Here is a 56,431-nt window from a genome sequence, read left to right on the forward strand (position 1 = left end):
TCACGAAGATGGTTCAAAAGCTGGACAAAGACAAGTATCTCATTTATGAAAAATATCGTGGTCTGGTCCTCACGCCAAAAGGAAAAAAGATCGGCAAGAGGCTGGTAGACCGTCATAGCTTGCTTGAGGAATTTATGCGCATCATCGGGGTGGATGAAAGCCACATCTACCAGGACGTAGAAGGAATCGAGCATCATTTGAGCTGGGAATCGATTACTTGTATCGAATATTTGGTTCAATACTTCCAGGCAGATCCGGCACGAATGGAAGAATTGCAACGAATCAGACAAGAAGACGAACAAAAGGAAGAGTAAGCGAAGAAGAAGGGCTGGTCCACGTGCAGATGATCCTGTGTGAGGGCCAGCCCTGTTTTCCATCCATAAGCCGTATGAGATGAGCCTTCCCCCTATATGGATATAGAGAGTGGCGACAGGAGGTGGCCAAATGAAGGCGGATGCAGTATTTGAGGGCGGCGGGGTTAAAGGGATCGCTTTTGTAGGGGCACTGCAGGTCATGGAGCAGAACGGATACACATGGGAGAAGCTGGCGGGCACCTCTGCCGGCTCCATCGTTGCAGCGCTGGTTAGTGCCGGCTATACAAGCCGGGAACTGAAACCCATTTTTGAAGAACTCGACTATATGTATTTCTTGAAAAAATCGGGGATTGGCCGTTTGCCCTACGTTGGACCCATGATCGATCTGGTCCTGAATGAGGGAATGTACAGGGGAGACAGAATCGAGCTTTTCATCGAGGAACTGCTGCGCCGCAAGGGGGTTCGCACCTTCGGAGATCTGCCGGGTGGCAAGCTGCGGATCATCGCTTCTGATATCAGTCGGGGAAAGATGCTTGTGCTGCCGGATGATCTGGTGGAATACGATCTGATGCCCGAAAACTTTTCCATTGCGCGAGCAGTTCGAATGTCCTCCTCGATTCCGTTCTTTTTTCAGCCGGTTCGGTTAAAGCGGGAGGGAAAGGTCCATTACATAGTGGATGGCGGCTTGCTGAGCAATTATCCCGTTTGGCTGTTCGATGTGCCCGGCGTCCCGGAGTGGCCGACGATTGGCTTTCGCCTCCACGACAGGCAGACGAGGAGTGAAGAGACGAAGGTGACGGGTTTGTTCAGCTTTACGCGCAATCTGCTTACGACAATGCTGGACGCCCATGATCGTCTGTTTGTGGAAAAAGCGCATGCTGTACGCACGATTTTTATCAATACCTTGGGGGTGCGCGCTACCCAGTTTCAGCTTTCAGCGGAGATGCGCAAAGAATTGCTTCTATCGGGAGAGGCGTCCGCGCGGAAATTCCTGAATCATTGGAATTTCCAGAATTATATCCAGGTCTTTCGCAACAGCACCCCCGCTCAGGTAATCTAAAAAACAGGCTGCCAATGTACTTGGCAACCTGTTTTTTATTGAAAGAAATTGTCCTTGGAATCCTGTTCCGACTGTTTTTCGCCAGACTTTCCCTTCTTGCCGTCAATGACGCGAAACGGGTGGTTTTTCTTTTGCTGGGGGGCCGGCTTTTTTCCCGTCTGCCGCATGGTGTTGATCTTTGGCTTATGAACGGGAGCCTTCCTGGAAGCATTCGATCGGGAAAAGAGCTTTCCGGAAAAAAAGCGTCCCGTCCGAAGAAAATTGCGCACGATCAGAAACAGCAAGACAGATAAACCCAACACGATCAATGTGTTTATCGGATCTGTAAACAAGGTCAGCAAGAAGCCGTAAACCGCAAGTACTACGATAACCAGAATCACGGGTGGTATTCGGCGTAACATAGGCCTCACCTCAAAGGATAATCAATATTGTCCCACGTGAAGTCAAGTCGTTAACCAATTGTCACCAAACGTTCCTGCCCTTGCTTTTGATCCAGCTCACGCATTTTTTGGAAAGATGCGATGGCTACCTCCACCTGATGGTCGTCGGGTTCGCGGGTTGTGATCTTTTGCAGCCACAGACCGGGATATCCCAAATAGCGCAGAACAGGAGTGTCACGCAGTTTGTTTGTCCACTGCAGAACCTCGTAGGAGACACCGATCACCAATGGCAGAAGAACGATCCGTTGCACGACCCGCTCCGTCAGACTGTCATAGCTGAACAGCGAGTAGATGACCACGCCGACGAATACGCTGAAAATCAAAAAGCTGCTGCCGCAACGATAGTGCAAGGTGGAAAATTTCTGCACATTCTCTACCGTTAATTCTACCCCAGACTCGAAAGCGTTAATCACTTTGTGCTCCGCTCCATGGTACTGGAACAGGCGTTTGATAATGGGGGCCTGTGCGATAGCGGTAATATAGCCAAGCAGCAGGAGAATCTTGAAGCCTCCTTCTGCGAGGGTTTGCGGGACGCCGTCCGGGACCCATTTGCCCAGCAGGAAATCCGCTAGAAACACCGGCACTAGAGTGAAGACAAATTTGCCGAAAAGGAAGGTCAACACACCTACTACCGCAACACCCAGGATCATCGTCAACTTGGAAGGGGACTCGGTTACCTCTTCCCCGGAGTCGATGCTATAGCGTTCGGAAGCGAAATTCAAATGTCTCGCTCCGTTTGCACTCGCTTCAATCAAGCCAACCAATCCGCGAAGGAAGGGTATCTTCTTCAAGGGCTTAATCCATGTATATTCGGTGCGGGGTGCTTCGAAATACTCGATATCTTGATTTTTTGTACGTACGGCTGTCACGGTTACTGTTTTCCCGCCGAACATGACGCCTTCGATTACAGCCTGGCCACCATAGTTAGGTACTTGTTGCTGCGCCAACTCCTATCACCATCCTTCTTTTTCATTTTACCGGAAAAAAGGCCTTGAATCCACAAGCAGTTGATGGCCGTGTCAGGAACTGGATATCCGTAGTGAAAAAAGAGGAAATCGCGCATACTAACCCAGAGGTGATGACAGGTGGAACGTGTAAAAATAGGCATCAGACAGAAGGAGAACTTGCATGAGCAGGGACGTGAGCGAGCCAGAAATCGCATCACATTGCAAAAATTCCTGGAGATAGCCTTTTGGGGGACCGTTTTCTGGGGGATCATCCGTCTTGTGATCCATTTTCTTAACTTTACTCCCTACGGTCTGGCTTCTTATGGTCGTCCCTTCTTGGGAATAGCAGGAGAAAAGACGTTTGCAGGAACTGCTCTTGGCATTCTTGTACTGTTTACCGGTACACTGGTCGCTTCTTTCATCTATAGGCTGGTATTCTTCAGGACCCGGAACTGGTGGAGCGGTTTGGTCCTGGGAGCAGTTGTGGGAGCTGCCATCGGGTTTTTCTTTCGCTTCGAAAAATGGGAGCTGTCCACGTTAAGTACGGAAGCAGCATGGTTTCTGTCCTACGGGCTTTTTATTGGAATGACGTTGACCCTGGAGAGCTCCGATCAGTAATAACATCAGATGGACGCAGGAAGTCCATCTCGAGTGCATCTTTGTCAAAATCTTTGCAAAGAGAAAACAGGAGAAGTCGTTCCTTTGTTGAAGTTTGTAATGCTTATGTTAAAATGTTTCATTAATAAAAACTTTTTGATTGATCAGCGAAAATAGGGAGGAGGTTATCTGGCATGGCATCCGTTCTGTTATTGAATGGCCCCAACCTGAATATGTTGGGAAAGCGGGAGCCGGAGATTTACGGCAGTGAGACGCTCGAGGACATCGTTGGCCGATTGAAAAAAATGATGGAAGAGGAGCTGGGCGGCCAACTGGAGCATGTGCAGTCCAACCATGAAGGCGTTCTGATTGATGCGATTCACCAGGCCAAGGGCGTTCATGACGGCATCATCATCAATCCCGGAGCGTTTACGCACTACAGCTATGCGATTCGGGATGCACTGGCAAGCGTTGCGCTGCCGACGATTGAAATACATATGTCCAACGTCCATGCACGCGAAGAATTTCGCCATCATTCCGTCATTGCCCCGATCGTGTCCGGGCAGATCGTGGGTCTCGGCTCCGACGGCTATGAATGGGCGCTGCAAGCGCTGGTGCGTAAACTCAAAAACAGCTGAGTGGGTAAAGAAGAGAAAGGGGAAAGATAAGCATGAGCAAGCGATTGGACAAACTGCGTGAGGAACTGGCGCGCATTCAAGCAGATGCATTCATTACCGAAAAGGCAGAAAACCGCTTCTACCTGAGCGGCTTTACAGGATCGACAGCATGGGTCATCGTCACTGCCAACGATGCTTTTTTGGTTACCGATTTCCGTTATGTCGAGCAGGCGCAGGAGCAAGCCCAGGGCTTTTCCGTCATTGACAATGAGCGAAAGGCAGTCGAGACGATCGCGCGCGTCCTGAGAGAAAATGGGGTCAAACGACTGGCGTTTGAGGGAAGCAGCGTGTCCTTTCAGACTTATTCGGATTGGAACAAGGCATTCGAGCCTGTCGAACTGGTGCCGACCAGCGGCCTGATCGAAAAAATCCGCATGTTCAAGGATGAATCCGAAATGGTGATCATCCGGGAAGCGGTACGGATCGCGGAAGCCGCATTTGAACACATTCAAGGCTACATCAGACCTGGCGTGCGCGAGTCCGATGTCGCTCTCGAGCTGGAGTATTTTATGCGCAAACAGGGTGCGACCGGCTCTGCCTTCGACATGATCGTAGCGTCAGGTCCGCGCGGTGCCTTGCCGCACGGACGGGCTTCCGACAAAGTGATTCAGGCAGGGGAAATGGTGACGCTTGACTTCGGTGCGGCCTACAAAGGATACAATTCGGACATCACACGCACACTAGCGGTAGGGGAGCCAGATCCCAAAATGAAAGAAATTTACGAGATCGTCCTGCAGGCCCAATTGGCGGGCGTAGCCGCGCTGCGGCCAGGCGTGAGCGGCAAAGAGGCCGATGCTGCTACTCGTGACATCATTACTGCCGCGGGATACGGCGCTGCTTACGGACACAGCGCAGGGCACGGCTTGGGACTGGAAGTGCATGAGCTTCCTACCCTGTCTACAGTGAGTGCCTTTGTACTCGAACCAGGCATGCTCGTCACGATGGAACCGGGTATTTACATCAGCGGTCTTGGCGGCGTGCGAATCGAGGACGATGTCTGGATCACACCGGATGGTCATGAGGTCCTGAACAAATCCACGAAAGAGTTGCTCATTTTGCCTGTCTAATTTATACTATTTTTGTTACTCTAGCGGACACCTCTATTTTGCAGCCGTTCCTTACGGGGGCACTGCTACAGAGGTTTTCCCACTGATTGATTTGGGAGGACTACCATGATCTCTGTTAACGATTTTCGTACTGGTTTGACGATCGAAGTGGACGGCAATATCTTTCAAGTGCTGGAATTCCAACACGTGAAACCAGGTAAAGGCGCGGCATTTGTTCGCTCCAAACTGCGCAACATGCGCAACGGCAATACAACGGAAATGACTTTCCGCGGCGGTGAAAAAGTAAACCCTGCCCGCATCGAGTCCATGACCATGCAATACCTGTATGCAAGCGGGGACGAGTACACTTTCATGAATACCGAAACCTACGAGCAATTGACGTTTACTCGCAACCAAATTGAGCGTGAGCTTCGTTTCCTCAAGGAAAACATGAACGTGCAAATCATGCAGTACAACGGCGAAACCATCGGTATTCAACTGCCGAACACGGTAGAATTGAAAGTAGTCGAGTGTGAGCCAGGAGTAAAAGGCGATACCGCTTCCAACGTGACCAAAAAGGCAACGCTGGAAACTGGTTTTGTCGTCAACGTCCCTCTTTTCGTAGAGGAAGGCGAAACTCTGGTTATCGATACACGTACGGAAGCATACGTTTCCCGCGCATAAGCGTCAGATCGTAAAAGAAAAGCTGTACCCATTGTTCAATCATGGGTGCAGCTTTTTTGCTTTTTTTAGAAAAAGGTATAAACATTTGGAAAGAAATCTCGCCTTCATCCGTTAACCTATATGAGCCTGCCAAAAGAACGCTGCGCAGCGAAGCATGTTTGGGATAGGAGGACTTATTGGTGCAGGACGATTGGTTGATGATTCAACAGGTGCACGATGGAAATCGGGAAGCCTACGCGCATCTTGTGAACAAATACAAGGACAGATTGTACAGCTTCCTCTATCGAATGACAGGCCAGTCACAGGATGCCCAGGACCTAACACAGGAGGTTTTTCTCAAAGCGTACTGCAGTCTGGACAAATATAAGCCCACAGATGCCTTTTTGGCCTGGCTCTACCGGATTGCATCCAATCTGTGTGTAGATGCTTGGCGAAAAAACAAGCGTTACTCTGGTGCTCCGCTGGAAGAAACGCTGTTAATCGAGACACAGACTCCGGAGCAAGTTTATCTGAAAAAGGAAAAACAGGATGTCTTGCAAGCGCACATCATGGCTTTGGGGGAGGACTACCGCGCCGTTTTTTTGCTGAAATATATGGAACAGCTCAGTTACAAGGAAATTGGCGACATTTTGCAATTGCCCGTCACCACGGTTCAGATGCGAATCCATCATGCCAAAAGAAAGCTGCGAACTGGTCTTGCGCAAGAAATGTCAGGAGGTGCTGCGATCTATGAAATGCTCCAGAACTGATGCATTGCGCGCCTATATGAATGGAGAGCTTTCGGAAATGGAGAGCAGACTCCTGGAACGGCATGTAGAACGTTGCCTTTCTTGCCAATTGCAGATGGAGACAGAAGAGGATTGGGAACCGGGGGATTTGCAGGTTCAAAGTGAACTGCCGCCCGATTTTAGCCAAAAGGTGATGCAGGCCGTGGAGGATCTTCCTGTTCCGGTTCCGAAACCCGATTGGAAAAAAAGGAGTGTGACCATATTGAAACGTACGACAGTAGCCGTGGCGAGTGTTGCCGCATTGATTACATTTACTTCGATGGTTTCCCCTACATTTGCAAGCTATGTGAACAGCGTCATTCAATCTATTCAGGGCGTTGACAAGGGGATGAAACAAGCTGCGGAGAATGGCTACGCCCAGGAGATCAACAAGCAAACGACAGATCAAGGAATTACCCTGATAGTAAAGGAAGTCGTAGCGGATCCGATGAGGATTGCCATTTTTTGCGATGTCCTGGACCAGCAAGGCAATCGCATCTCGACAACTTCGATCCAAGGAGACGACATTCGCCTTGTTTTTAAAGAAAAGGAAGGCGCAGAGCTGCATGGGGGAGGCGGTTCGACGATCAGCCAGAGAGGCGAATATCTCGTACTCAACCAAGAAATTTTCAGCTTTCTGCCTGATCCGACAGACATCCCGGATGAGCTTTTCGTTGGCGTACATGCTGCGAGCCTGAAAGGAAAGCAAGGAAACTGGCTCATCGAGTTTCCTGTGGATATGAAAAAGGCGAAGGCACACGTAACCTATACGGACATCAATCAGCAGTACACGACGCCACAAGGCATTTCTCTCAGGCTTAACCGCATGATGACGGTTCCGAGCGCCAGTTTGCTTGAGCTGGAAACAGACTGGACAAAAGAGCGAACGGAACAGGTCGAGGCAATCATGAAGGAAAATGGCTGGGAAGCGGGGGAGCCTGAGAGAGGGAAAATTTCAAAAGCAGAGATAATGCAGGGTTATTTCAAAAGAATCGGCTTGGCGTATCAGATCATCGATGAACACGGGAAAGTCATCGCCGGATGGGATGATGCCTTGTATGATGAAGTGAATCAAATCAAGGCAAACACCGTAGACCTGACGAGAAGAGGAGTAGAGGCTCCAAACGAAAACCGGATTACAGCTTGGAATGGTTTTGCTCCGTTTGCCGACAACCAGAAATTGAATGTAAAACTCCACTCCTTGTACTTGTTTGAACCCGCAGCATTCAAGGCGCAAGTACCTGTTGACACGCTGATCAATGAACAGGTGACGATTGACAGCCAGGACAACCTCTTTTCGCTGACAGGCTTCCTACTGAAAACAACCGAGCAGGAAGAAAGGATTGGAGACTTTACCTATCGGGGTATAGGAGCAATCATTCCCTTCTCGGCGAAGCTTCCTGATGGGATCGTCTACACAAGCGAATGGAAGGCAAAGGATGAAAAGGGGAAAGAGTATCCTGTGTCGCGCAATGAAGCATACAGAAGAGGGGAAGACGGCCGGGTGGAAGTGAAGGGAAGCTTGTATATCCGGGGACTGGATCATCAACCGAAGACGTTGGTCTTGTCCTATGAGGTCCAGCAGCGACAGTACCGCGATCTTGACTGGGAGGTACCGATCAAAACAGGCAACTGACAAGCGCGATAAAGGAACATCCCCCTCTTCCTCAAAGAGGGGGATGTTTTATCTGCCTCCAAACCACTCCCACAGCTTCAGCACGAAAGCCGTAATGCCAGCCGCCATCAGCGGACCCACTGGTATTCCTCGCAAGAATACGATTCCGATGATCGATCCGATGACCAAGCCTACGATCATATGAGGCTCGGTACGCAGCAGATCAAGTCCCTTTCCATTCATCCAGGTAGCCAGCGCGCCGCCTGCAAGTGCTGTCAGGCCGATGACAGTCGTGAAGAGAGGCGTCACATCCTTCCAGGAGATTTTCTCGCTCGCGAATGGTACGAGGACAGATATGGTTAAAAAGAGCAGGCCCAACTCCAGCCCGCGGCGTTCTACAGTAGGAAAAAAACGTTCCAATGCCGTCAGCTTGAGCACCAACAAAATACTGGCGGCAGTAGCAATGATGGGTGAACGGCCAATTAACCCGATCACGATCAGGATGACGAGCATCACTTCTCCAGACATCATCGGCATCAAAACCCCTGTCCCTTTTCTCTTTTCACTCTATGAGACAAGGTGGGGAAGTATGCGCTTCTCCTTTACATAGGGAACCAGCCGGCAGTGGTCGACTTGCGCGCAATAAGCCAGATCATCGGTAAATCGATGCTGTACAAGCCGCTTTCCCGTAGTGGTATGCGGCAGCACGTCAGCCAGTCTGTCCGCTACATGCAGATAGCTTGCTTTCAACGCTTGCCCCAGATCGCACATTTCGATCTGGGGCAGCTTCCTTTCTGCCACCGTAACCATCAATCCGGCAGCCAAACCGTCCTCCAGCGCGAACTCCGAACGGGTGCCAGCGCAGTACAGGGTGATGTCTTGATGCTGCTCCAGTGCATGGGTGATGCAAGCCGTTGCATTGAGGAAGCAGCCGATCAGAACAGATACGGCCTTCTCTGCCTTTTGGATTGCCCGCGTTCCATTTGTCGTTGTCAGAATCAGGGGGTGGCCGGATGATTGTGCTGTGATGATTTGCGTAGGGGAATTATTGTAATCAAACTCCGCGATTTTGCGGCAGTGGCGTTCGCCTGCGAGCAGACATCCGGGTGTGTGCAGCGCTTGTGCCTGACCGATCGTCTCGACCGGAAGAACCATGGAGAAGCCACATTCAAGCGCCGTCACGATGGTGCTGGCTGCACGCAGGACATCGATGACGATCACGACGCGGTTGCGGATCTGATCCGCACGGATTTCCTCCACCGTCGGCACGACCTCTATTCGCACGGAGCAGCACTCCTCTGGGCGAAACGGGCTGCGGTATCACCCCGCAGGCCACGGCGCAGCGTCTCCACCGACAAGACATCGGAATAAGCGATATTGCCCAGGTGAACATTGCTGCCAAGCGTTTGGATCAGGTGGACCTGCTGCTCTTTTTCGGGAGCCTCCCAAATAAGCCTTGTGCCCATCTCTTTTGCTGCATCTGTGACATCCTGGACAAATAGCTGATCAATGTTGCCGTTTCGATCGAAAACCCCGACTGTACCGCTTTCTCTCGCCTCCACGATGACGTGGCTGGCACCTGCATCGAGATCAGCTGCAAGCGTCTGCAGCAGCTCCTCTTTTTCCGCGCGGTAGTTGGCATCCTTTTTCCCGAATTCTGTATAGACGGTCAAGCCGCAAGCCAAGCCGCTCATAATGGCTTCCCTGCGCTCCTTTTGCGAGAGAGGGAAGGTACCGTCGGAGATTTCGACAGCGGTGAAGCCGAGCTGACAGATCGTTTCCATATACTGGGATACAGGGGTGCTGAGAAGAGCTATTTCAAAAAACGTCCCGCCTGGCATAATCTGCAAGCCGTATGCCTTGGCCAGCTCCAGTTTTTGCCGCAATTGTGCCGTCGGATATAGAGCGGCTGTCCCAAAGCCAAGCTTGCATATATCGATATAAGGAGATGCGAGCTCAAGCAGGTCACGGAATGCGCTGATTCCCGCCCCTTTGTCGATGACCATCGTGAGTCCCTTGCGCTGCCGCTCGGCACTTCTGCTTCCGGATGGGTCGCTCCAGGATAGCGGGATCATGCTTCCAGGATTGTCAAAACGTTCTGGCATAGGTGGTTTCCTCATTTCTCAAGACGTTTCGTACAGTCTATGCCCAGCCAAAAGAAGGAGTGAAGCGCGATCCCGTAGGCGATTGCCCAAGAAAAGTGCTGAAATGGGCGTACAAGCATAGAGTGAGAACAAGGGGGGACGAGATTCGATGTGGGAAAAAGCGATCATGGGCATGGCAGCCTTGCGGGTGTTTTCCGGGAGCTTGGAGATTCTTGCTGCCTTGCTGATTCTAAAGGTAAATCAGGTAGAAAAGGCCTTGTTGATCAACTCTGGCTTGGCTATTGTGGGGCCGCTGGTGCTGTTGACAAGTACGGCAGTCGGTTTGCTGGGAATGACAGATCGGATCAGCTTCGCCAAAATAGGTTGGATATTGCTGGGCATCTCCTGCATATTGATCGGTGTCCGCAAATAATCCATCCTTGCAAAGTTGTTGCTAATCTCCATCTTGTTTGGGAAAGATACGTGGTGAGTTGCACACGACAAGGAGGGGAATGCAAGTGATGGATGCATTGGAGAATCGCATAGCTTATTTGCGGGGATTGGCAGATGGATTGGATGTCGGCACACAGACTTCGGAAGGAAAAATGCTGGCGGAGATGATTGAAATCCTCGATGAGATGCACGCCGAGATCCATGTGCTGCATAGCCGAATCGAGGAGACAGAGGATTACGTCGAGGCAATTGATGAAGATCTGGAGGACATCGAGCGTTTGCTGTTTGAAGACGAGGATGATCTTTATGAGACTGTGGGCGACTGCCCAGAGGATGACGTGGATCTTGATCTGGATGCATCGGATGACATGTACGCCTACGATCCGCAAGAGGAGGAAGAATTCGAGACCTCCTATGAGTTTACTTGCCCAAGCTGTCAAAAAGGGATCATGCTTCACGAGGGCAAGGACGAGGAAGGGTACCTTCACTATGTGATCGAGCCCTACCCGCAATCAAAAGGATTCGAGCCGATCAATCCGACCTGAGCATGCATTGCCCGATTGTTTTCGAATGCGATTCTTACTCCAAAAGTCTGTCTGCATGCGCGACAAAGCGCTGCGACAGGCTTTTTTCCTTTTCAACTGATCTACGTCACATCGCTTTTTTTAGCATAAACCTCGTCCACGCACGCATAGGATGGAGGTAAGTCAATGCTGGACAAAGGTGATAAGGAGGGTTCATCCATGCAAGAGATCATGGCAATTCTGCCGGCATCCGTGCGAAGCATCATAACTGCGCTCCCCTCCACGGTCCTCGAAGTATTGGAAGAAATCCGTCTTCGGCAAAATCAGCCATTGGAAATTCGATACGGTCAACAAACCAGCTACGTGACCCCGGCTGGTCAAATCACTTCCATCGCCAGACAAGGATGGGTCTTCACGCAAGATCATGTGGTCAAGCTGTTGAACCAGGTAAGCCAGCATTCCTTGTACGCATTGGAAGAGGAGCTGAAGCGGGGGTACATCACCGTGGTAGGGGGCCATCGCATCGGAATTGCAGGCAAAGTAGTGCTGGAGCGCGGCGATGTAAAAGGCATACGCGATGTGACGAGCTTCAACATACGGATTGCCCGTGAGAAAAAAGGAGTCGCGCAAAAAGTGATGCCCTATCTGTTTGAAAAAGGAAATCTGCAAAACACCCTCGTCATCTCCCCGCCGATGTGCGGCAAAACGACATTGCTGCGCGACATAGCCCGGCAGGTCAGCTACGGGAGCGAGTGGTCCTCCAGTCGCAAGGTAGGCATTGTGGACGAACGCTCCGAATTGGCGGGCTGCCTGCAGGGGGTGCCACAGCGCGATGTCGGCCCGCGCACAGATGTGCTTGACGCTTGTCCCAAAGCAATCGGGATGATGATGCTGATCCGTTCCATGTCTCCGGATGCCCTGATCGTGGACGAGATCGGCAGACCCGAAGATGGCGATGCAGTCTGGGAAGCCATCCATGCAGGCGTCGCTGTCATCTGCTCGGCTCATGGGTCCAACGTAGAGGAGGTAGCAAGAAGGCCGATGCTGGGCAAGCTGATCCGTCACGGGGCCTTTTCCCGCTACATCGTCTTGAGTCGAAGCCGAGGTGTGGGCACCATCCAGGCGATCTACGACAGCAGCCTGAATCCGGTAAAAAGGGAACTGCCCGCATGATCAAGCTGATTGGAGCATTGATGGTCCTCGTCTCCGCATCGATGGTCGGCTGGCAAATCAGCCGGACCTACGTCAAGCGTCCCGTTCAGCTTCGCGCCCTGCTGGTAGCACTGCAGATGCTGGAGACGGAAATCGTCTACGGTCTTACCCCTCTGCAACGGGCATTTTTCAAAGTGGGACAGCGAGTCAACAAGGAAGTCGGGAATCTCTTTCTGTCTGCTGCGGAACTGCTGGAGCAGGGTAGGGCGCTGTCGGCTGAGGAGTCCCTGCAAAAGGCCATGATGCGTCACTGGCCCCAGACCGCTTTTCGCAAGCAGGAGCAAGAAGTGCTGGCGAGCCTTGCGCAGGTGCTTGGATCCTCCGATCGGGAAGACCAGCAAAAGCATTTGCGACTTGCCGTCACACATCTGCGGGGGCTGGAGGAAGAGGCGCGTGCCGAACAAGATAAATACGAAAAAATGTATAAAAGTCTCGGTTTCTTGGGTGGGCTGCTGGCAGTCATCCTGATGTTTTAAAGGCGAGGTGTTCACAAGTGGATTTTGATTTGACACCTGTTTTCCAAATCGGAGCGGTAGGCTTCATTACAGCCATCCTGCATACCGTCTTAAAGCAGGCAGGCAAGGAAGATATCGCACACTGGGCGACGCTGGTCGGGTTCATTATCGTGCTCTACATGGTTGCCCACTATGTCGGCGACCTGTTTACCGAGGTAAAACGCGTCTTCCTGTTCAAATAGGAGGGAGACAGATGGAGATCGTACAAATTGTCGGCCTTGGGCTGGTCGCAACCATTCTCGCGCTGGTCATCAAGGATCAAAAGCCCATGTTTGCATTCCTGATCGCCATCGCGAGCGGCGTCATTATCTTTTTCTTTCTCATCGGCAAAATCGCGGAGGTCATCCAAATCCTGGAGAAACTGGCCGTCCAGGCAGACCTGAATCTCGTGTTTCTAGAGACGATCTTAAAAATCATCGGAATTGCGTATATCGCGGAATTCGGCGCACAAATCACAAGAGATGCGGGACAAGGCGCCATCGCATCCAAAATCGAGATGGCAGGCAAGGTTCTCATTCTCGTCATGGCGGTCCCGATCATCCAAATTATTATCGAGACTGTAATCGACCTGTTGCCAGCGTGAGGGGAGGGGAATGTCGATGACGCGATACCGTTGGATCAGCGCATGCATGCTCTTCCTGTTTCTTTTGCTCACGCCTGTACAAGCTGTCTTCGCTGCCTCTGCCGCCCCCGCCAATCCCATCAATGAGCTGGTGCGGCAGCAGGTTAGCCATCTCAATACCGAAAGTGTCGAGCAGTATTGGAAAAAGCTTCAGCAGGAATACCAGGGCTACCTTCCTGATCTCAAGGCGAAGGGCTTTGTCCAGATGCTCATGCAGGAGGGAGAATTCAGCCTTTCGAGTTTCTTGAAGGGACTCATGAAATTCGCCTTTCACGAAATCCTGATGAACGGCAAACTGCTCAGCTCTATCATCGTCATCACCGTTTTTGCCATGATCCTGGAGACGATGCAAAACGCCTTTGAGCGCAACACGGTCTCCACGGTAGCTTATTCCATCGCCTACCTGGTTTTGATGGTGCTGGCGATCAACAGCTTTCATCTGGCGATTACCTACGCCAAGGACGCGATCGTCAACATGTCCGACTTCATGCTGGCGATGATCCCGCTGGTGATAGCGCTTTTGGCGTCGGTAGGAAATCTGGCGACGGCGACGATGTTCCATCCGCTGATCATCTTCATGATCAACATCAGCGGCATGATGATTACGTACGTAGTGTTTCCCCTGTTGTTTCTTTCGGCCATGCTCTCTATCGTCAGCATGTTTTCGGAACGCTACAAGGTCACTCAACTGGCTACTCTACTTCGCAATATCGCGATGGGGGTGCTGGGATCGTTTTTAACCATATTCCTGGCGGTGATCTCGATTCAGGGAGCCACCTCGGCTGTGACAGACGGCGTCACGCTGCGGACAGCCAAGTACCTCACAGGGAATTTCGTGCCGATTGTCGGTCGCGTATTCTCCGACGCGGCGGATACCGTCCTGAATGCATCGCTTCTGGTGAAGAATGCGATTGGCCTGGCTGGCGTCATCATTTTAGTGATCCTCTGCGCCTTTCCGGCTATGAAGATTCTCGTCCTTGCCCTGATCTACAATCTCTCGTCAGCGGTGCTGCAACCTCTCGGAAACAGTCCGATCATCAGTGCTTTGGGCACGATCGGCAAAAGCCTCCTGTTCGTTTTCGCCGCGCTGGCGACAGTTGGCCTGATGTTTTTTCTGGCGATTACCATCATCATCGCAGCGGGCAACATCTCTATGATGGTTCGGTAGGTGAGGAAGATGACCTGGTTAACCTTATGGCTGAAAAAAATCATCCTGCTCGTCCTGCTTGCCGCCTTTCTTGATTTGATCCTGCCCAACACCACCTTGCAGCGCTACGTGAAAATGGTGATGGGGCTGATCCTGCTGCTCACCATCATCTCTCCCTTGTTCGCCCTGTTCAATCTGTCGCAGGACGACCTGGCGTTGCGTCTGGACCGCTATCAGGAGGAGTTGAACAAGCCGGCAGACAGCGAATGGAAGCGGATCACCAGTAAACTGCTGAGCCACCAAAGCGAGCAAACCACCGCCTACGTACAAGCCCAGATCAGCGCGGCAGTGAAAACAAGAGTGAAACAAGTATACGGAATGGATGTCCAGCATATAGAAATTCAGATGGACAAATCCAATCCCGACCAGCCCGTCCTGCAGCGAATCGCTCTCATCGTCGAAGACAGCGACAGCCAGGAAAAGCGTTCAGAGCAGACACCCGTGCAACCGATTCAACCCATTCAGCCCGTAGACATCCAGATCAGTACACCAGCAGTCAAAACAGACCGCGCACCGCCCGATCGGGAAGTGAGCGCGCGCCAGGACAATCCGGTTCATGCGCGCATCGCATCCGATATCGCCCTTCAATGGGGACTTGCCGCAGATCAGGTAACTGTGACGGACGAGTCTCCAGCAACTGGTAAACAGTAGACGGACATGTCCAAAAAAGTGAGGTGAGAAGAATGCTGGAGAAGTTGAAAAAATGGTGGGAAGGCGACGGGGGCGGGGCGAAAAAGCTGAAGCCGATCCACTACTTCATCGTCGTTTTGGGCATTGGGCTGGCAATCATGATTTTGACCGACTTCATGCGAGTAGAAAAAGATCAGCCGCTCGGGTTTGGCTCACTTGGCAATGACTCGACTGGTCCGCCTGCTGGCGAGCTGGCAAGTCCGGCGATGGGCCCAGCTCCCGTACCGGATGTAATCGCGGAGTACGAGAACATTTACGAAACGCAATTGCGTGAGATTCTTTCAACCGTCGTCGGGGTCGGTGCCGTAGAGGTCATGGTCAATCTGGACTCAACGCCAGAGTTGATTGTGGAAAAAAACACCAACACCCGATCCTCGACCAATCAGGAGACGGATAAGGATAAAGCGACCCGCAATCAAAACGATCAGTCCCGTGACGAGGAGGTGGTCATTGTCCAAGGCGGCAAGCAAGACCAGCCAGTCATCGTCAAAACCATGAAGCCTCGCGTCCGTGGCGTTCTGGTCGTTGCGAAGGGCGCCGACAACATCCAGGTGAAAGCGTGGATTACCGAAGCCGTGCAAAAGGTATTGGACGTTCCGGTTTACAAGATATCGATTTTGCCAAAAAAAGGGTAGGAGGTAATGGTCTATGATTTTAAGAAAGCAAACGGTGTGGTTGTTGACAATGCTGGCAGTCATGGTGGTTCTGTCCGGTTATTATCTCGCCAAAGGTCCACAGGAGCAGGTCCCGACATCCGGACAGCAGCAGGCGGTAGAAAAGCAGGAACAAATCTCAGGAGTCGTCGTGGAATCCCACGAAGTCGATATTGCGCCTGATGCGAAGCCAGTCGACGGCAAGAGCGGACAGCCAGTAGCCCAAGCAACCAAAGAAGAGACGCCAAAGGATCAAGCCAAGAGCAATTCCCCCGCTGCTGTAGCTCCCGTCTCGGAGACGGCAAGCGAGATCTTCCAGGGCTATAAAATGAAACGCGAAGCGCAGTTCCAGCAGCAGAAGGATGAGCAGCTCGCGATCATGAGCAGCCCGGATTCTTCGCCGCAGGCCGTGGCCGAAGCGAAGGCCAAGTTCGAAGAGTTGTCCACGCAGGATACTGCTACGACGAATGTGGAAGAGATGCTGAAGGCAAGCGGCTACCAGGATGCGGTCGTCTTCATGCAAAATGACAAAGTGACCGTCATTGTGCAAAAAAATGAGCTGAGCCAGAGTGAAGCGGTCGAAATCATCGCGCACGTCAAGGAGCATCTGAATGTTCCGGCTACTAACGTAAAGGTTCAATTCAACGCTTCCTAAACACGCCGCCGACTTATAGGAAGGGGCCATATCGGGCATGATGGTAAGGATTTCCTCGCCTTTCTTACGGGAAAAGCAGGGAAATCCTTTCTTGACGTGCATCTGGCGACAAGCTACCATGGTTTTATGGTCTGGCCATCTGCTACATATGGAACTCCCTGAGACATTTATTGAAGTGAAGGAGTGCTTTTCGTTGAATATCCATGAAATTCGAGAACTTATTAAGCTAATTGATCAATCATCCATTCAAGAATTCAAGCTGGAATTAGAAGGCGCCAAAGTAAAGCTGACCAAATCCTCCGGCAAGGAGACAGTGGTAGTCACCCAGTCGGCGGTACCTGCTCCAGTCTTGCAGGCGGCTCCGGCACCTGCAGCACCGGTCGCAGCGCCAGTTGCAGCACCTGCTGCAGCGGAAGCACCGAAAGCTGCACCCGCAGCACCTGCTGCCGATGATGCCAACCTGCACAAAATCGTATCTCCGATGGTAGGGACCTTCTACAGCGCGCCAGAACCAGGCAAGCCTGCCTACGTGAAAGCCGGAGACAAGGTGAGCGCAAACAAGGTAGTGTGCATCGTGGAAGCGATGAAGCTGTTCAATGAGATCGAAGCTGAAGTAAACGGCGAAATCGTCAAGGTCCTGGTAGAGGACGGTCAACTGGTCGAATACGGTCAGCCTTTGTTTTTAGTAAAGCCGGAATAAGGTGGGGGAGAGCGAAATGTTCCAAAAAGTATTGATTGCCAATCGCGGAGAGATCGCTGTGCGGGTCATTCGCGCATGCCGCGAGCTGGGCATTCGTACGGTCGCTGTCTACTCCGAAGCGGATAGTGAAGCGCTTCATGTCAAATTGGCCGACGAAGCTTATTGCATTGGTCCAAAAACATCAAAGGAAAGCTATCTGAACGTAACCAGCATCATGAGCGTTGCGACTAAGGTAGGAGCAGATGCCATCCATCCCGGTTACGGCTTTTTGGCTGAAAACGCGGATTTTGCAGAGATTTGCGCTGCCTGCAACATCACTTTTATCGGTCCTGATCCGGAAGCGATTGTGAAAATGGGCGACAAGGCCACTGCGAAGGAAACAATGAAAGCGGCAGGCGTCCCTACGGTTCCCGGTACAGACGGCTTGATCGAGGATATTGCCGAAGCTATTCAAACAGCCAATGAGATTGGCTATCCCGTCATGGTCAAGGCGACAGCGGGCGGCGGCGGACGCGGGATGCGGGTTGCCGTCGATGACGCAGATCTGGAAAAAGCCATTCGCCAGGCGCAGAACGAAGCCAAGACAGCATTTGGCAATCCGGGCGTCTACCTGGAGAAATTTGTGGAAGGACCGCGCCATGTCGAGATTCAGATCATGGCAGACAAGCACGGCAACGCTGTCTATTTGGGAGAGCGGGACTGCTCGATTCAGCGGCGCCATCAGAAGCTGATCGAAGAAGCTCCATCGCCTGCGCTCGGCGAGGAATTGCGCCAGCAGATGGGGGAAGCAGCGGTAGCAGCCGCCAAGGCGGTCTCCTACCACGGTGCAGGGACGGTCGAGTTCCTTCTGGATAAACACGGCAAATTCTATTTTATGGAAATGAATACGCGGATTCAGGTAGAGCACCCGGTCACGGAACTGGTCACAGGCTATGACCTGATCAAGGAGCAGTTGACGGTAGCGGCAGGGGAACCCCTCTCGTTCCGCCAGGAAGACATCCGTCTGAATGGTTGGGCTATCGAATGCCGGATCAATGCGGAGAATCCAGCGAAAAACTTCATGCCGTCGCCTGGCCGGATTACCGAGTACCTTCCTCCAGGAGGCTTTGGCGTGCGCGTCGACAGCGCTGCTTATGCCGGCTATTCCATTCCGCCCTACTACGATTCGATGATTGCCAAGCTGATCGTCTGGGGCAAAGATCGCCAGGAAGCGATCGAGAGAATGAAGCGGGCATTGGACGAATTTGTCGTGGAAGGTATTACGACAACCATTCCGTTCCATTTGAAAGTGTTGGATCATGAGGTGTTCGCCAGCGGAAATTTTGATACCAAATTCCTCGAAACCTATGATCTCAAGCTTGATGCCGAATAAAGAGCAAGTTTGTAAAACAGCAGTCTACTTGCTATAATGGAATACAAATCCAAAGGGAGGTGCGAAGCGTGGAAGAATTTACTCCGGATCTAGATAGAACAGAATTAGGAAAGGTCCAGATCGCCCCTGAAGTCTTGGAAGTGATTGCTGGCATGGCTGCCGCAGAAGTGGAAGGCGTGGCTTCGATGAGCGGCGGCTTCGTTGGGGATATAGCGGAACGCTTGGGCCGTAAAAATATAGCTCGCGGAGTCCGCGTTGAGGTCGGTTCCCGTGAAGCGGCTGTAGATGTATCCATTATTGTGAAATACGGACACCGAATTCCAGAAGTCGCCCGTAATATTCAAGATAGTGTGCGCAACGGCATTGAGAGCATGACCGGACTGTCGGTCGTCGAAGTCAATGTACATATTGTAGACGTAGAGTTGAAGGCTGAAGAAAAAGCACCGGTAACAACTGTAGTGGAAGACTATCAGCGGGTTCGCTGACAAGCTGCGGATGGATGCCCCCTACTTACAGGGGGCATTTTCCACTAGCGCGCCCGGCACGTCCTGCACGTCGGCCATGACGATGAAGCACCCGAACCGCGCCCTGGATAGATAAGATAAGCAGGGCTGAAGGAGAGATGCAAGTGAACTTGTTTGATCGGTTTATCCTAACGATTTACAGTTTTGCGCTGATCGTATTATCCTGCGTGATGATCGCGGTTACCAGCGGCTGGTTTTCCCAAGACCTGTTTCGTCCCTACATGGAACAGATTCTGTCAGGCACCAATATCGCCTACCTGATCGTCGCGATCATCTTCCTCATCGTCAGTCTCCGATTCTTTTTCAGTTCCTTCCGTTTCAAAAAATCCAAAGAGGATCGCAGTATCCGCCAGCGCAGCGATCTGGGGGAAATCAACATCACCATCCAGACGATCCAGACCATCGCGGAACGAGCAGCCAGACGCGTCAAGGGTGTACGAGATCTGCGCAGCGGTATCAAACTGCTGGAGAGCGGCACGATGATCACTCTGCATGTCTCGGTAGATGGGGAAACCCCGTTTCCCGAACTCACCCACAATCTGCAACATGACGTCAAAGATCAGGTGGAGACCATCACCGGTCTGCTGATTTCCGAAGTAAAAATCGTCGTGACTGAGGTGGCTCAACAAGAAAACTACGCGGCACGCAAGCGTGTGGAATAGAAGGTGAACACCATGATTTGGGAGTTGTTGTGGGAGCACAAGGGGAAGCTATTGGGGATATTGGCCGGTATTTTTTTCGGCATCATCTACCTTATCGTCGGTTTTTGGGATACACTGGTCTTTGTCGTGTTTATCGGAACCGGATATTACATAGGCCGCAAACTGGATCACAAGGAAGATCTGCGGGAAATCCTCGATCGGATTCTTCCTGGGAAATTTCGGTGACATCGGCGCGGGAGTCATGATCAGGGCTGGTCTGCTCCCACACTCACTTTAATGAGCAGGTGAAAGAAATGAAGCGTAGAACAGCACGAGAAAAAGCAGTCCAATGCCTGTTTCAGATCGACATGGCAGAAGTCCCGCTGAATGAAGCAATTGCACTGGTGATGGAGGACTCACAAGAAGATACCACGTTTTTACGGTATTTGCTGGACGGCGTGATCCGTAATCAGAATGAAATTGACAGTGAAATTAAAAAGTATCTGCGCGGCTGGAAGCTGGAGCGGATTGCCAACGTAGACCGCGCGATTCTGCGGCTCGCGTTCTTTGAGATCATGTATGAAGAGCAGACGCCAGACAAGGTCGTGATGAATGAGGCAATTGAGATTGCCAAGCTTTTCAGTGACGAGCAATCCCACCGTTATATCAACGGCGTATTGTCCAGCTTCCTGCATGCTCGTGAAACAGCACAGGCATAAAGGCAGGGGATACTAGGATGACGAAGGTATTGTTGGGCATTGATACGAGCAATTACCGGACATCACTCTGCCTGGCTCGGGAAGACGGCCGGATTGTCGCGGAAGCAAAACGCCTCCTGAAGGTGAAGGAGGGAAAACGCGGTCTGCAACAATCCGAAGCCGTCTTTCAGCATGTGATGAACTTGCCAGAGCTAAGCGAGCAGATGAAATGGGAAGAGCACGAAATTGTCGCGATTTGCGTCAGTGAAAAGCCGCGCCCAGTGGACCAGTCGTACATGCCTGTCTTCAAGGTAGGAGAAGGATTGGCCAAGTCGCTTTCGATCTACTTGCAGGTGCCGCTTTATTTGACGACTCACCAGGAGGGCCATATCGCGGCAGGGGAATACACGGCCCAAGAGCGTCCTGCAGAGGACCGCTTTTTGGCGGTTCACCTCTCAGGGGGAACAAGCGAAATCCTGTTGTGTGAGCGGCAGGCATCTGGTTATGCGATTGAAAAGGTCGGTGGAACCATTGACCTGCATGCTGGCCAACTGGTGGATCGGATCGGCGTCGCGATGGGTATGTCCTTCCCTGCAGGGCCGCAGATCGAGGAGTTGGCGAAGCAGGCAGAGGGAGAGTTCCGCGTCTCCTCATCAGTAGACGGGCTCACATTCAGCTTCTCGGGACCAGAAGCCTCCCTTTTGCGGGCTATTTCAACTGGAGATGCGACTCATGCGCAGATTGCGCGGGCGACTGAGCAATGCATTGCCAACACCTTGGAAAAGGCATTGCGTCACGCGATCGAACAAGGCTTGCCCCGCGACATCCTGATCGTCGGCGGAGTTGCCGCCAACCAGTACATGCGCGAGCGCTTGATCAAACGTCTCGAGCATCCCGCAGTGAAGGCCAAGCTGTACTTCTGTGATCCGGTATACTCCGGAGACAATGCGTACGGAGTAGCAATGCTCGGTTGGATGAAGCAAAAGACGAACAATAATCAATCTTGAATGTTTCATATTTCGCCTTTACAGGGTGTTGTCAAATCGGTACACTAAAGGTATCGACGTTATAGAAGGAGGCTATTTCTCCATGCCTGCAACCATTCTTCAAGGAAAAGAAGTAGCGAAAAGCATTCGTGCCGAATTGGCAGAGGAAGTCGCCGGACTGAAACAACAGGGAATTACACCTGGTCTGACCGTGATTCTTGTGGGAGATGATCCCGCTTCCCATTCCTATGTACGGGGGAAATCAAAAGGCTGCGAGGAAGTTGGCATTCAATCCGAGGTGATTTTGAAGGAGACTTCCACGACCCAAGAGGAGCTTCTGGAAATCATCCAGCAATTGAATCAAAATCCGAACGTTAATGGGATTTTGGTCCAATTGCCATTGCCATCCCATATCTCGGAGGAGGCAGTTTTGGATGCCATCGATCCGAGCAAGGATGTGGACGGTTTCCACCCGATCAATGTCGGGAATATGGTGATCGGCAAGGAGACCTTGCTTCCGTGTACTCCACATGGAGTGATTGAATTGATCAAACGCACAGGAACAGAGATCGCGGGCAAGCATGCCGTCGTGATCGGACGAAGCAACATCGTTGGGAAACCCGTCTCGCTCCTGCTGCAACGTGAAAATGCTACAGTTACGATGTGCCACTCGCGTACGAAGGATTTGCCATCCTTCACCAAAATGGCGGATATTCTCGTCGTAGCAGCCGGTAAAGCGCATATGATCGGCAAAGAGCATGTGAAGCCCGGAGCGGTAGTGATCGATGTCGGGGTCAACCGCAATGAAGCTGGAAAGCTGGTTGGGGACGTCAAGTTTGACGAAGTCCAGGAGACAGCCAGCTATTTGACGCCAGTGCCGGGCGGAGTCGGACCGATGACCATCACCATGCTCCTGAAAAATACGGTAGAAGCCGCAAAGCAGCAAGCCAAACGCAGATAAGTCGGGAACCAATCATCCGGGAAATGGGAGTCGAAAACCCATTTCCCGTTTTCAGTCGAGGGGGGAGCGGCCTATGGCCATTCAAGATATCCTATCCGTCAGTCAGTTAAATCGCAGCATCAAGCTTCTGCTGGAGAGAGATCCGCACTTGCAGGATGTTTGGGTGAGAGGAGAAATTTCCAATTTTACCCATCACTCCAGCGGACACATGTATTTCACGCTCAAGGATGATCAGTCGCGGCTCAAGGTCGTCATGTTCGCCAGCTACAACCGCTTTCTGCGCTTCCTCCCCAAGAACGGGACCAAGGCGATTGTGCGCGGTTCCATCTCGGCTTTTGAACGGGATGGAGCGTATCAGTTGTATGCAAAAGAAATGCAGCCGGACGGACTCGGCTCGCTGTACCTGGCTTTTGAGCAGCTAAAGGAAAAGCTGGCGCAGGAAGGCTTGTTCGCAGTGGAAAGAAAGCGCCCTTTGCCGCGTTTTCCGAAAAGGGTCGGAGTCGTCACCTCTCCTACAGGAGCGGCAATCCGTGACATCTGCATCACCATCAGACGCCGCTACCCGCAAGCGGACATCGTCTTGGCCCCCGCGATTGTCCAGGGGGTGGAAGCTCCGCACTCCATCGTCAATGGCATTCGCAATCTCAACCGGCTCGCGGGCATCGATGTCATGATCGTAGGGCGTGGTGGAGGCTCGATTGAGGAACTGTGGGCATTTAATGACGAGCAGGTCGCACGCGCGATTGCCAGCTCGGCAATACCCGTGATTTCCGCTGTGGGACACGAGACCGATGTGACCATTGCCGATTTCGTCGCAGATGTTCGTGCAGCTACTCCGACGGCTGCGGCAGAACTGGCAGTGCCCCATTACCTGGAATGGCAGCAGCGCGTTGAGCAGCTTGAGATGAGAACCCAGCGGGCGATGCGCCAGCTCGTCATGCAGGAGCGAAAACGTCTGCAGGGGCTGGTCCAATCATATGCGATGCGTCAGCCTCAGCGCAGGCTGGAGGAAGCAGCTCAGCGGCTCGACCAAGCCCAGTTGCGAATGAGACAAGCCATGCGTCAGCTCATGCGGCTGCGCCGTGAGCAATACATTCGACTGGAGGAGCAGATCAGACGGTATCGCCTTGCCGATCACGTGAAGGAACGAAGAGAAAAAGTACGTACCCTGCGTTTGCGCCTCGATGAGCGAATGAACGCAGCATTGAAGCAAAAAAAGCTGGAATTCGCCTCCCGCCTGGCTCACCTGGATGCAGTAAGTCCCTTGAAGGTGATGCAGCGAGGCTTTTCCCTGGTTTATTCCGGAGATCAGCTGGTGAAATCCGTGGAGCAGTTTGCCACTGGAGACGAGCTCATGGTACGATTAAGCGATGGCAGCGCTACGGCGCGCGTGGAACGAATAGAGCGGGAGGAGAAAGAAAATGGCTCGCAAAAAAGCTGACGTGTCCCCCGAAGAGATGGACATGCCGTTTGAAGAAGCAATGAAGCGATTGGAAGAAGTCGTACAGCGTCTGGAAGAGGGCGATATCCCCTTGGAGGAATCCATTCATCTGTACCAGGAGGGAGTGACGCTGTCCCGAATCTGTGGACAGAAGCTCGAGGCGATCGAAGCCAAGATCACCCAACTGGTTGAGGAAGACGGACAAGTAAAGCAAAAGGCGTTTCGTCTGGAAGGGGAAGCATGATGGTCGATTCTCTCCATACCTACCTCGAAGAAAAGACTGCTTATATTGAAACGCATCTGGTACCAGCCTTGGAGAAAGAAGGCGTACCTGCCTCCTTGTACGAATCGATGAAATACTCGCTCATGGCAGGTGGCAAACGCTTGCGCCCGATGCTTGTCCTAGCTGTGCTGGAAGCATTGGAAAAGCCGCTGGAGCGTGGCATTCCTTTTGCCTGCGCCCTCGAAATGATTCATACGTATTCCCTCATTCACGATGATTTGCCTGCGATGGATGACGACGACCTGCGCCGCGGCAAGCCGACGAATCACAAGATGTTCGGCGAGGCGACGGCGATCTTGGCAGGGGATGCGCTATTGACGCGGGCCTTTTCCTACATAGCGGAGTCCTACTTGACGGACGCGGATGTACAGCCGACCACTACCGTGAAGCTGATCGCCGAGCTGGGCAAGCGGGCTGGCGCAACCGGGATGGTCGGGGGCCAAATGGCGGACATCGAAGGCGAAGGAAAGAGGCTCGATCTGACGCAGCTCGAGTATATTCACCAGCATAAAACGGGCGATCTTTTGGTTGCTGCACTGCGCGGCGGCGGGTATCTGGCAGAAGCAAGCGAGCGCCAGATGAAGGCGTTGACGCATTACGGGTTCTGTATCGGCCACGCTTTTCAGATCCAGGACGATATATTAAATGTCGAGGGTGACGAGAAGCAGCTCGGCAAGGCAGTAGGAAGCGATGCCGACCGGGAAAAAGCTACTTACCCGTCTTTGTTGGGCCTGGAAAAATCCAAGGAACGTCTTGATGCCTTGATCACGGAAGCCAAAACAGCACTCGTTGAAGTCGGCTTGCAGCATTCGGCACTGCTACCCCTGGCAGACTATGTCAAGAACCGAACCAAATAACGGACAGGAAAAGCTGGCTTCCGTCTAGGGAGAACCAGCTTTTTTTCGGATTGGCAAGCTGTTCGCATGAATCGCCCGTAACAACGGGATTCTGCAAACCGTAATACAACATAAAACCACAATCAAGCATTTCCTTTTTATTGGAAATGAATCACCTCCAGTTAGGAAAAGTGGTGTTTTTGATAAGAAACCGTTATAATGAATCAAGCTGATTCAAGAAAAAAATCCAGTGGCATTGCCTCAAAAGGCGGAGCCCTTTTTGCATGAGCAGGATAATTGGATCGCAGCATGCCGAATCACCGGAGAAGCAACCAGTTGAAAGTGAGGAATACTCAATGCTGCTTACGAAGATAAATGATCCCCAGGATTTGAAAAAATGCACCTTGCCAGAATTGTATACGCTCGCAGGCGAAATCCGTCAGTTTCTCGTAGAAAACCTCTCCAAGACAGGCGGACATCTTGCACCTAACCTTGGCGTGGTCGAACTGACGCTGATTCTTCACTATGCCTTCAATAGCCCGAAGGATAAGCTGATTTGGGATGTAGGCCACCAGGCGTACGTACATAAGATATTGACTGGCCGCCGCGAGATGTTTCCGACCTTGCGCCAGTACAAAGGCTTGTGCGGTTTCCCAAAAATGAACGAAAGCCCGCATGATGTCTGGGAGACGGGACACAGCAGCACGTCTTTGTCTGCTGCGATGGGGATGGCTACAGCCCGTGATCTGAAAAAAGAGAAGAACCACGTCGTTGCCGTGATCGGGGACGGCGCCCTGACAGGCGGAATGGCGCTGGAGGCATTGAACCACATCGGGCATGAGCAAAAAAATGTCATCGTGGTATTAAACGACAATGAAATGTCCATCGCGCCCAACGTAGGGGCCTTGCATAATTATTTGGGTAAATTGCGTTCGGCGCAGAACTATCAGTGGGCTAAAGGCGAATTGGGACATTGGATCAAATCGGTCCCTGCTGTTGGCGGAAAGCTGATGAATCTGGCAGAACGCTTCAAGGACAGCATGAAATATCTGCTCGTCTCCGGCGTCCTTTTTGAAGAACTGGGCTTCACCTATATCGGACCAATCGACGGACACAACATGGAGCTGCTCCTGGAGACGATGAAAATCGCCAAACAAAACAAAGGTCCGGTATTGATTCACGCCATCACCAAAAAAGGAAAAGGCTATGCGCCTGCAGAAGCGGATTCCGTCAAGTTTCACGGGGTCGGCACTTACAAGATCGAATCCGGTGATACGGCAAAATCTGCGCCAACTTATACCTCCGTCTTTTCGGACACCATGATTCGCTTGGCGCAGGAGGATGATCGGCTTGTTGCAGTGACGCCTGCCATGCCTGCGGGTTCCGGCTTGATCCCATTTGGGGAAAAATATCCCGACCGCCTCTTTGACGTCGGAATTGCCGAACAACACGCTTGTACATTTGCGGCTGCGCTTGCTACGCAAGGCCTGAAGCCCGTTCTGGCGATCTACTCGACCTTCCTGCAGCGCGCCTATGATCAGTTGATTCACGACGTAGCAAGGCAGAAGCTGAATGTCGTGTTTGCTGTCGACCGTGCCGGTCTGGTAGGAGCAGACGGCGAGACGCATCAGGGGATGTACGACATCGCTTTCATGCGAACAGTCCCCAACATGGTAATCATGGCGCCGAAGGATGAAAATGAACTGCGATTGATGATGAAGACAGCATCGGTGTACGAAGACGGACCGATCTCATACCGCTATCCGCGTCTCCCAGTACGAGGGGTCGAATTGGATGAGGAGCTGCATCCGCTGCCGATCGGGAAGGCGGAGATCGTCAAAGATGGCAAGCATGTCGCCATTTTGGCTTTTGGACATATTTACGAAATTGCCGAGCAGGCGGTCGAGCAACTCAAGCGGGAAGGCATCCACCCCATGCTGGTCAACGCACGCTTCTGCAAGCCGCTTGATGAAGAACTGCTGTCCCGTTTGGCACAGGAAGGGTACAAGATCATCACGGTGGAAGAAGGTGCCGAGATGGGCGGCTTCGGCAGCGCGGTCGTCGAGTACTTCGCGCAAGCGGGCTACCATGATGTCCCTGTGCAAATCGTAGCTGTTCCGGATTATTTCGTGGAGCACGGCAGCGTGAAGGAACAGCGGAGCGAAGTAGGACTGACGGCAGAGAACATCGCTGCCCGTGCTCGCGCCTGGATGCCTGTGACGAAAGGCGTTGTGGAAGCATGAGTGTGAGAAAGGAACGGCTGGATGTCCTCCTCGTCGAGCGCGGACATTATGAAACCCGTGAAAAGGCAAAGGCAGCCGTTATGGCTGGTCTGGTTCAGGTCGCGGGCGAACGGTGCGACAAACCGGGGACGAAGATTGCCGAGGATGCCGTTATTGCGGTAAAAGGAGAAGTGCACCCTTATGTCAGCCGGGGAGGCCTCAAGCTGGAGAAGGCATTGCGGGTCTTTGGCATCGATATGAGCAATCGCGTGATGATGGACATCGGGGCTTCGACAGGAGGATTTACCGATTGTGCCCTGCAGCACGGCGCGCGACGCGTGTATGCCATCGATGTCGGGTACGGACAGCTTGCCTGGAGTCTTCGGCAGGACGAGCGGGTGGTAGTGATGGAGAGGACCAATTTTCGCCACCTGGACCCCGAGGCATTTGAGCATGAAAAACCGGATTCCGCCTCCATCGACGTTTCGTTTATTTCGCTGAAAATTATTTTGCCTGTGCTGTACCGTTTTTTGCAGGAGAATGGCGATGTCGTCGCATTGGTCAAACCGCAGTTTGAAGCGGGGAAAGAAAATGTGGGCAAAAACGGCATCGTCCGCGACCCTGCCATTCACGAGGCTGTCCTTGCTGACATGGGCCAGTTCGCCTTGGGACTTGGATTTTCTTTGCGCGGCTTGGACTTCTCGCCGATTACGGGAGGAGAAGGGAACATCGAGTTCGTGATGCATCTGCAAAAAAATACAGGTGGAATGGATGAAGCAGCATGGCGGGATCATGTAACGCAAGTGGTGCGTACCGCGCATGCAACATTGAAATAACAGAAAAACACAGAAGCCTCGAGTTTTTTGTCTCGATCGAGGCTTTTTATTTATGCATAAGAAGTTGTATACTTGTATAAGGATTTCCAACCAGTTTGGGGTGGGCCATGTGAAGAATATCGGAATCATCGTAAATAAAGGAAAGCCTGAGGCCCGGATCGTAGCCAGAGAGCTTCTTTACCTCCTCGAAATGCGCGGAGCCCAGGTGGTATTGGATGAAAGCGTAGCATCTGACGTAGGGAGACCGGAGTTGGGCATGACTGTTGAGGAGATTGGCAAACGAGCAGCTTTGATTTGCGTGCTCGGCGGGGATGGGACTCTGCTCGGAATCGCCCGTAAGCTGGCCGGCCGCTCGGTGCCGATTCTCGGGATCAATCTGGGTACGTTGGGCTTTTTATCAGAGGCAGAGCCCGACAACCTGCCTCATGCGGTAGATAATCTATTGTCAGGCCAATACGATATTGAAGATCGCATGATGCTGGAAGCGACATTGATACGCAAGGGCAATGCGCTTGGCAAGTACACGGCCATGAACGATATCGGCATCGCGAAAGGCTCCTTTTGCCGAATCATTCAGTGCGCCGTCTATCTCAATGATTCGTATGTGGCGACCTTTAGCGGCGACGGTGTGATTGTATCGACGCCGACAGGCTCCACAGCGTATTCCCTGTCCGCAGGCGGTCCAATCGTTGCGCCCAATGTAGACATGCTCCTGCTGACGCCAGTAGCGCCGCATTCGCTGACAGCAAGGCCGATGATATTTAGCGGGGAGGAGACCATTCGGATCGAGGTTGATGCCATTCACCAGGAGATGGGACTATCCATCGATGGACAATTGGGCTATCGCTTGGAGGGAGGAGACCAGATCTACATCCGGAAATCCCCGTACAGCACGCCGCTGATCAAGCTGAATAAAAGTGGCTTTTTCGAGGCGATTCGCACGAAATTTCAAGGAGAATGGGAGTAAATCACAATGAACAAAGGGCAACGTCATATCCGAATTCGTGACATCATCAACAACGAAGAGGTGGAAACACAAGATGAGCTCGTGGAACGTCTGCGGGCGGCTGGATACTCCGTGACCCAAGCGACGGTTTCTCGCGATATCAAGGAGCTTCATCTCGTTAAGGTACCGCTGCCTGATGGAAGGTACAAGTACTCGATGCCGACGGAGCAAAAGTTCAATCCGTTGCAAAAATTAAAACGCATGCTGGTGGATTCTTTCGTCAGCATCGATAACGCAGATCATTTTATCGTGTTGAAAACCTTGTCGGGGCACGCGAACGCGGTAGCCGAGCTGATCGACAACCTCCCTTGGGAAGAGATCATGGGGACGATCAGCGGAGACAATACGATTATGATCATATGCCGCTCGAAGGAACAGACAGATGAAGTGACACAGCGATTGTTGAAGATGCTGTAAAGGGTGGTACCAGGTATGTTAGTGGAACTTTCGATCCGAAATTTTGCGATTATCAAGGAAGTCACCATCTCGTTCCAAAAAGGCTTGAACATCCTGACGGGGGAAACAGGCGCCGGTAAATCCATTATCATCGATGCTTTGGGACTGCTGCTTGGCGGGAGGGCATCTGCGGATTTTGTCCGCTATGGTCAGGCCCGTGCAGAGGTAGAAGGCTTGTTTGAGCTTCCTGCGGGTCATCCAGCACTGGCAGTTTGTGAAAGCATAGGGGTGCAGATCGAACAGGATGGCATGCTGGTTGTGCGCAGAGACATCTCCAGCCAGGGAAAAAGCATCATCCGCCTAAACGGTCAGCTGATTACGCTGGCGATGCTGCGGGAGCTGGGACCATGGCTCGTGACTGTGCATGGACAGCACGACACCCATATGCTGATGCAGGCAGACAAGCACATCAACTGGCTGGACGCCTACGGGGAGCAAGCTCTTGGCGCAGCCAAGCAGGAGTACAGCAAGCTGTACGCTTCGTATCGTCGGACCAAGCAGGATCTGGAACATATGGCTCGCAATGATCGGGAGCTGGCGCAGCGGATCGATCTTTTGCAGTATCAGCTCAACGAGATCGAAGCGGCTTCCCTGACGCCTGGCGAGGATGAGAAGCTGGCCCAGCAGCGCAAGAAGTGGATGAATATCGAAAAGGTGTACGCCTCTATCCAGGATGCGTATCGTTCGCTCTACGGCGATCAGAAGGGCATGGACTGGCTCGGACATGCCATGAGCGAGCTGGAGCGCGTAGCCTCCTTTGACGAGCAGTTGACCCCGATCGTGGAGTCTGTGCAAAGTGCGTATTATCAAGTGGAGGATGCCGTTCATCAATTGCGCAACCTCTCGTACCAGATGGATTTTGACCCTGAGCAGCTGGCGGAAGTCGAACGCCGCCTCGATCAGATCCAAACCCTCAAGCGCAAGTACGGAAAAAATGTGGACGACATCCTGGAATACGCGGCCACCATTCAGGACGAGCTGGATGACATGCACCACTATGAGGATCGCCTGCTTCAGGTGCAGAGCCGTCTCCAAGAGCTGGCTGCAGACTTGGCTGTGGAAGCCCTGGAGCTGTCCGTCATCCGCAGGGACTGTGCAGACAAGCTGGCTAAAGAAATCGAGCAGCAGCTAAAAGAGCTGCATATGGAGCGTGCACGCTTCGCCATCGACGTTCGCCAGACAACGGATGAAGACGGTGTGGAGATCGAAGGAGTGCGCCGCCATATCGACGCCAACGGCATGGATCAGGTGGAGTTTCTGATCTCCCCCAACCCTGGTGAGCCCTTGCGCTCGCTTGCCAAGATCGCATCCGGCGGGGAGCTGTCACGGGTGATGCTGGCAATCAAGACGATTCTGGCCGGGACAGACCAGGTGGAAACCTTGATTTTTGACGAGGTGGACACGGGTGTAAGCGGGAGAGCCGCGCAGGCGATTGCGGAAAAGCTGGTGCGAGTAGCAAACAAACGGCAAGTGCTGTGCATTACCCATCTTCCGCAGGTAGCTTCCATGGCAGATGCCCATTTTCTCATCAAAAAAGAAATGAGCGAAATGGAAACGATGACCCGGGTCGAGCGTTTGTCAGATGACGAACGGGTAATCGAACTGGCAAGAATGCTCGGAGGAGCGGAAGTGACGACCAAAACAGAAGAACACGCGCGCGAGATGATCATGCTCGGGCGTGAACGAAAGGCTGCTCACTAGGGCAGTCTTTTTTCGTTCCTGCTAACAAAATGGATTGTGCAGGAGGCTTATTTTCCTGACATAATCCGCATGGCTCAAGGCAACATTATAACTACACAAGGTGGAGGTGTTTCATGTAGGTGTAGGTAGGGAACGGTAGGAGTGATTGCTGGTGATCCGACAGAAGAATAAAAAATGGATGGGAAGTCTGCTGCTTCTCCTCACGGCGCTTGTCGTCTGTTCCACCCCGTTCCGCGATCTGTCCTCCTTCCCCCGCGAGCTGCGCATCATGGAGGGGTCTCTCGAACAATTGCGTGTATCCATGCCAGTAATGGGAACTTTGGTCAACAGTAATCCAGACATTTTGCACGTTAACGGGACAGAAGCGCGCGAAGTGTCCGTTGATTTGAGCAAGCCCATGTCAGTTGAGCCGAGACGTGCAGGTGAAGCCAACCTGCAGGTAAAATGGCGAAACATTCCGCTGAAGTCAGTGAAAGTGAATGTGCTGCCTGATTTGCGTCTTTACCCGGGGGGCCAGTCCATCGGGGTAAAATTGCAAACGGCGGGAGTACTCGTAGTGGGACATCATCTCGTCAGTAACGGAAGAGAAAAGGTTTCTCCGGGAGAGCAGGCTGGCATCCATGTAGGCGATATGATCGTTAAAATCAACGACATGTACATCAACGACATGAACGAGGTCAAAAAGCTGATCAACGAAGCAGGCAAAAAGAACAGCCCGGTTCAGTTGCTGGTGGTTCGCGGCAAGGAGAAATTGACGCTCGTCTTGCATCCCGTCAAGGATCGGAAGGACGATGAATACCGGATGGGGCTCTACATTCGGGATTCTGCCGCAGGAGTTGGAACCCTCACGTTTTTCGACCCCAATACCAAGGCGTACGGAGCATTGGGCCATGTCATCTCCGACGTGGATACGGGACAGGCTATCGTCGTGGGAGATGGTCAAATCGTGCAAGCCAGCGTAACATCAATTGAAAAAGGACAAAGCGGAAATCCTGGAGAGAAGTTCGCCCGCTTCTACAATGAAAGCGAAGTGCTGGGCAATATCACCAAGAATACGCAGTTCGGCATCTTCGGCAAAATGAAGGAAGAGCCAAAACGCAGTTACTACAATGAGCCCTTGCCGGTCGCATTGGCCGAACAGGTAGAGGAAGGCCCTGCCAAAATCCTGACCGTCGTGAACGGACAGAAGGTAGAAGAATTCGATATTGAAATCGCCAATGTAGTCAAACAGCATTTCCCCGCAACCAAAGGCATGATCATCAAGGTGACAGATAAGCGCCTTTTGGAAAAGACAGGCGGGATTGTCCAAGGCATGAGCGGGAGTCCCATCATCCAAAAAGGAAAAATCGTAGGTGCCGTGACGCATGTATTTGTCAACGATCCTACGTCCGGTTACGGCTGCTACATCGAATGGATGCTGCAAGACGCAGGAATCCATGTCCGTCCAACCCCGAAATCACAAGGTCCTGCCGATTTGGCAGCATGAAGCCTCTACGAAGCCGTCCGCATCTAAGCGAGGCGGCTTTGCCTATAAATTGGAGTGTAACCTGACAGGTGAACAAAACGTCTAAATTTGAAGAACGGTTAAGCGATATCTGGCAAGAATCAGGATTCTTTGTCGAAATATCAGGTAAATCATTCAAACTTTCGTCATTGGCAGGAAAGGAATGGGGTTTGTCGAATCTTTTTCAGAGTGAAAAGATGGTGTAGACTAATCCGGATCCATAACTCCTTAGAATGTCATCTTCTTTCCAAAAGACCGTTCATTTGTTAGGGGGAACGACCTTGAGCAAGATTGAAGTGTTGTTGGCAGATGATAATCGTGAATTTGTAAGCCTGTTGGAAGAGTACATGAGCAGCCAGCATGACATGGATGTCATCGGTGTAGCTTACAATGGCAATGAGGTAGTCAAATTACTCCAAGAACGAGTCCCAGACGTACTGATCCTGGATATTATTATGCCTCACCTGGATGGACTGGCTGTCCTTGAGCAGATTCAAGCCATGAGACTGAGTCCGCAACCCAAAATCATTATGCTTACGGCCTTTGGCCAAGAGGAAATCACGAAAAAAGCGGTTGAACTAGGTGCGGCCTACTATATTCTCAAGCCATTCGATATGGAGGTTTTGGCGCAGCGAATTCGCCAGATCACCAATTCCAAGCCAGCATCTTCCTTTGTCTCCGCAAGCAAACCGTCATCCTCCCTTGCAGTCAGAGGAAGAAATCTGGATGCGAGCATTACCAGCATTATTCATGAGATCGGCGTTCCCGCTCATATCAAAGGCTATTTGTATTTGCGCGAAGCGATCACCATGGTGTACAACGATGTGGAGCTGCTCGGCTCTATCACCAAAGTCCTGTACCCGGACATCGCGAAGAAGTTCAACACCACCGCAAGCCGTGTTGAGCGGGCTATCCGTCACGCCATCGAAGTGGCATGGTCCCGCGGGAATCTGGACTCCATCTCTAGCCTGTTCGGATACACCATCTCCAATACCAAGGCAAAACCGACCAACAGCGAGTTCATCGCGATGGTGGCGGACAAGCTGCGGATTGAGGCGAAGATAAGCTGAAACAGGTAGTACAAGCAGTGCGGATATTTTCAGAAGGTAAGTCATATTTTTTTAGACATTAGCCTAACGAGGCTAGTGTCTTTTTTATGGGTTTCCAAGGCAAAGAAAAGATCGCCTCCTTCCATGTTTCCAGAGGCGATCCGCTTTACCCCCCAACCTTTTACTCCAGTCGGAGGATTTGTATTTGCTGGTCTTCAATGGTCGCATCGTATTCGTGCGTCCAAACCCGATGTACCGCATTGTGCGTCACCAGCTTACTCTCCAGATTCGCGGTAAAATCGATGCAGGACCGTCCTCTCACGCCTTCAACCTTTTCCTCGACATTACCATCCTGATCCACTGCAACGCGAAGTGTTTGATTCGCAGCACCGATGGTGAGCACAAACGAATTTTGCGAAAGATGGCTTTCTTCGGTGACGGTCACCTCGGTTCCATTTGCTCGAATCTGGTCTGCCATCGCATGGACCGCACATCGTAAATATTCGATGCGCAACGAAGAAAGAAATTGCTCACCTTTTCGTTGCAACTCATCCGGCGATAAAAAATCTGATTCAAAATAGGGAACAAGGCCATCCTCTGTCTCGATAAAGAACAGGTTCAGATTTTCTATGGTTCCCGTTAACAGCTTTCCAATCACGTTTTCTGCGATTTGCAGCTTCTTTGCAAATTGATTTCGATATTCGACCCACACTCGATTCTCAGGGTTATAGCCAAGATTGCGCATGGCTCGATAGAGGACTCGCTTGTCTCGAAAAGTCATCGGGAAAGATGTACAATGGCTCATGATATGCACCCCTTAAAAATCGATATTTCTGCCGACCAGCTCTTCGTGGGTATTCCCTGTAACTACGGTGTTGCTGTTACTCAAGCTTGCCCGCACTGCGTGAACATTCGCCCAATCACGTAATTTGGAAATTTCATGTTCACGCGACTTAGCCAATGGCACAGTACGCTGAATGGCTTTGATGATATCATCTGTCGTAAGGTCACGTCCCTCTTGGTTTTCATGAACACGCTGGGAAAACGCCTCCATCAAACCTTCGTGCACAGAATACTCGATTTCCGATCCCGTCAAGCGGATTCCTTGCCCCCAATAGCTCTCGCCAGAAGTCTCTACGAGGAGGGGAATATCAAATTGATTTACATCCCGTTTGATTCGGTCAATGTGGATTTTAAAGATTTCCGCCCTTTCCTCCGGGCTGGGAAGATCCACAAAAAAGATCTCGTCAAATCTCCCTTTTCGCAATAACTCCGTTGGCAATTGCTCGATATTGTTCGCAGTTGCGAAAACAAAAACAGGGGATTTTTTCTCCTGCATCCAGGTTAACAGGGTACCAAAAATTCGTGTGGCAACACCGCCATCCGATCTTCCGTTGCCAACGCCTGACAAAGCTTTTTCAATCTCGTCAATCCACACAATCGAAGGGGCTACTGCTTCACACATCGCAAGAGCCGAACGCATATTGGCTTCTGAAGAGCCTACAACACCTGCAAACACACGTCCTAAATCCAATCGCAACAGCGGCATTTGCCAAGCAGCGGCTACACTTTTGGCACACAAGCTCTTTCCGCATCCCGGTACACCGACCAGAAGAACACCCTTGGGCCAGTTGATGCCGAATTCTCTCGCTTCCAACGAGTAAGAAGCTTTTCGCTTCATCAGCCATCTTTTCAGATTGTCCAAGCCGCCGATCTGCTCCAAACGAAGATCCTCCGTCGAGATGTATTCTAGGATGCCTGACTTTCGGATGATCTGTTTCTTCTCATCCAGCATGCTGGAGACGTCACCATCGGAGATCCCTCGATTTTTTACCAGGGATTTCGCCAAACAGTTTTCAATCTCATTCTGTGTCAACCCGACAGCAGCACGTGCCAAAGCTTCAATCACCGCGGGAGACTGATCGATATGAATTCCTTCCCGGCCCTTGTATTGGTTGGTGAATTGAACAATGATTTGTTTGACCTCATCCAGATCTGGCAGGGGAAGATCGACAATCGTGATTTCTTTTTGCAACTCGATTGGTATCTCTAGGGTAGGAGCAATCACGATACAGTTGGAAGGAAAGCCAGTCTTGATCTTTTGTGCAAATTCACGAAACGACCGGATATAAGCAGGAGAAGAAGAACTGCATATGAAAGGATGAAGATCACAAAATAAAAATAGTGAAGGAACTTTAGCCAATTCCTCTGCCATGTACAGAGCGGTGCGGAAATCCGTACTTTTCGGATCGAGTTCTTTACCGTCCAGAACAAGCCCGGTAGTTACAGTCCAGGTTATAATTCGTTTGTGCAGATTTTTACCGATTTGCTCAAAAACCTCCAAAGCACGTTCTTCTTCAGCTGTATTAATGTATAGAATGCTATAGCGTGCACGTATCAAATACTCTACTTCTTCAATGAAATCAGACAACATCGTTCTCATAACCACCTTATCTGTGTTGATCTACCATACCCAATACACTTTTTGTGGGAAAACCTGTCATATAAACGGATTCTTCATTTCCAATCACCTCTACGCGCCGCTCGGGAAGCAATGCGGATTCGGGGATGCGATCCGTCACCTTGACCAACCTTTTTCCCTTCCAAATCTCAGTCGCAGCATCGATGTATGGTCCGGCCAAGATAGCGTCAAACTGCAGGAGAGTCCGACGTTTTTCAGGAGATTTTTTGATGGCCTCGATGGTATAGCCCGTAAACAGGAGAGCTGTTCCGGGATTTACTTCTCGAAAGGCTCGAACCAAATCGTAAACATGCACTGCCTGATCCAGCGGCTCCCCGCCTGAAACCGTAATCCCGTCAACATGTAACTTCCCCAATGTTCGACCCAATTCAATCGGGTTATATTCGATTCCTTCTTGTTCACTTGAATGTGTCGAGGGATTGAAGCAGCCCTTGCATCCGATCGAACATCCCTGTGTCCATACAACAGCCCGGACTCCTGGACCATTCACTCGGCTATAGGTACAAACTTCATGGACGCGAAATCGATTCATCTCGTACGCACCTATTTTCTCTATAGATCGATATATCTTTCCGGTTTGGAATCCTGATTAGACGTTTCACTCGAAGGACTTGAAGAAGACTGCAGATCCAGATGACGAATGTGAATGTGCGGTGTGTTTTTCGTCTCATTCCTCGATGCTTGCCAGTCGATGTCCATTCGACGATCTCTTTTCAACGGATTCGCCTCATTTTTCAGAGAATTGACCACTGAAGAAAGTAGAGCATCGTCCAATGCTTGCAAAAAGTGCTTGAAAAATTCTTCTGGTGAATCCTGATTGCTGTTTCCGTCCAGTAATATCCGAAGTGTGCGGTCATCACGGGTCACAATCGTGATGAGAAAACCGTCGCCTTTGTTTCCATTGCCCATGATCCCTAGCTTCTGAATATCACGTAGGGGACATTCATATCGAAGAGCTTCTTCCTTATTTTGCATGACGATACAGAGTAAGGAATCCTGCTTCGCGACGATAATTTTATTTCCTTCAACCGCTTCATTCCAACTGACAAAATCTTTATAAAGGGCTTTCACAATATCAGAGGATGAGATAATCCCGAGTTCTTCCAATTCGAAAAGTGTAGCATCATCAATTGTAGTATGAAGAGACACTCTTCGAATCAAGAAAAACTGAATATACAAGATTCCAGCTATTCCGAAGGTAAGAGCTTGTCCAATTCCTGTTTTGAGTACGATTGACAAGCAGATGAGTCCCACAATGAAGATTTGCGCGTAGGTGTAATGCTTCAGCTTTGCCTTTCTTGATTTCCGATAGAAGCCAAACCCTTTACCTGGTTGATATTCAGCTACCACACCATCGGACATTTCACGGAACTTGAAGAGCGCAAAAATTCCGCCAACTACAAACAGCAATCCGCAGATGATCAAGAGGAGATTTTCGCTAATAAAGCCAACGATCGTAAGGACACTGAAAAAAATCAAGGAAAACCATAGCGTCTTTATCTTTTTCTTTAGATCTCGCACAACTTCTTCTTCGGAAATCATCAAATAGCCCCCTCTAATCTCTGGTTAAGGATTACCTATTTTTCAATTCCTACCATTATAAAACAGGAAATAAGCACCAGTAAACCAACAATCACGGTGGGTCTATTGTTACCAAGTCTAGGAATTGTTCAGCAATACTCATATGCTTTAGGAATTGGTTTTGCTCGTAAAAAAAGATATACTTGAAGGTAGAGGTGAGCTTCGTCAAACGGCGAAAGGCCATTCCCAAAAAATGGATCGACTGCAAGATGCCATGCCTTTCTTCCCGAAGGTCATAGTAACGAAAAAACGAGGTACCCAACCATGGAAAAACAATCAGAACAATGCCCGAAATGCGGCTGCAAAGAAATCGGCAGAGGGAAACAAGCGGGGCACGCGCTCGTCTTGCCCGACAACAAATTTTTTTCGCTCGGATCACCAATCTTCCACCACATCTGCACGCAATGCGGCTATGTGCTGGAAAGCTACGTGGATAAACCATCCCGGTTCAAAAAGTAGCAGTCGGTGCAATTTTCCGAAAGTGCTCAATCATGTTGATCCTCGGCAGAAAATATGTAAAATAAATGAAAAAACCTACGAGACGAGAGGACGTGGTGCACCATGCGTAATTTGGATGAAATTCTCGCTTTCAATCGCGAGTTCGTCGCCAACAAAGAATATGAAAAATACCATACGACCAAGTTTCCGGATAAGCGAATGGTAGTCTTGTCTTGTATGGACACGCGGCTGGAAGAGCTGCTTCCCAAAGCGATGAACATGCGAAATGGCGACATCAAGCATGTAAAAAGCGCGGGAGCAGTCGTATCCCACCCATTCGGCGCTATTATGCGCAGCATCATGGTGGCGATCTACGAATTGAACGCTGCGGAGGTCATGGTGATCGGTCATTACGACTGCGGGATGAGCGTCATCGATGGCAAACGTGTCATGAAGAACATGACGCAGAAAGGGATTTCACCAGAGACCTTGTCCGTCATCGAGAATGCTGGCATTGATCTGAACGGCTGGCTGCAAGGCTTCGACTGTGTAGACGACAGTGTGAAGGAAAGCGTGCGGACGATCAAAAATCACCCCCTGCTGCCGCCTGACATTCCGGTACACGGATTGTTGATTGATCCGGCTACAGGAAGGTTGGACGTGGTAGTCAATGGCTACGACGAAGTGAAATAGAACGAGCATACTTTTCAATATTCAACCTTAATAATGGGCTTTTAACCAGTGGACGAACTGCACAACCAGGTCGTCCTCTTTTTTTGGCAGTAAATAAGCAAGAAGAGTCGGACGGGTCAAGGCGCCATCGGCAATATCATGTACGCACAGGCGTCCTGCAGCGGCTTCCTCTTCCACGATGCGAGAAGGGAGCAAGGCGATGCCCAATTGTTGCTCCACCATTTTTTTGACAGCACTAAAGCTGTCCAATTCCATGATGATGTTCGGAAAGACGCCTTGCTGCGCCAAAAAACGGTCTACACGCTGCCGAAAGGGTGCCGTGTGATTGCCAAAAACGATCATCGGTTCGTTTCCCCAACCCTGAAAGCCGGGAAAATGCTTCGCCCAAGGATGTGTCGGTGCTGTAACCAGCAGAATGCGATCGCTTGGCAGAAATTCCTGGTGGATGTGCGGGTGGTAGATTTCGCTTCCCAAGAAAGCGATGTCTGCCGTTCCGCTCAGGAGAGCCGAAAGCGACTCCTCATAAAGCGTCGAGCGTACATAACAGGTGAACTGTGGATGAGCTTTATGGTATTTTCCTAGCAGCCGCGGCAGCTCCGTGGCAATAAATGACTTGCCGGCGACGATGGTAAGGGATTGGCGCTGCTCAGATGGTGTTGTCAATAGCCGCATCTGCTCGACGATGCCCGCGACGATCGGGAGATATCTTCTTCCCTCGCCAGAGAGCTCCACGCCAGAGGAACTGCGGATAAACAAAGCCGTCCCCAGCTGTTTTTCCAATTGCTGAATGCGGTGGGTGACGGTGGACTGAGCCAAAAAGAGGGCTTGGGCTGCGCGATTGATTGAACCATGACGGGCGACTGCGAGAAAAACCTCCAAGCTTTGTTGATCCATCTGTTGCTCTCCTTTTTGATTATCGAGTTTTTCGATAACGGGTTATCGATATTCTATAACAAAATGGTACGTATTGGGAATACAATGAGGACAGGAGGTGGTAGTCATGCCACAGAAAGCAACGAATGAGCAGAAACAGGCCGTGCAGGAACAGTTTGGGAAAAATGCGGAGCACTACGTGCAAAGCCCGAGCCATGCCCAGGGGGACGATCTTGCATTGCTGAAGGATTGGATTGAACCGCAGCCGCAGTGGATCGTGCTCGATATCGCAACCGGTGGCGGGCATGTGGCCCGTACATTGGCTCCCCATGTCCGACAGGTCGTTGCCACCGATCTGACGAGACCCATGCTTGAAGCGGCATCCCGTGCCAATCAGCGAGCGGGGACGAAGAATATCCTCTACGTGCAGGCAGACGCAGAGCAATTGCCTTTTCTGGACGAATCCTTTGAAGCGGTGACTTGCCGCATTGCCGCACACCATTTCCCGCAGCCGGAGCAGTTTATTCGCGAGGTTTCACGGGTATTAAGGCCAGGAGGACGGTTCCTTTTTATCGATAATGTGGTCCCCGCAGACCCAGAGCTGGCAGACTTTATCAACCGCATCGAAAAAATGCGCGACCGCAGCCATGGCCGTTGTCTTTCCGTAGAACAATGGCAGCAGCTGTTTGCAGCCAATCGCTTGCAGGTCTTGCGTCAGCGTGATCGGAAAAAGCGTTTTGACTTCCCCGCGTGGGTGCGGCGGACTTCCGAAGGACCGCAGCAAGAAGCTGCGGTGGAGCAATTCATTCTTGAAGCAAAAGAACAATGGCAGGCCTATCTGGAGGTAAAAGTGGAAAATCAGCGTGTGCTGACCCATCAGTTGGACGAGTGGATGGCGATCTGTCAAAAGAAAGGAAATGATCAACATGGCGATGAGGTTTGAATGGATGGGACTGGATCACGTGCAATTGGCGGCTCCAGCGGGTTGTGAGGAGGAGGCGCGCCGCTTTTTCTCCGGATTGCTGGGCATGGAGGAAGTAGAAAAGCCAGAAAAACTGCGGGTCAGAGGCGGAGCTTGGTTTCGCTGCGGCATGCAAATGATCCATGTCGGAGTAGAGGCTTCCTTTGTACCGGCCAAAAAAGCACACCCTGCTTTCCTCGTCCGCAATATCGAAACCCTGATGCGGCATCTGGAGGAGCATGGAGTTGCTTATCGGCTGGATGATGAGATCCCTGGGCTCATCCGTTTCTTTACCGAGGACCCTTTTGGCAATCGGCTGGAGTTCATGGAGGTTCGATAATCGTGAATATCAATTTTCATGATGAAAAGAACAAAACGGCTTACAGCGGGCGTTCAGCAGACGAGACTTGGCTTGAAGCGATGCGCGCCATTATCGACCCCGCAGGCAAACGGGTGGTCGATGTGGGATGTGGAGGCGGCATTTACAGCCAGGCTTGGCTTGAGTTCGGAGCCAAATCCGTCGTCGGTGTCGATTTTTCCCACGCTATGCTAGGGACAGCACGCAGTCAGGCCGCGGGGCAGGACTCACTTGCTTTTGTATATGGAGATGCCCTTCATACAGGTTTGCCTGACGCCAGCGTAGATATTGTTTTTGCCCGGGCCTTGATTCATCATTTGACGGACCTGGAAGGTTTTTTTGCCGAGGCGTGCAGGCTATTGGCACCGGGAGGAGTGGCTATCGTGCAGGATCGGACGATGGAGGACGTCATGGTTCCGGGTTCGCCCCGACATATCCGCGGTTTTTTCTTCGAAGTCTTTCCCTTTTTGCTGGAAAAAGAGAGAAGTCGTCGCCCTGATAGAGGGCAGGTAGAAGATGCGATGGCAAAGAATGGATTTACAGCGCTGGAATGCCGCAGCTTGCTGGAGACCAGACGAAGGTACGCGGATTGGCGCGAGCTCGAAGCTGATGTGCGGGCACGCACGGGGCGCTCGATCCTGCATGCGCTGACAGATGCGGAACTGGACGAGCTGATTGATGCGATGAGACAAAAGCTTTACGGGCAAACTGAAATTGTTGAGCAGGATCGCTGGAGCATTTGGATAGGGAAAAGAGATGGAGGCATACTAGCGTAAATAACCTAGTAATTGTGAATTCCGCTGTCACAAATAGGATTCGACTTGTAACAGAATGGGCGAAGCTATATAATGAAAATTGGCATTGTATTCCGGTTAGCTTCATCTCTTTAAAGGAGTTGTTACAACTATGAAGATTATTTTCTTCGATTTTCTGATGTTGGTCTTCACAATCTTGATTGCATGGGGTTTCTTGCGCTCTGTAAAGGCAAAGAACAAATTCGCCAGCGCCTTCGCTTTCATCTCTCTGGTGGTTTTTCTGTTCTGTGATGGACTGATCATTTACTACGCTACACAAGGATAGAGCAAGTACGCTCTAGGTAAAAAGGGGCTGACCCAAGGTAGATTCTCTCTACTTTGGAGTCAGCCCCTTTTTCGCATTTTCACGCATGGCAGCCGGAAATATTTAGCATACTAGAAAGGGAGGTGGAGCAGGTGGCGAAGCGTAAACATCCGGGTATTCAATCGTATACCGCCGTCGTAGCAGCCGACCGCAGGACGAAGCAATTATGCAAGCGTATCCTCTCCCAGCAGATCGCCTTGATTGATCACGCCGATGTGGACGAAATGGCCGCCCGCTCCTTGCTGGAAGCGGATGTGAAGGCTGTCATCAACTTGTCTCCTTTCATGACAGGCCATTATCCGGCGGAAGGAGCCCTTTTGCTGTTGCGAGCCGGTGTGCCGCTCTTTGAGTGGGAGCAAGATTCACAACAGAGTCCCACAGACTGGATCGAAGCTTTGGACGGCCGATATATCAGCATTCGCGATCATGTGTTGTTTACATATTCAACGTCGGAATGGCATCCGCTCACAGCATTGCGCCCTGTAACGGACGAGAAGATTTACGCGAAAAGGAAGGAAGCCCATTCGCGTCTGGACCATACCTTGTCCCTGTTTATTGACAACACCCTGCAGTATGCGGGACGTGAAAAGGACCTGTTTTTAAAACCGCTTTGTCCGTTGAGGTTGAAAGTCCAGATGACAGGAAAGCATGTGGTCGTCGTCGTGCGAGGCAAACATTACAAGGAAGACTTGACCACACTCGCCCCGTATATCCGAGAGTGCCGTCCTGTCCTGATTGGTGTGGATGGGGGAGCGGATGCGTTGCTCGAGTCGGGGTACCAGCCCGATCTGATCGTAGGGGATATGGACAGCATCTCAGACAGGGCCCTGCTGTGTGGCGCAGAAGTAGTCGTCCATGCATTTCCCGACGGGAGCTGCCCGGGAGAAGAGCGCGTGGAGCAGCTGGGTATTCCTTACCAGATTCTGCCGGCCCCCGGTACGAGCGAGGACGTAGCGATGCTGTTGGCCTTTGAGCACGAGGCAGAGCTGATCGTCACGATTGGGACGCATACGAACATGATTGATTTTCTGGAAAAAGGACGAAAAGGCATGGCGAGCACCTTGTTGGTACGCACCAAGATCGGGCCCAAGCTGGTCGATGCCAAAGGAGTAAGCCAATTGTATCAGCCGCGTTGGTCGTGGAAGCTGTGGGGCTGGTGTCTGGTCGCGATGCTCGTGCCGATCGGAGCTGCTCTCGCCATCAATCCCGTCGCCCGTCACGCGGCCCAAATGATTTGGATGCAGTGGCGATTATGGGCGTTTTAGGAGGTAGGGCATGATTCATTTTCGCTATCATCTCCTTTCCCTGATTGCGGTTTTTTTTGCGCTGGGAATAGGGATTCTGCTGGGAGGGACAGCGGGTCAGAACTGGTTCGCCCTGGGAGAAAAAGAAGTGCTGACGAGAATGGAAGAGAAATACGATCGGGCCTTGAAGAGCAATAATGAGCTGAAGCAACAAATGAGGCAGCTGTTGAAGGAAATGGAACAAAGCAATCAGGATGTCATCCATCTGATGGCGATGCGCTATGCCAACGACTTGCAGGGCAAAAGGGTGTACCTGTGGCATCAACCTGACCTGCAATTGGGGCGAATAGCTCAAGTGATGGAATCCGTCGGAATCGAGCTGGTGAAAGTCGAGGGTGGAATTGCGCAGATCGATGGCCCGGTCTTGCTGTTTGGGCAGGCGAAGCCGGATTGGCTGTCGCAGTTGCCCAGTGATAGCCGCTGGCTGCAGGTGGAGCAGGTCCCGATCACGCCGGCCGCCCAATGGGAATTGCTTGAAAATGTACAAAAACTCCTTGCTGAAATGAGGATCGAACATGAAAAGAGTTAGCATCGTGATCCCGGCCTACAATGAAGCGGAGACTATCAGTGCGACTCTGCGGGCCATTCGCGAGAGATTTATCAGTGAAGAGGTTATCGTTGTGGATGACGGCAGCACAGACAACACCCGGGAGTTGGCGAGTCAATGGGCCGATCTGGTCATCCCCATGCCCGCCAACCAAGGGAAGGGTGCTGCGCTGCAGGTTGGCTGGCAGCAAGCGACGGGAGACATCATCCTGCTGCTCGATGCGGATTTGCGGGAAAGCGCCGGGGAGGCAGTCCATCTGCTGGCACCGCTTTTGGAGGATCGTTGTGATTTGGCTGTCGCAGTACTGCCCAGACCGAAAGTACGGGCAGGCATGGGACTGGCCAAGGGCTTGGCCTATCACGGCATTCGTTACCTGACGGGATTCGAGCCGAATGCTCCCTTGTCTGGACAAAGAGCGGTACGCCGTGAACTTCTACATCATTTGCGAAAGCTGGATGGCGGATTTGGCGTCGAGGTGGGAATGACGGTGGACGCACTTCGGGCAGGGTATCGGGTCATGGAAGTTCCTGTGCCGTTTTCTCATCGGGAAACAGGAAATGACTGGTCTGGCTATCGACACCGGGGAAAAGAGTTTTTGGCAATCGGTCGAACCCTTTGCCGCAAGTGGTGGGAGGGACAAATATGGGCACGGAATGGATAACGGCCTTGGTGCTTGGATTGGGGATTCCCATTCTGTTGCAGGGGCCGCTTTTACCTGTTGTCCGGCAAAAATTGAGGGACAGAGGATTGACCCGGACGAACTATAAAGGTCTCCAAGTAGTGACTGCCGGAGGTCTCGTCCTCGTCGTGTCCAGTGTGGCGGCTTGGGCGGCAATACTCGCTTACTGGGGATGGAAACAGGTAGAGAAGGAAGTTCTGGTAGAGGGTTGCCTGCTATTGGCAGGGCTTTTGTCGATGGCTTATTGGGGCTGGCTGGACGATGTTTCGCTGGATAAGGAGGCCAAGGGCTTTCGCGGTCATTTTGGCGTTCTGTTGCGCGAGCGCAAGGTGACGAGCGGCTTGTGGAAAGTGTGGGGAGGAGGCTGCACGGCCATGGCGGTCGCGTACGGGTTGACCGATTCTTTGGCCATGTGGCTGCTCGCAGCTTGTCTGCTGGCTGTCTCCTCGAATCTGCTCAATCTGTTTGACTTGCGGCCAGCCCGGGCGATTAAGGTTTTTTGGCTGATTCTCATTGTCGGGGTCATCGTTTCCCTGTTCGCCCTGCGCGACTTCAGCCAGCCGTCTGTCTGGATCTGGCTGTGTCCGCTGTTTGTCTCGTCCCTTTTGCTGTTCCGCCATGATGCCAGGGGGGAGATCATGCTCGGCGACACCGGGGCCAATGCGCTAGGCTTCGCTGCTGGCTTTGCGCTCATTCGGGGAATCTCCTGGGAGGGACAAGCATTGCTGCTGCTGTTTTTTGTCCTGCTCCATGTGCTCGCGGAATTCGTCTCGTTTTCCCAGATCATCGCGCGCGTCAAGTGGCTGGAGCGAATGGACAGATGGGGCCGATCATCCGAGATGGCCAATCATAGAAAAGAACCAAGCACCTGAATGCCTGGTTCTCCCTGACGCCGTCCTCTTACTCATCATCTTCCGGTTCAGGAATCATGAAACGCGGCTGAACCCGATTTTTTTTGCGCTCGTGATGCAAGATAAAGCCAGCTATAAACGCCATCGGGATCGCAAAGCACAGCACCCCGAGGATCAGTTTTCCCCATAAAAAGCCGACATCCGGGTCCATGGAAAAGAAAAAGGCATCCCGAATCAGCTTGATTCCAAACATGGCGATAGCAGCAGGGATCACCATGATCAGAAGCGCGACTAATTTTTGACCTAGCAAGGGTGTTTCACACCTTTCTTCATGACCGGACTCTCACCCGGCGATGCATCGACGACCGCTGTTTCTTCCTTTTCCCATCATAGCGGAAGCCCTGTGGCTTGTCCAGAAGCGGAAAGCATTGAGCGAGCGCACGTTAGGGAAGATCGCCTGTCCATCCATGCTTCATTGGAGTACAATGGATAGCGAGTAAGGGTAAAGTGAGGGGCGTGCCATGCACAAGCTGCTGATCGTAGGAGCGGGACGGGGCGGAACAGCCCTGCTGCGGATGCTCAATCAGATGGAACGGATGAAGATTGTCGCGGTTGTGGATCGGAGTGAGGACGCACCAGGACTCGCCTTGGCCCGATCCTTCGGAATACCGGTAGACACGGACTATCGGGATTACCTGGACGAAGATCTGGATGTCATTTTGGAAGCCACCGGTGATGTACGGGAGTACGAGTGTCTTAGGCGACTGAAGCCCGAAAAGACAGTACTGATCCCCGGCACCTTTACGCGGATCGTGATGCGATTGATTCGCGAGCGAGACAAGCTGATTGCAGCCATGATGCAAAATCAGCGGGAACGTGAAACGATGCTCAACTCTACGCACGATGCCATTATCGGCGTCAATCGCCATGGCATCATTACGCTTTTTAACAAGGCAGCAGAACGATTGATGGGGATGGATGCCGCTTCTGTGCTGGATACTAGAGTAGAAGAGCGAATCCCCAACACCCGGTTACATATCGTATTAGAGACTGGTCAGCCCGAATTGAACCAGAAGCAGATCCTTCCCAACAAGACGCGCATTATCACCAATCGGGTGCCTGTGCGAAATGAGCGGGGAGCGGTCGTCGGGGCAGTCGCCATTTTCCGGGACAGTACGGAAGTGATGGCGCTGGCGGAGGAAATTACAGATCTGAAAGAATTGCAAAGCATGCTGGAAGCGATCATCCAATGCTCCGACGAGGCGATCTCGGTCGTGGACCAGAATGGCAACGGGCTGATGATCAATCCGGCGTACACGAGGTTGACGGGACTTACTCCAGAGGACGTCATCGGAAAACCGGCGACTGTCGATATTTCGGAAGGCGAAAGCATGCACATGCAAGTGCTCCAAACGCGAAAAGCCGTTCGCGGAGTGCCTATGAAGGTAGGCTCCAAACGCAAGGACGTAATTGTCAACGTCGCCCCCGTCCTCGTCGACGGCCAATTGAAGGGGAGTGTCGGGGTTGTACACGACATTTCCGAGTTCAAGCGTCTGACCGAGGAGCTGGAGAAGGCGCACCGCATCATCCGTACGTTGGAAGCCAAGTACACGTTTGCGGATATTATCGGACGCAGCGAATCGATGCATGCTGCGATCGAACAAGCCAAACGGGCAGCCATGACGCCGGCCACGGTCTTGCTTAGGGGAGAATCGGGGACGGGAAAAGAGCTTTTCGCCCATGCCATTCACAATGAGAGTGCAAGAAAATACAAGCCCTTTATCCGTGTCAATTGCGCCGCGATCTCCGAGAGTCTGCTGGAAAGCGAGCTGTTTGGCTATGAAGAAGGGGCGTTTACCGGTGCGCGGCGCGGCGGCAAGCGGGGTCTGTTTGAAGAGGCAAGCGATGGGACGATATTTTTGGACGAGATCGGCGAATTGTCGATGGGGATGCAGGTCAAGCTTTTGCGCGTCCTGCAGGAACGTGAAATCGTCCGCGTCGGAGGAACCAAACCGATTGCCATCAACGTCCGCGTGATTGCAGCGACGCACGTGAATCTGGAATCCGCCATCCAAGCAGGCCGATTCCGCGAAGACCTCTACTATCGGCTTCATGTCATCCCCATCTACATACCGCCGCTGCGTCAGCGTCAGGATGACATCGAGCCTTTGGCAATGCATTTGTTGCGCAAAGAAAACCAGGAGTACGGCCGCAATGTCGAGCAAATCGCCCCGGACACGTTGCAGATGCTGCACAGCTATTCATGGCCCGGAAACGTGCGCGAGCTGGAAAATGTCCTTGGGAGAGCGATGATCCACATGCGTTTGCACGAACGGGTCATTTTGCCGGAGCATCTTCCTCCACTGGAGCGCAACATTGCAAGCGCGGAGACGGAAAAAGCGATGGACGTCCAGTCATCCGGAAAAACGTTGAAGGAAGCCGTTGAAGAAGCTGAGCGCAAGCATATCCTGCAAGAACTGAAGGCGGCCAAAGGAAATCGCACCATGGCAGCAAAGCGATTGGGGATTGCAGTACGCAGCCTGTACTACAAAATGGAAAAACTCGGGATAACAGAAGAGGAGCAGTAATCAGAAAGATGAACTGTGCAAATTTTTGCATGCAAATTCTTGCGTTGTAGTGCAAAATTTTGCAGGGTAGCTCGATCCTATTTTGTATCAAAAGCCAGTAAAATAAAGCGCTTTCAAGACTGCTTGTCTTTTGGCACGACACTTGCAACGTAGATTATGGCGAGTCATGTATTCTCTCCTGCATCTAGGCCGAGCGCTGATCGACGTACGAAGCAGAGACTGAATGATACTAGGGAGGTTTCTTCATTGAGCATTTTTGATTACATGCAAAAATACGATTACGAGCAGCTGGTTTTTTGCCAGGATCAGAATTCCGGTCTTAAAGCCATTATTTGTATTCACGATACAACACTTGGTCCGGCACTGGGCGGTACCCGCATGTGGCCGTACAAAAACGAGGAAGAAGCGATTGTCGACGTTTTGCGCCTTGCACGCGGAATGACTTATAAAAATGCCGCAGCAGGACTCAATATTGGAGGCGGAAAAGCCGTCATCATCGGCGATCCGCGCCAGCATAAGAGCGAAGAGCTGTTCCGCGCTTTCGGACGCTACATCCAGGGGTTGAACGGGCGCTACATCACTGCCGAGGACGTGGGAACCTCTGTAGCCGACATGGACCTGATCCATCTCGAAACGGATTACGTCACAGGCGTCTCTCCTGCATTCGGCTCCAGCGGCAACCCTTCTCCGGTGACTGCCTACGGCGTATACCGGGGGATGAAAGCCGCAGCCAAGCGTGCTTACGGCAGCGATGATTTATCCGGTCGCGTCGTGGCAGTGCAAGGTGTCGGGAATGTCGCGTACAATCTCTGCCGCCACCTGCATGAAGAAGGCGCCCACCTGATCGTCACGGACATCAATGAAGAAAATGTCAATCGCGCCGTGAATGACTTCGGTGCAAAAGCCGTCGGCGTCAATGAAATCTTCGGAGTGGAATGCGACATTTTCTCTCCTTGCGCACTGGGTGCAGTGATCAACGACGACACGATTCCTTTGCTCAAGGCAAAAGTAATCGCTGGGGCAGCCAACAATCAGCTGAAAGAAGAAAGACACGGCGATCAAATTCACGAGATGGGCCTCATCTATGCGCCTGACTACGTGATCAATGCAGGCGGTGTCATCAACGTGGCCGATGAGCTCCAGGGCTACAATCGCGAGCGCGCGCTGAAAAAAGTGGAGACCATCTACGACAATATCTTGCGGGTATTCGAGATTGCCGAGCGCGACGGTGTTCCTTCCTACAAGGCGGCAGACCGCATGGCGGAAGAAAGAATCGCAAGTGTCGCAAAATCACGTAATACTTTCCTGCAAAATGGCAAGACTGTTTACCATCGTTAATAGAAGTGAAGCATGATCGATTCCCTGGCCTGCTCTCCCTCTGGTAGAGGGGGTCAGGGTCTACATACGCAACGTTCTTTCGAATATTCATACTAGCCATTCCATACATCGTGGAGAAACCCGGTGCTGCTTGCTTCCGGGATGAAAGGGGATGTCAAACATGTCTCAGGAGTTTGATCTGGTTGTCCTGGGTGGAGGAACAGGAGGCTATGTTGCAGCGATACGCGCTTCCCAGCTGGGGATGAAGGTCGCGATCGTGGAAAAGGAAAAGCTCGGGGGAACCTGCCTTCATAAAGGGTGCATTCCTTCAAAAGCCTTTTTGCGCAGTGCGGAAGTATTCGCAACCTTGAAGGAGAGCGACAAGTACGGCGTGCTGGCTGGTGAGGTAGGGTACGATTTCGGCAAGGTTCAGGAGCGCAAGAAAAGCATCATTGAGCAGCTGCACAAAGGCGTCCAGTTTCTGATGAAAAAAGGCAGCATCACCATTTTTGAGGGCTTCGGCCGCGTCATGGGCCCCTCTATCTTTTCCCCTCAGGCAGGTGCCGTGCGAATCGAGAAGGAGAACGGCGATCAGGAAATGATCGTTCCTCGTTTTCTTTTGCTGGCGACAGGCTCGCGGCCTCGGACATTGCCTGGCCTGACGATCGACGGGACACAAGTCGTAACGAGCGATGAAGCCTTGGAGTGGGAAGAGTTGCCCAAGTCCGTCGTCATCGTGGGTGGTGGCGTGATCGGCATCGAATGGGCATCCATGCTGAATGATTTCGGAGTAGATGTGACGGTAGTCGAATACGCAGACCGCATCCTCCCGACGGAAGATGAGGAAGTCAGCAAGGAAATGGCGCGATTGCTGAAAAAACGCAAGGTGCAGATCGTGACCGGAGCCAAGGTGCTGGCTGAGTCCGTAGAAAAGGGAGACGGTCTGGTCAAGATTCAGGCGGAGACGGCAAACGGTGTTCAAACCTTTGAAGCTGTCAAAATTCTCGTTTCCGTCGGGCGACAGGCCAACGTGGAGAACCTTGGTCTGGAAGCGACAGAAATCAAGGTGGAAAAAGGGGCTGTCGTGGTCAACGAGCATTTCCAAACGGCTGAATCTCACATCTATGCCATTGGTGATGTAATCGGCGGTTTGCAGCTGGCGCACGTCGCTTCCCACGAAGGGATTTTGGCAGTCGAGCACATGGCAGGTTTGCAGCCGCATCCGCTGGATTATACACAGGTGCCCAAATGCACCTACAGCCGTCCGCAAGTGGCGAATGTCGGCTGGACGGAAAAAGAGGCACGCGAGCAAGGCTTTGAGGTGAAGGTCGGCAAATTCAGCTTTAAATCTCTGGGCAAAGCATTAATCGAAGGGGAGAATGACGGCTTCGTCAAGCTGGTAGTCGACGTCAAGACCAATGACCTCCTCGGGGTGCACATGATCGGTCCGCATGTGACGGATATGATTTCCGAAGCGGGACTGGCACGCGTGCTGGATGCGACGCCGTGGGAGATCGGTCAGACGATCCACCCGCATCCGACGCTGTCCGAAGCCATCATGGAAGCAGCATTGGCCGTAGACGGCAAAGCGATTCACAATTAGTGAAGGAGGGTATCCGACGATGACTAGCAAACGCCATGAAGAAGTGGGACTTACCGATGCGCAAGTGGTCGATATGTATTATTACATGCTGTTGGCTCGCAAAATCGATGAACGCCAGTGGCTGCTGAATAGAGCGGGCAAGGTGCCGTTCGTCATCTCTTGCCAGGGGCAGGAGGCCGCGCAGGTAGGCGCCGCTTTTGCCTTGCAACCAAACAAGGACTTCTTGTGTCCGTACTACCGCGACTTGGGGCTTGTGCTGGTATTTGGACAGACTGCGCGTGACTGCATGCTGTCTGCCTTCGCCAAAGCGGAAGATCCCAATAGCGGCGGCCGCCAAATGCCCGGCCACTTCGGCGGCAAAAAATTCAATATCCTGACGGGCTCCAGTCCAGTGACTACTCAGGTCCCGCACGCAGTAGGAGTTGCTTTGGCGGGGAGAATGAGACAGGAAGACCTGGTCGTCTATACATCCTTTGGAGAAGGCTCCAGCAATCAGGGAGATTTCCATGAGGGAGCCAACTTTGCGGGTGTTCACAAGCTGCCGGTCATTTTCTTTTGCCAAAACAACAAGTACGCGATTTCCGTTCCATTGAAAAAGCAATTGGCTTGCGAAAGTGTAGCGGATCGCGCGATTGGATACGGATTTCCCGGCTACAGTGTCGACGGGAACGACCCGATTGAAGTGTACCGCGTGATGAAGGAAGCGGTGGAGCGTGCCCGCAACGGTGAAGGACCTACCTTGATTGAAGCGGTCATGTACCGACTCGTTCCACATTCCAGCGACGATGACGACCGTGTGTACCGGACGCGCGAGGAAGTGGAGGAAGCGAAGAAAAAAGATCCATTGATCGTGTTCGCCGCTTATCTGAGGGACATCGGCTTGCTCGACGAGGAGAAGGAAAAAGAGCTGTTGGCGCGAGTGCAGCAGGAAGTGGATGAAGCGACGGAGTATGCGGAACAAGCACCGTATCCGACGCCGGAATCGACACTGACTCACGTATACGGGGAATAGGGGGGATTCGGATGGCAGTCATCTCATATATTGATGCAATTACGATGGCGATGCGGGAAGAGATGCGTCGCGATTCCAATGTATTTGTACTCGGTGAAGACGTCGGGGTGCGCGGCGGCGTGTTCCGTGCTACGGTCGGTCTGATCGATGAATTCGGGGAAGCGCGGGTGATCGACACACCCCTGGCAGAATCGGCAATTGTCGGTGTCGGGATTGGCGCGGCGGCGTACGGCATGCGTCCGATCGCTGAGATCCAATTTGCGGACTTCATCATGCCCGCGGTCAACCAGATCGTCAGCGAGGCTGCGAAGATGCGGTATCGCTCGAACAACGACTGGACTTGTCCGATTACCATCCGCGCTCCTTATGGCGGTGGCGTCCATGGCGCCTTGTATCACTCTCAATCGGTAGAAGCGATGTTTACCAATGTCCCAGGTCTGAAAGTAGTGGCTCCGTCCACGCCGTATGATGCGAAAGGCTTGCTGAAAGCCGCGATCCGTGATGAGGACCCGGTGCTCTTCTTTGAACACAAGCGCTGCTACCGCCTGATCAAGGGAGAGGTTCCCGAGACGGATTATACGGTGCCGATCGGCAAAGCTGACGTCAAGCGCGAGGGCAGTGACATTACCGTGATTTCGTACGGTCTGGCTCTTCACTTCTGTCTGCAAGCGGCAGAAAAGCTCGCCCAGGAAGGGATAAGCGCACATGTGCTTGATTTGCGCACGCTTTATCCTCTCGATAAGGAAGCAATCGCAGAAGCTGCGTCCAAGACAGGCAAGGTCCTGATCGTGCACGAAGACAACAAGGAAGGCGGCGTTGGCGGAGAAGTAGCGGCGATTATCGCGGAGAAGTGTCTGTTCGATCTGGATGCTCCGATCAAACGCCTGTGCGGACCCGATGTACCGGCCATGCCATACAGCCCTCCTATGGAAAAATTCTTTATGCTCAATCCGGACAAAGTATATGAAGCAATGAAGGAATTGGCCCATTTTTAAAGGTGAGGAGGAGCGAACAGCATGGCGACAAAAGTTCTCATGCCCCAGCTCGGCGAAAGTGTGACCGAGGGCACCATCAGCAAGTGGCTGGTGAAGGTGGGCGACACGGTTAACAAATACGATCCGTTGGCAGAAGTCAGTACGGATAAGGTAAACGCTGAAGTCCCCTCAACTGTGGCGGGCCGTGTCACAGAAATCGTAGTACCTGAGGGCGAGACAGTAGCAATTGGAACTTTGATATTATATATAGAAGAAACAGGTGCAGAAGAGGGCGGCGAGTCAACGCCTTCAGCTCCAGAACAAACGTCTGCTGCTGCCGTGACGCAACAGGCGACAACTCCTGCAACCGCACCGACCGCTTCTGTGCAGGCAGACGTGAAGGCCGTACCTTCCCAGCCAGCACAGGGCGGCGACAAACCGCGCTATTCGCCAGCGGTCATGCATTTGGCCCAGCAGCATGGCATCGACTTGTCACGTGTCACAGGTTCAGGAATGGGCGGACGTGTGACCAGAAAAGACGTGCAAGCCATCATCGATGCTGGCGGTCAAGCACCAGCGATCGCGACGGCTCCGGCACAGACTTCAGACACCGCGGCACCACAAGTCACCCGCGAAACAGCGGTATCAGCCTCGACGGCATCATCGTCTGTCGAAGCGGCAACGGCACCAGGGGATCAAATCATCCCGATCAGTTCGGTTCGCCGCACGATTGCCAACCGCCTGGTACAAAGCAAGCATGAAGCGCCCCATGCCTGGACCATGGTCGAGGTCGATGTGACCAATCTGGTCAACTTCCGCAATCAGGCGAAGGATGAGTTCAAGCGCAAGGAAGGACTCAATCTGACCTTCCTGCCGTTCTTTATCAAAGCTGTCGTAGAGTCCCTCAAGGAATACCCCATGATCAACTCTACCTGGGCTGGCGACAAAATTATCGTGAAGAAAGATATCAATATCTCGATAGCTGTTGCCACAGAGGACGCGCTTTATGTTCCCGTGATCAAAGACGCCGACCAAAAATCGATTCTCGGCATCGCCAAGTCGGTAGATGATCTGGCAGCACGCACTCGTGCCGGCAAACTGACGATGGATGACATGTCGGGCGGCACCTTCACGGTCAACAATACGGGCTCTTTTGGCTCGGTACAATCCATGCCGATTATCAATTCGCCGCAGGCTGCGATTCTCAGCGTAGAAGCGATTGTCAAGCGTCCAGTCGTCATCGACGATATGATCGCGATCCGCTCCATGGTCAATCTGTGCATGTCCCTTGACCATCGCGTATTGGATGGTCTGATCTGCGGACGTTTCTTGCAAAGCGTCAAGCAGCGTTTGGAGAGCATCGGACCGGATACCAAATTGTATTGACAGATTGCGAAAGAAGCCGTCCAGGCCATTTCCGTGGCACGGGCGGCTTTTTTAGCAATTTTTTCTTCCTAAAGCGTAACAAATGTTGGGGGTACATCGTCTTACCAATTAGGGGGAAGATCTGCCTATCATTTTTCCTAGTACAGATTTCCTCTCTGTGATGAATATGGTAAACTGGGATGGATCATTGAAAGATTTGGATTATTATTGGCAATTATGGGAGGAAAAACATGAAGAAAAGTAAAAAACCCCTTTCTCTTGTCGTAGCGACCGCGCTCGCTGCTACGCCGCTGGTGGCAGCGCCACAAGCTTTCGCGATTACAGATTTGAGCGTAGAAGCGGATAACACATCAGCAGACAAGAAGTCGGATTACGAAATTACCTTTGAACTCGAAGAAGATCTCGATTCTGGTGAGGAGATTTACATTACCTTCGATGACGAGTTTTCTATTAGCAAAAGCATTTCCAAGAGCGATATCAAGGTTGACGGAAAGTCGCCAAAAAGCGTTTCGCACAAAAATAACAAGATTACCATCACGCTCAGCAAAGATTACGAAGAAGGCGATGAAATCGAAATCGTCATCAGCGGTGTCATCACCAACCCTGATTCCAAAGGGGATTACAGAGTAGAAGTAGAAACGGAAAATGAAAGCTCCGACTACGAAAAAGTGAAAATCGGTTCCAGCAGCAGTGGCAGCAAGAGCAGCAGCAAGAACTTCAGCGTCGATTTGGACTCTACAAAACCAGATGAAAAAACCGCGATCGAATTGGGCGATTTCAGTCTGAGCGGCAGCGACGAGCTGAAAACAGGTAAGGTCATCGCGGTGACTTTCCCTGAAAAAGGCATGCTGCCTAAAAAGATCTCTACCAGCGACGTCAAAGTAAATGGTAAAAACGCGAGAGATGTCAGCATCGATGGCAGTACAGTAGAAATCGAAGTGCCAAGCGGTGCGAACGGCGACGATTACATCAATCTTGAATTCCTGAAAAGCGCCGGCATTGTGACGCCTTCCAACGGCGACCACACCTTTAAAATCAAATACGATGGCACTACATACACGTCTGAGAAGGTTTCCATCAAAGGCTCGGGTTCCAGCTCTTCTACAGCCAGTTCCTTCACGGTGAGTCTGTCCGACCCAGCAGTAGGTGCGCGTACCAGCTACTCCTTTGAAGTGGACTTTGGGAACAAGCAGTTGTTGCCGGATGAGCAGCTTCTCTTGGAATTCCCATCTGCAGATATGATCCCAGGCATGCTGTCCGCGTCGGATTTCACGCTCAATGGCAAAACGGCCAAGAGAGTAGCTGCTTCCGGCAACAAGGTGTACGTTACAGCACCGAGCAATTTCTCCAAGGACAGCAACATAAAGGTGGAAGTCGCTTTTGGTGCATGGATTACCAACCCGAAAACAGCAGGCACCTACAATATCAAAGCGACTGTGGACAATCGCACGGCTACGTCGAAGGACTTCACGGTATCGGGTTCGTCCCTCTATCCGAATCCGACCACACCGACAGCACCAACGACGCCAACAACAACGAATCCAACAGCGCCTACCAATGTGAATAACAACAATACAGCCACGATCGTACTGGGCTCTACAGCGATGGGTCAAGCGACTGGACTGACTGTTTCGATCAAGAGCTTGGGAGCGCCTTTGGCAAAGCAGCGCGACTTCATTGAGCTTGT

64 protein-coding genes (2 of these 64 only partly in view) are annotated in these 56,431 nt (G+C 51.9%); 53 read left to right on the plus strand and 11 right to left on the minus strand.

Features of this window, described 5'->3' with window-relative positions:
• Both mntR and EDM58_RS19065 read left to right on the plus strand, forming a co-directional pair.
• On the plus strand, window positions 1-314 hold the 3' portion of the coding sequence (gene mntR / locus EDM58_RS19060; protein ID WP_122914726.1) for a transcriptional regulator MntR. Its footprint begins 115 nt before the window's first position; the window shows 314 of its 429 coding nt (coding positions 116-429); its start codon lies beyond the left edge, outside the window; its stop codon occupies window positions 312-314.
• A 130-nt stretch (window positions 315-444) separates the two neighbouring features.
• Complete coding sequence (locus EDM58_RS19065) at window positions 445-1,374, plus strand: patatin-like phospholipase family protein (protein ID WP_122914727.1); 930 nt, start codon at window positions 445-447, stop codon at window positions 1,372-1,374.
• 35 nt (window positions 1,375-1,409) lie between these two features.
• On the opposite strand, the gene EDM58_RS19070 is transcribed toward EDM58_RS19065, so the two are convergent.
• Together EDM58_RS19070 and EDM58_RS19075 are read right to left on the minus strand one after the other, a co-directional pair.
• Complete coding sequence (locus tag EDM58_RS19070; RefSeq protein WP_122914728.1) at window positions 1,410-1,775, minus strand: hypothetical protein; 366 nt, start codon at window positions 1,773-1,775, stop codon at window positions 1,410-1,412.
• Window positions 1,776-1,825: 50 nt separating this feature from the next.
• Window positions 1,826-2,761 (minus strand): DUF1385 domain-containing protein, encoded by a 936-nt coding sequence (locus tag EDM58_RS19075; RefSeq protein WP_122914729.1) that lies wholly within the window; start codon window positions 2,759-2,761, stop codon window positions 1,826-1,828.
• 138 nt (window positions 2,762-2,899) lie between these two features.
• Here EDM58_RS19075 and EDM58_RS19080 point away from each other — a divergent pair, with 138 nt between their 5' ends.
• The 6 genes from EDM58_RS19080 to EDM58_RS19105 all read left to right on the plus strand — a co-directional run bounded on the left by EDM58_RS19080 (window position 2,900) and on the right by EDM58_RS19105 (window position 8,168).
• Window positions 2,900-3,379, plus strand: coding sequence for a YqhR family membrane protein (locus tag EDM58_RS19080; RefSeq protein ID WP_122914730.1), 480 nt, complete (start codon window positions 2,900-2,902; stop codon window positions 3,377-3,379).
• 173 nt (window positions 3,380-3,552) lie between these two features.
• Window positions 3,553-3,996 carry a type II 3-dehydroquinate dehydratase gene (aroQ, locus tag EDM58_RS19085; RefSeq protein WP_122914731.1) on the plus strand — a complete coding sequence of 148 codons (444 nt, stop codon included), beginning with the start codon at window positions 3,553-3,555 and terminating at the stop codon, window positions 3,994-3,996.
• Window positions 3,997-4,028: 32 nt separating this feature from the next.
• Window positions 4,029-5,102: a M24 family metallopeptidase gene (locus EDM58_RS19090; RefSeq protein WP_122914732.1), complete on the plus strand. Its 1,074-nt coding sequence runs from the start codon at window positions 4,029-4,031 to the stop codon at window positions 5,100-5,102.
• A 105-nt stretch (window positions 5,103-5,207) separates the two neighbouring features.
• Entirely contained in the window at window positions 5,208-5,765 is a 558-nt protein-coding gene (efp, locus tag EDM58_RS19095; RefSeq protein WP_122914733.1) for an elongation factor P, read from the plus strand.
• A 179-nt stretch (window positions 5,766-5,944) separates the two neighbouring features.
• Window positions 5,945-6,514 carry an RNA polymerase sigma factor gene (locus EDM58_RS19100; protein ID WP_122914734.1) on the plus strand — a complete coding sequence of 190 codons (570 nt, stop codon included), beginning with the start codon at window positions 5,945-5,947 and terminating at the stop codon, window positions 6,512-6,514.
• Entirely contained in the window at window positions 6,495-8,168 is a 1,674-nt protein-coding gene (locus EDM58_RS19105; RefSeq protein WP_122914735.1) for a DUF4179 domain-containing protein, read from the plus strand. The genes EDM58_RS19100 and EDM58_RS19105 overlap by 20 nt, the downstream gene beginning before the upstream one ends.
• A gap of 48 nt (window positions 8,169-8,216) precedes the next feature.
• Here EDM58_RS19105 and EDM58_RS19110 read toward each other — a convergent pair whose 3' ends face one another.
• Genes EDM58_RS19110 through comA form a run of 3 tightly spaced genes read right to left on the minus strand, consistent with a single transcriptional unit; the run spans window position 8,217 to window position 10,252 of the window.
• Window positions 8,217-8,678, minus strand: coding sequence for a DUF441 domain-containing protein (locus EDM58_RS19110; protein WP_122914802.1), 462 nt, complete (start codon window positions 8,676-8,678; stop codon window positions 8,217-8,219).
• Window positions 8,679-8,714: 36 nt separating this feature from the next.
• A complete protein-coding gene (locus EDM58_RS19115; protein ID WP_122914736.1) occupies window positions 8,715-9,431 on the minus strand; it encodes a 2-phosphosulfolactate phosphatase in 717 nt (238 codons plus the stop codon).
• Complete coding sequence (gene comA / locus EDM58_RS19120; protein ID WP_122914737.1) at window positions 9,422-10,252, minus strand: phosphosulfolactate synthase; 831 nt, start codon at window positions 10,250-10,252, stop codon at window positions 9,422-9,424. The genes EDM58_RS19115 and comA overlap by 10 nt, the downstream gene beginning before the upstream one ends.
• Window positions 10,253-10,400: 148 nt before the next feature.
• Between comA and EDM58_RS19125 the strand changes: the two genes are divergently transcribed.
• The 28 genes from EDM58_RS19125 (at window position 10,401) to spo0A (ending at window position 33,999) form a co-directional block, all read left to right on the plus strand.
• Entirely contained in the window at window positions 10,401-10,664 is a 264-nt protein-coding gene (locus EDM58_RS19125) for a YqhV family protein (RefSeq protein ID WP_023554571.1), read from the plus strand.
• 88 nt (window positions 10,665-10,752) lie between these two features.
• Window positions 10,753-11,229 (plus strand): CD1247 N-terminal domain-containing protein, encoded by a 477-nt coding sequence (locus EDM58_RS19130; RefSeq protein WP_342769043.1) that lies wholly within the window; start codon window positions 10,753-10,755, stop codon window positions 11,227-11,229.
• Between the two features lie 198 nt (window positions 11,230-11,427).
• A complete protein-coding gene (gene spoIIIAA / locus EDM58_RS19135) occupies window positions 11,428-12,381 on the plus strand; it encodes a stage III sporulation protein AA (RefSeq protein ID WP_122914803.1) in 954 nt (317 codons plus the stop codon).
• Window positions 12,378-12,896 carry a stage III sporulation protein SpoIIIAB gene (gene spoIIIAB, locus EDM58_RS19140; protein ID WP_122914739.1) on the plus strand — a complete coding sequence of 173 codons (519 nt, stop codon included), beginning with the start codon at window positions 12,378-12,380 and terminating at the stop codon, window positions 12,894-12,896. Before spoIIIAA ends, spoIIIAB begins: the two co-directional genes overlap by 4 nt.
• Window positions 12,897-12,913: 17 nt before the next feature.
• The gene (gene spoIIIAC / locus EDM58_RS19145; protein ID WP_023554567.1) at window positions 12,914-13,117 is read left to right on the plus strand and encodes a stage III sporulation protein AC; all 204 of its coding nucleotides are present in this window, start codon (window positions 12,914-12,916) and stop codon (window positions 13,115-13,117) included.
• 11 nt (window positions 13,118-13,128) lie between these two features.
• The gene (spoIIIAD, locus tag EDM58_RS19150; protein ID WP_023554566.1) at window positions 13,129-13,518 is read left to right on the plus strand and encodes a stage III sporulation protein AD; all 390 of its coding nucleotides are present in this window, start codon (window positions 13,129-13,131) and stop codon (window positions 13,516-13,518) included.
• Window positions 13,519-13,534: 16 nt separating this feature from the next.
• Window positions 13,535-14,725 carry a stage III sporulation protein AE gene (spoIIIAE, locus tag EDM58_RS19155; RefSeq protein ID WP_122914740.1) on the plus strand — a complete coding sequence of 397 codons (1,191 nt, stop codon included), beginning with the start codon at window positions 13,535-13,537 and terminating at the stop codon, window positions 14,723-14,725.
• A gap of 9 nt (window positions 14,726-14,734) precedes the next feature.
• A complete protein-coding gene (gene spoIIIAF / locus EDM58_RS19160; RefSeq protein WP_122914741.1) occupies window positions 14,735-15,415 on the plus strand; it encodes a stage III sporulation protein AF in 681 nt (226 codons plus the stop codon).
• Window positions 15,416-15,447: 32 nt separating this feature from the next.
• Window positions 15,448-16,089, plus strand: a complete 642-nt coding sequence (gene spoIIIAG, locus EDM58_RS19165; RefSeq protein ID WP_122914742.1) for a stage III sporulation protein AG — start codon at window positions 15,448-15,450, stop codon at window positions 16,087-16,089.
• A gap of 13 nt (window positions 16,090-16,102) precedes the next feature.
• On the plus strand, window positions 16,103-16,762 hold the full coding sequence (locus tag EDM58_RS19170) for a SpoIIIAH-like family protein (protein ID WP_122914743.1): 660 nt from the start codon (window positions 16,103-16,105) through the stop codon (window positions 16,760-16,762).
• 193 nt (window positions 16,763-16,955) lie between these two features.
• Window positions 16,956-17,462, plus strand: coding sequence for an acetyl-CoA carboxylase biotin carboxyl carrier protein (gene accB, locus EDM58_RS19175; RefSeq protein WP_122914804.1), 507 nt, complete (start codon window positions 16,956-16,958; stop codon window positions 17,460-17,462).
• A 16-nt stretch (window positions 17,463-17,478) separates the two neighbouring features.
• On the plus strand, window positions 17,479-18,834 hold the full coding sequence (gene accC, locus EDM58_RS19180) for an acetyl-CoA carboxylase biotin carboxylase subunit (RefSeq protein ID WP_122914744.1): 1,356 nt from the start codon (window positions 17,479-17,481) through the stop codon (window positions 18,832-18,834).
• Between the two features lie 68 nt (window positions 18,835-18,902).
• On the plus strand, window positions 18,903-19,319 hold the full coding sequence (locus EDM58_RS19185; protein WP_023554559.1) for an Asp23/Gls24 family envelope stress response protein: 417 nt from the start codon (window positions 18,903-18,905) through the stop codon (window positions 19,317-19,319).
• 137 nt (window positions 19,320-19,456) lie between these two features.
• Entirely contained in the window at window positions 19,457-20,020 is a 564-nt protein-coding gene (gene amaP, locus EDM58_RS19190; RefSeq protein ID WP_183187562.1) for an alkaline shock response membrane anchor protein AmaP, read from the plus strand.
• Window positions 20,021-20,032: 12 nt separating this feature from the next.
• Window positions 20,033-20,245: a DUF2273 domain-containing protein gene (locus EDM58_RS19195; RefSeq protein WP_023554557.1), complete on the plus strand. Its 213-nt coding sequence runs from the start codon at window positions 20,033-20,035 to the stop codon at window positions 20,243-20,245.
• Window positions 20,246-20,313: 68 nt separating this feature from the next.
• Complete coding sequence (gene nusB, locus EDM58_RS19200; protein ID WP_122914746.1) at window positions 20,314-20,718, plus strand: transcription antitermination factor NusB; 405 nt, start codon at window positions 20,314-20,316, stop codon at window positions 20,716-20,718.
• 17 nt (window positions 20,719-20,735) lie between these two features.
• Entirely contained in the window at window positions 20,736-21,704 is a 969-nt protein-coding gene (locus EDM58_RS19205) for a tRNA (adenosine(37)-N6)-threonylcarbamoyltransferase complex transferase subunit TsaD (protein ID WP_122914747.1), read from the plus strand.
• An 82-nt stretch (window positions 21,705-21,786) separates the two neighbouring features.
• Window positions 21,787-22,644 carry a bifunctional methylenetetrahydrofolate dehydrogenase/methenyltetrahydrofolate cyclohydrolase FolD gene (folD, locus tag EDM58_RS19210; protein WP_122914748.1) on the plus strand — a complete coding sequence of 286 codons (858 nt, stop codon included), beginning with the start codon at window positions 21,787-21,789 and terminating at the stop codon, window positions 22,642-22,644.
• 73 nt (window positions 22,645-22,717) lie between these two features.
• Entirely contained in the window at window positions 22,718-24,085 is a 1,368-nt protein-coding gene (gene xseA, locus EDM58_RS19215; RefSeq protein WP_122914749.1) for an exodeoxyribonuclease VII large subunit, read from the plus strand.
• Window positions 24,066-24,329, plus strand: a complete 264-nt coding sequence (gene xseB, locus EDM58_RS19220; protein WP_023554552.1) for an exodeoxyribonuclease VII small subunit — start codon at window positions 24,066-24,068, stop codon at window positions 24,327-24,329. Before xseA ends, xseB begins: the two co-directional genes overlap by 20 nt.
• Window positions 24,329-25,225: a polyprenyl synthetase family protein gene (locus EDM58_RS19225; RefSeq protein ID WP_122914750.1), complete on the plus strand. Its 897-nt coding sequence runs from the start codon at window positions 24,329-24,331 to the stop codon at window positions 25,223-25,225. Before xseB ends, EDM58_RS19225 begins: the two co-directional genes overlap by 1 nt.
• Before the next feature lie 335 nt (window positions 25,226-25,560).
• The gene (gene dxs, locus EDM58_RS19230) at window positions 25,561-27,447 is read left to right on the plus strand and encodes a 1-deoxy-D-xylulose-5-phosphate synthase (RefSeq protein WP_122914751.1); all 1,887 of its coding nucleotides are present in this window, start codon (window positions 25,561-25,563) and stop codon (window positions 27,445-27,447) included.
• Window positions 27,444-28,262, plus strand: coding sequence for a TlyA family RNA methyltransferase (locus EDM58_RS19235; RefSeq protein WP_122914752.1), 819 nt, complete (start codon window positions 27,444-27,446; stop codon window positions 28,260-28,262). Before dxs ends, EDM58_RS19235 begins: the two co-directional genes overlap by 4 nt.
• A 109-nt stretch (window positions 28,263-28,371) precedes the next feature.
• Window positions 28,372-29,229, plus strand: a complete 858-nt coding sequence (locus EDM58_RS19240) for an NAD(+)/NADH kinase (RefSeq protein WP_122914753.1) — start codon at window positions 28,372-28,374, stop codon at window positions 29,227-29,229.
• 6 nt (window positions 29,230-29,235) lie between these two features.
• Window positions 29,236-29,685: a transcriptional regulator AhrC/ArgR gene (ahrC, locus tag EDM58_RS19245; protein WP_122914754.1), complete on the plus strand. Its 450-nt coding sequence runs from the start codon at window positions 29,236-29,238 to the stop codon at window positions 29,683-29,685.
• Window positions 29,686-29,700: 15 nt separating this feature from the next.
• Window positions 29,701-31,425, plus strand: coding sequence for a DNA repair protein RecN (recN, locus tag EDM58_RS19250; RefSeq protein WP_122914755.1), 1,725 nt, complete (start codon window positions 29,701-29,703; stop codon window positions 31,423-31,425).
• A gap of 151 nt (window positions 31,426-31,576) precedes the next feature.
• Window positions 31,577-32,911: a SpoIVB peptidase gene (gene spoIVB, locus EDM58_RS19255; RefSeq protein WP_122914756.1), complete on the plus strand. Its 1,335-nt coding sequence runs from the start codon at window positions 31,577-31,579 to the stop codon at window positions 32,909-32,911.
• A gap of 299 nt (window positions 32,912-33,210) precedes the next feature.
• Window positions 33,211-33,999, plus strand: a complete 789-nt coding sequence (gene spo0A / locus EDM58_RS19260) for a sporulation transcription factor Spo0A (protein ID WP_023554542.1) — start codon at window positions 33,211-33,213, stop codon at window positions 33,997-33,999.
• A gap of 160 nt (window positions 34,000-34,159) precedes the next feature.
• Here the strand turns inward: spo0A and EDM58_RS19265 are convergent, their stop codons facing one another.
• The 4 genes from EDM58_RS19265 to EDM58_RS19280 are packed head-to-tail and all read right to left on the minus strand — an operon-like array spanning window position 34,160 to window position 38,002.
• Window positions 34,160-34,783, minus strand: coding sequence for a DUF2997 domain-containing protein (locus EDM58_RS19265; protein ID WP_122914757.1), 624 nt, complete (start codon window positions 34,781-34,783; stop codon window positions 34,160-34,162).
• 12 nt (window positions 34,784-34,795) lie between these two features.
• Window positions 34,796-36,412, minus strand: coding sequence for an AAA family ATPase (locus EDM58_RS19270; RefSeq protein WP_122914758.1), 1,617 nt, complete (start codon window positions 36,410-36,412; stop codon window positions 34,796-34,798).
• A gap of 16 nt (window positions 36,413-36,428) precedes the next feature.
• The gene (locus EDM58_RS19275) at window positions 36,429-36,992 is read right to left on the minus strand and encodes a 4Fe-4S single cluster domain-containing protein (RefSeq protein ID WP_122914759.1); all 564 of its coding nucleotides are present in this window, start codon (window positions 36,990-36,992) and stop codon (window positions 36,429-36,431) included.
• A gap of 20 nt (window positions 36,993-37,012) precedes the next feature.
• Complete coding sequence (locus tag EDM58_RS19280; RefSeq protein WP_122914760.1) at window positions 37,013-38,002, minus strand: hypothetical protein; 990 nt, start codon at window positions 38,000-38,002, stop codon at window positions 37,013-37,015.
• A gap of 303 nt (window positions 38,003-38,305) precedes the next feature.
• Between EDM58_RS19280 and EDM58_RS19285 the strand changes: the two genes are divergently transcribed.
• A complete protein-coding gene (locus EDM58_RS19285; protein ID WP_122914761.1) occupies window positions 38,306-38,500 on the plus strand; it encodes a transcription initiation factor TFIIIB in 195 nt (64 codons plus the stop codon).
• A gap of 102 nt (window positions 38,501-38,602) precedes the next feature.
• Window positions 38,603-39,172 carry a beta-class carbonic anhydrase gene (locus EDM58_RS19290; protein WP_122914762.1) on the plus strand — a complete coding sequence of 190 codons (570 nt, stop codon included), beginning with the start codon at window positions 38,603-38,605 and terminating at the stop codon, window positions 39,170-39,172.
• 27 nt (window positions 39,173-39,199) lie between these two features.
• Here the strand turns inward: EDM58_RS19290 and EDM58_RS19295 are convergent, their stop codons facing one another.
• Entirely contained in the window at window positions 39,200-40,066 is an 867-nt protein-coding gene (locus EDM58_RS19295; protein ID WP_122914763.1) for a LysR family transcriptional regulator, read from the minus strand.
• A 106-nt stretch (window positions 40,067-40,172) separates the two neighbouring features.
• Between EDM58_RS19295 and EDM58_RS19300 the strand changes: the two genes are divergently transcribed.
• The 8 genes from EDM58_RS19300 to EDM58_RS19335 all read left to right on the plus strand — a co-directional run bounded on the left by EDM58_RS19300 (window position 40,173) and on the right by EDM58_RS19335 (window position 45,885).
• Window positions 40,173-40,988 (plus strand): class I SAM-dependent methyltransferase, encoded by an 816-nt coding sequence (locus tag EDM58_RS19300; RefSeq protein WP_122914764.1) that lies wholly within the window; start codon window positions 40,173-40,175, stop codon window positions 40,986-40,988.
• Entirely contained in the window at window positions 40,972-41,346 is a 375-nt protein-coding gene (locus tag EDM58_RS19305) for a VOC family protein (protein ID WP_122914765.1), read from the plus strand. The genes EDM58_RS19300 and EDM58_RS19305 overlap by 17 nt, the downstream gene beginning before the upstream one ends.
• 2 nt (window positions 41,347-41,348) lie before the next feature.
• Window positions 41,349-42,140, plus strand: coding sequence for a class I SAM-dependent methyltransferase (locus tag EDM58_RS19310; RefSeq protein ID WP_122914766.1), 792 nt, complete (start codon window positions 41,349-41,351; stop codon window positions 42,138-42,140).
• Between the two features lie 130 nt (window positions 42,141-42,270).
• Window positions 42,271-42,444 carry a DUF2759 family protein gene (locus EDM58_RS19315; protein WP_023554533.1) on the plus strand — a complete coding sequence of 58 codons (174 nt, stop codon included), beginning with the start codon at window positions 42,271-42,273 and terminating at the stop codon, window positions 42,442-42,444.
• Window positions 42,445-42,575: 131 nt separating this feature from the next.
• Window positions 42,576-43,748, plus strand: coding sequence for a putative cytokinetic ring protein SteA (steA, locus tag EDM58_RS19320; RefSeq protein ID WP_122914767.1), 1,173 nt, complete (start codon window positions 42,576-42,578; stop codon window positions 43,746-43,748).
• 10 nt (window positions 43,749-43,758) lie between these two features.
• Window positions 43,759-44,316 (plus strand): copper transporter, encoded by a 558-nt coding sequence (locus EDM58_RS19325; RefSeq protein WP_122914768.1) that lies wholly within the window; start codon window positions 43,759-43,761, stop codon window positions 44,314-44,316.
• The gene (locus tag EDM58_RS19330) at window positions 44,303-44,995 is read left to right on the plus strand and encodes a glycosyltransferase family 2 protein (protein WP_122914769.1); all 693 of its coding nucleotides are present in this window, start codon (window positions 44,303-44,305) and stop codon (window positions 44,993-44,995) included. The genes EDM58_RS19325 and EDM58_RS19330 overlap by 14 nt, the downstream gene beginning before the upstream one ends.
• The gene (locus EDM58_RS19335) at window positions 44,977-45,885 is read left to right on the plus strand and encodes a UDP-N-acetylmuramyl pentapeptide phosphotransferase (RefSeq protein ID WP_122914770.1); all 909 of its coding nucleotides are present in this window, start codon (window positions 44,977-44,979) and stop codon (window positions 45,883-45,885) included. Before EDM58_RS19330 ends, EDM58_RS19335 begins: the two co-directional genes overlap by 19 nt.
• 28 nt (window positions 45,886-45,913) lie before the next feature.
• Here EDM58_RS19335 and EDM58_RS19340 read toward each other — a convergent pair whose 3' ends face one another.
• Window positions 45,914-46,174: a DUF2627 domain-containing protein gene (locus tag EDM58_RS19340; protein WP_122914771.1), complete on the minus strand. Its 261-nt coding sequence runs from the start codon at window positions 46,172-46,174 to the stop codon at window positions 45,914-45,916.
• Window positions 46,175-46,385: 211 nt separating this feature from the next.
• Between EDM58_RS19340 and EDM58_RS19345 the strand changes: the two genes are divergently transcribed.
• The 7 genes from EDM58_RS19345 to EDM58_RS19375 all read left to right on the plus strand — a co-directional run.
• On the plus strand, window positions 46,386-48,452 hold the full coding sequence (locus tag EDM58_RS19345; RefSeq protein ID WP_122914772.1) for a sigma 54-interacting transcriptional regulator: 2,067 nt from the start codon (window positions 46,386-46,388) through the stop codon (window positions 48,450-48,452).
• A 246-nt stretch (window positions 48,453-48,698) separates the two neighbouring features.
• Window positions 48,699-49,790, plus strand: a complete 1,092-nt coding sequence (locus EDM58_RS19350) for a Glu/Leu/Phe/Val dehydrogenase dimerization domain-containing protein (RefSeq protein ID WP_122914773.1) — start codon at window positions 48,699-48,701, stop codon at window positions 49,788-49,790.
• Window positions 49,791-49,950: 160 nt separating this feature from the next.
• Entirely contained in the window at window positions 49,951-51,372 is a 1,422-nt protein-coding gene (gene lpdA, locus EDM58_RS19355; RefSeq protein ID WP_122914774.1) for a dihydrolipoyl dehydrogenase, read from the plus strand.
• 19 nt (window positions 51,373-51,391) lie between these two features.
• The gene (locus EDM58_RS19360; RefSeq protein WP_023554524.1) at window positions 51,392-52,384 is read left to right on the plus strand and encodes a thiamine pyrophosphate-dependent dehydrogenase E1 component subunit alpha; all 993 of its coding nucleotides are present in this window, start codon (window positions 51,392-51,394) and stop codon (window positions 52,382-52,384) included.
• Between the two features lie 11 nt (window positions 52,385-52,395).
• Entirely contained in the window at window positions 52,396-53,379 is a 984-nt protein-coding gene (locus tag EDM58_RS19365; RefSeq protein WP_122914775.1) for an alpha-ketoacid dehydrogenase subunit beta, read from the plus strand.
• Between the two features lie 21 nt (window positions 53,380-53,400).
• A complete protein-coding gene (locus EDM58_RS19370; RefSeq protein ID WP_122914776.1) occupies window positions 53,401-54,744 on the plus strand; it encodes a dihydrolipoamide acetyltransferase family protein in 1,344 nt (447 codons plus the stop codon).
• A 230-nt stretch (window positions 54,745-54,974) separates the two neighbouring features.
• Window positions 54,975-56,431, plus strand: the 5' portion of a protein-coding gene (locus EDM58_RS19375; protein ID WP_122914777.1) for a copper amine oxidase N-terminal domain-containing protein. Its footprint extends 721 nt past the window's final position; only the first 1,457 of its 2,178 coding nucleotides appear in the window; it begins with the start codon at window positions 54,975-54,977; the stop codon falls past the right edge of the window.

Origin of the sequence: Brevibacillus panacihumi, from assembly GCF_003710985.1 — a bacterium.
Lineage (GTDB): Bacteria > Bacillota > Bacilli > Brevibacillales > Brevibacillaceae > Brevibacillus > Brevibacillus panacihumi.

Bases quoted from the DNA above. Each gene is read 5' to 3' on its own strand.
- spoIIIAB (WP_122914739.1), top strand. From the start codon at position 12,378: ATGATCAAGCTGATTGGAGCATTGATGGTCCTCGTCTCCGCATCGATG.
- EDM58_RS19170 (WP_122914743.1), top strand. From the start codon at position 16,103: ATGATTTTAAGAAAGCAAACGGTGTGGTTGTTGACAATGCTGGCAGTC.
- EDM58_RS19110 (WP_122914802.1), bottom strand. From the start codon at position 8,678: ATGATGTCTGGAGAAGTGATGCTCGTCATCCTGATCGTGATCGGGTTA.
- nusB (WP_122914746.1), top strand. From the start codon at position 20,314: ATGAAGCGTAGAACAGCACGAGAAAAAGCAGTCCAATGCCTGTTTCAG.
- EDM58_RS19335 (WP_122914770.1), top strand. From the start codon at position 44,977: ATGGGCACGGAATGGATAACGGCCTTGGTGCTTGGATTGGGGATTCCC.
- EDM58_RS19275 (WP_122914759.1), bottom strand. From the start codon at position 36,992: ATGAATCGATTTCGCGTCCATGAAGTTTGTACCTATAGCCGAGTGAAT.
- dxs (WP_122914751.1), top strand. From the start codon at position 25,561: ATGCTGCTTACGAAGATAAATGATCCCCAGGATTTGAAAAAATGCACC.
- spoIIIAG (WP_122914742.1), top strand. From the start codon at position 15,448: ATGCTGGAGAAGTTGAAAAAATGGTGGGAAGGCGACGGGGGCGGGGCG.
- xseB (WP_023554552.1), top strand. From the start codon at position 24,066: ATGGCTCGCAAAAAAGCTGACGTGTCCCCCGAAGAGATGGACATGCCG.
- EDM58_RS19360 (WP_023554524.1), top strand. From the start codon at position 51,392: ATGACTAGCAAACGCCATGAAGAAGTGGGACTTACCGATGCGCAAGTG.
- EDM58_RS19290 (WP_122914762.1), top strand. From the start codon at position 38,603: ATGCGTAATTTGGATGAAATTCTCGCTTTCAATCGCGAGTTCGTCGCC.
- EDM58_RS19300 (WP_122914764.1), top strand. From the start codon at position 40,173: ATGCCACAGAAAGCAACGAATGAGCAGAAACAGGCCGTGCAGGAACAG.
- EDM58_RS19330 (WP_122914769.1), top strand. From the start codon at position 44,303: ATGAAAAGAGTTAGCATCGTGATCCCGGCCTACAATGAAGCGGAGACT.
- folD (WP_122914748.1), top strand. From the start codon at position 21,787: ATGCCTGCAACCATTCTTCAAGGAAAAGAAGTAGCGAAAAGCATTCGT.
- comA (WP_122914737.1), bottom strand. From the start codon at position 10,252: ATGCCAGAACGTTTTGACAATCCTGGAAGCATGATCCCGCTATCCTGG.
- EDM58_RS19125 (WP_023554571.1), top strand. From the start codon at position 10,401: ATGTGGGAAAAAGCGATCATGGGCATGGCAGCCTTGCGGGTGTTTTCC.
- EDM58_RS19365 (WP_122914775.1), top strand. From the start codon at position 52,396: ATGGCAGTCATCTCATATATTGATGCAATTACGATGGCGATGCGGGAA.
- EDM58_RS19325 (WP_122914768.1), top strand. From the start codon at position 43,759: ATGATTCATTTTCGCTATCATCTCCTTTCCCTGATTGCGGTTTTTTTT.
- EDM58_RS19370 (WP_122914776.1), top strand. From the start codon at position 53,401: ATGGCGACAAAAGTTCTCATGCCCCAGCTCGGCGAAAGTGTGACCGAG.
- EDM58_RS19345 (WP_122914772.1), top strand. From the start codon at position 46,386: ATGCACAAGCTGCTGATCGTAGGAGCGGGACGGGGCGGAACAGCCCTG.
- EDM58_RS19235 (WP_122914752.1), top strand. From the start codon at position 27,444: ATGAGTGTGAGAAAGGAACGGCTGGATGTCCTCCTCGTCGAGCGCGGA.
- EDM58_RS19070 (WP_122914728.1), bottom strand. From the start codon at position 1,775: ATGTTACGCCGAATACCACCCGTGATTCTGGTTATCGTAGTACTTGCG.
- EDM58_RS19065 (WP_122914727.1), top strand. From the start codon at position 445: ATGAAGGCGGATGCAGTATTTGAGGGCGGCGGGGTTAAAGGGATCGCT.
- EDM58_RS19225 (WP_122914750.1), top strand. From the start codon at position 24,329: ATGGTCGATTCTCTCCATACCTACCTCGAAGAAAAGACTGCTTATATT.
- EDM58_RS19305 (WP_122914765.1), top strand. From the start codon at position 40,972: ATGGCGATGAGGTTTGAATGGATGGGACTGGATCACGTGCAATTGGCG.
- EDM58_RS19280 (WP_122914760.1), bottom strand. From the start codon at position 38,002: ATGATTTCCGAAGAAGAAGTTGTGCGAGATCTAAAGAAAAAGATAAAG.
- recN (WP_122914755.1), top strand. From the start codon at position 29,701: ATGTTAGTGGAACTTTCGATCCGAAATTTTGCGATTATCAAGGAAGTC.
- amaP (WP_183187562.1), top strand. From the start codon at position 19,457: ATGCAAGTGAACTTGTTTGATCGGTTTATCCTAACGATTTACAGTTTT.
- EDM58_RS19130 (WP_342769043.1), top strand. From the start codon at position 10,753: ATGGATGCATTGGAGAATCGCATAGCTTATTTGCGGGGATTGGCAGAT.
- accC (WP_122914744.1), top strand. From the start codon at position 17,479: ATGTTCCAAAAAGTATTGATTGCCAATCGCGGAGAGATCGCTGTGCGG.
- ahrC (WP_122914754.1), top strand. From the start codon at position 29,236: ATGAACAAAGGGCAACGTCATATCCGAATTCGTGACATCATCAACAAC.
- spoIIIAE (WP_122914740.1), top strand. From the start codon at position 13,535: ATGACGCGATACCGTTGGATCAGCGCATGCATGCTCTTCCTGTTTCTT.
- EDM58_RS19090 (WP_122914732.1), top strand. From the start codon at position 4,029: ATGAGCAAGCGATTGGACAAACTGCGTGAGGAACTGGCGCGCATTCAA.
- EDM58_RS19285 (WP_122914761.1), top strand. From the start codon at position 38,306: ATGGAAAAACAATCAGAACAATGCCCGAAATGCGGCTGCAAAGAAATC.
- spoIIIAA (WP_122914803.1), top strand. From the start codon at position 11,428: ATGCAAGAGATCATGGCAATTCTGCCGGCATCCGTGCGAAGCATCATA.
- aroQ (WP_122914731.1), top strand. From the start codon at position 3,553: ATGGCATCCGTTCTGTTATTGAATGGCCCCAACCTGAATATGTTGGGA.
- spoIIIAF (WP_122914741.1), top strand. From the start codon at position 14,735: ATGACCTGGTTAACCTTATGGCTGAAAAAAATCATCCTGCTCGTCCTG.
- EDM58_RS19205 (WP_122914747.1), top strand. From the start codon at position 20,736: ATGACGAAGGTATTGTTGGGCATTGATACGAGCAATTACCGGACATCA.
- spoIIIAD (WP_023554566.1), top strand. From the start codon at position 13,129: ATGGAGATCGTACAAATTGTCGGCCTTGGGCTGGTCGCAACCATTCTC.
- efp (WP_122914733.1), top strand. From the start codon at position 5,208: ATGATCTCTGTTAACGATTTTCGTACTGGTTTGACGATCGAAGTGGAC.
- EDM58_RS19265 (WP_122914757.1), bottom strand. From the start codon at position 34,783: ATGAGCCATTGTACATCTTTCCCGATGACTTTTCGAGACAAGCGAGTC.
- lpdA (WP_122914774.1), top strand. From the start codon at position 49,951: ATGTCTCAGGAGTTTGATCTGGTTGTCCTGGGTGGAGGAACAGGAGGC.
- EDM58_RS19315 (WP_023554533.1), top strand. From the start codon at position 42,271: ATGAAGATTATTTTCTTCGATTTTCTGATGTTGGTCTTCACAATCTTG.
- EDM58_RS19195 (WP_023554557.1), top strand. From the start codon at position 20,033: ATGATTTGGGAGTTGTTGTGGGAGCACAAGGGGAAGCTATTGGGGATA.
- xseA (WP_122914749.1), top strand. From the start codon at position 22,718: ATGGCCATTCAAGATATCCTATCCGTCAGTCAGTTAAATCGCAGCATC.
- EDM58_RS19270 (WP_122914758.1), bottom strand. From the start codon at position 36,412: ATGTTGTCTGATTTCATTGAAGAAGTAGAGTATTTGATACGTGCACGC.
- EDM58_RS19105 (WP_122914735.1), top strand. From the start codon at position 6,495: ATGAAATGCTCCAGAACTGATGCATTGCGCGCCTATATGAATGGAGAG.
- EDM58_RS19295 (WP_122914763.1), bottom strand. From the start codon at position 40,066: ATGGATCAACAAAGCTTGGAGGTTTTTCTCGCAGTCGCCCGTCATGGT.